The sequence below is a fragment of the Mesorhizobium vachelliae genome (genome assembly GCF_033977325.1).
Classification (GTDB): domain Bacteria; phylum Pseudomonadota; class Alphaproteobacteria; order Rhizobiales; family Rhizobiaceae; genus Mesorhizobium; species Mesorhizobium vachelliae.
Map to the genome: position 1 here is coordinate 166,480 of NZ_JAVIIR010000001.1, position 55,915 is coordinate 222,394.

Genomic DNA, 55,915 nt, shown 5'->3' on the forward strand with positions numbered 1-55,915 from the left:
AACGTGCAATCCGAGATCCGGTTCGACATGTCCCCTGCCGGCGCTCGTGGCCGCCAGCAGCGCGCCCTCCAGGCTGGCGGCGATCCGCTCGCTCACCCGCAGCGCCAGCCCGTTGATGCACAGGACGAGCACGTAATTGCGGATTCCGACGCTGCCATCGGCTCGCCTGAAGCCGAGAAACGACGGCAGGCGATCGATTTCCCCGTTGTCGGAGGCAAGTGGCGGCATCTGGCGTTCCCGAACCGTCGCTGTAAGGCGATCTCTTGGTAAATCTCATATTTGATCAAATGTTCCATTGGCAAGGGCAAAATTGACTTCTCTTGGTGGCCATGCGAGCAATATTTGCTCAAATCCGGGTAGCGGGGACATATGGCGCGAATTCCCGACGTTCAAAAACTGCTTCGTGACGACATCGTCTCAGGAGCCATTCCATTCGGCTCGCGGCTGAGGATCGACGAGTTGGCGAGCCGATATGGCGTGAGCCATATGCCGGTGCGCGAAGCCCTGCGCGCGCTGAGCGGCACCGGTCTGGTGGTGCTGGAGCCCAACCGCGGTGCCCGCGTCAGGACGGTCCATCTGTCCTTCGTGGTGGACCTTTTCGACATCCGCAGCGCCATCGAGACCATGCTTGCGCGGCGCGCCAGCGAGCGCCGCACCGCTGAGCATCTGCGCGACTTGAAAGCGGCCGAGGAATTGCTGGAGACACGGGTAGCGAGCGAGGACTTTCTTGCCGTCCCCCACGCCAACAACATCTTCCACGGCGTCATCAACGAGGCCGCCGGCAATCCCGGCGCGCTGTCGATGGTGGATCGCAACTGGCTTCTGGTGGCGGCGATCTGGCAGCGCTACGGCTATGACGAGGGGCGCTTCCACGGCGTCATTGACGATCACCGCCACATCATCCGCGCCATCGAGCGCCAGGATGCCGGCTCGGCCGCGGTTCTGATGGGGGCGCATATCGAGAAGGCCAAGCATGACCTTCTGGACAGGATCGCCGTCGATCCCAAGCCGGACATCGGCCTGCAGTGACCGTCGCCACCGAGTTCGACGTCGCCGCGAGGACCGGCGACATTCTGGGCGAATCGCCGACCTGGCATCCGCGCACCGGCGAATTGTTCTGGGTCGACCTGCGCCGTCCTTGCCTGCACAGAATGCAGCCTCGAAGCGGGAACGTGACCTCATGGCCGATGCCCGACCTGATCGGCTCCGTCGTGCCGCGGGCGAAAGGCGGCGTGGTCGTTGCGCTCAGGCAAGGCCTGCGCGTTTTCGACCCGGACAGCGGCCAACTCACCCCGCTGACGACGGTCGAATATGGACCACCGCAGCATCGCCTGAACGACATGAAATGCGATCCCGCCGGCGGCATCATCTGCGGCAGCATGTGGGATTACGGACTGCATCCGTCGGGCGCGCTCTATAGGGTCGACGCGACAGGGCGCCCGACCCTGTTGCGCGAGCGGATCGCCGTGCCCAACGCGCTCGCCTTCAGCCCGGACGGGCGCGCGCTCTACTTCACCGATACCAGGAAAGGCGACATCGAGCGCGCGGATTTCGACCCCGCGAGCGGCCGCGTCGGCCCTTGGTCGACATTCGCCACGGCCCAGGCGGCGCCGGGCCGGCCCGACGGCGCCACCGTCGACGCCGAAGGCTTCCTGTGGAATGCGCGCTACCAGGGCGGCGCCCTCGCCCGCTTCGGGCCCGACGGCACGCTCGACAGGCTGGTGCGGCTGCCGGTCAGCCAGCCGACCTCCTGCGCCTTCGGCGGCGAGGGTCTGAGAACCCTTTATGTGACCACCGCGACCCAGACGCTGAACGCTATGGAACGGGCCGAGCAGCCGCTTGCCGGCGCGCTTTTGGCGCTCGATGTCGGCGTGGCTGGCCTGCCGGAGCCGATGTTCGTCGGCTAGAGCAATTCCACGAAGATTAGCCGCGCCGTTATTGCCACCCGAGGTGACGCCCGCCCGTCGCCTGCAGGTCGATGCCGGTGATGAAGCTGCCGGCATCGGAGCACAAAAGCAGCGCCGCTCCAGCCATCTCGCTTGCCTCGCCCGCCCGCTCGATCGGCGCCGAATTCTTCTGGATGTCGGCCCACTTCGCCGCATCCTGGCGTCGCCAGCGGTTGCGCTCGGTGATGACAAGGCCCGGCGACAAATTGTTGATCGTCACGCCGTGCGGCGCGTAGTCCTTGGCGAGGTTGAATGACAGATTGTGCTGCGCGCTCTTCAACGCGGCATAGACGGCAAGATCGGATTCAGGCCGCGTCTGGTTGATGCTGCCGATCGTCAGCACCCGACCCCAGCCATTGTCCTTCATGCCGGGCAGCGCTGCCTGGAGAAGCTCGATCGTCGCCCTGAAATTGATCTGGATCTGGCGCTCGATCTGGTCGGCCGGCAATTCGAGGAAAGGCGTGCGGTACTGGATGGAGGCGCAAACGACCAGCACATCGACGCCGCCGAGCGCCGCGATCGCATCATGGACGCAGCGCGTCGCTTGGCCGGGCTCAGCGAAATCGGCGTCGATCGCAACCCCGCGCCGGCCTCGTTCATGGACTTCGCGCACCGCATCGGCGGCGGCGTTGGGTTGCCCGAACGCGATGTCGGCGGCGCGGGCCGAATGGACGGCGACGTCGGCGCCGGCCTCCGCGAAAACCCTTACGATCTCGCGGCCAATGCTGACGCTGCCGCCGGTGACGAGCGCGCGCCGCCCGGCCATCGAGAAGCGATGCGCCAGGAGCAAGGCGTTTTGCGTATCGATTTCGTCATGCGGCATTCCAATGGCCCTCAATTGATTTGATCATACCGGATCACTGAGCGTCACAGACGCCTCTGAAATGTCAAGGACGTAGCTTCTAAACTTTTCAGTTTTTGATCAAATTATGCCTCTCTTGAGTTTACACACAATCGACTGCCGGTCCCCGCCGTGCGGATGGCGAACCCCGCCTGCGGCTCGCACAGGGGCCCGCGGACGACTTGCTCCATCCGACGCGTTCCCCGATTCCGCTTGCCGATCCGGTCATTCGCCGCTATGGGAGTCGCCATGAACATGCGTTCGAACAAGACCATTTGGTGGTGGGCCTGCTGACAGCGGCCTGTTCGTGCGTGTGCGCGTGAAAGTTAGAGGGTGGCCGCAACGGAATGTCCGGGCGGCCATTTGTTTTTAGAGCCATTCCGGGTCCGTTGCCCAAAACGCTGATGGAGACGGCAATGACGACTAAAGTTCTGGACAACGGGGCGGAGCGCTTCGTCACCGCGGGCGGCGTGACGATCACCCGAGAGCGCCACGACCGGCCCTATGAAGGCGCGATCGACGCCTATGTCGAGGGCCTGAATTCGCGCCGTGGCGCGGTGTTTTCCTCCAACTACGAATATCCGGGCCGCTACACGCGCTGGGATACGGCCATCATCGATCCGCCGCTGGTGATCTCCGCGCGGGGACGCACGATGCGCATCGAGGCGCTGAACAAGCGCGGCGAAGTGTTGTTGCCGGTGATCGGCAAGGTGCTTGGCGAGCTCAGCGAAGTGACGATCGCCGAGACCTCGAAGACGCTCATCCGTCTCGATGTGGCAAAACCCGGCCGTGTCTTCACCGAGGAGGAGCGCAGCCGCGTCCCGTCCGTCTTCACGGTGCTGCGCGCCATCACCGCGCTGTTCAAGACCGCCGAGGACGCCAATCTCGGCCTCTACGGCGCCTTCGGCTACGACCTCGCCTTCCAGTTCGACCCTGTCGACTACAAGCTCGAGCGCAAGGAAAGCCAGCGCGACCTAGTGCTCTTCCTGCCCGACGAGATCCTGGTCGTCGACCATTATTCGACCAAGGCCTGGACCGACCGCTACGACTATTCCGGCGAGGGTTTTTCGACCGAGGGCCTGGCGCGCGACGCCCATGTCGAGCCGTTCAAGACCGCCGACCGCATCCCGCCGCGCGGCGACCATGAGCCCGGCGAATACGCCAATTTGGTGCGGCGCGCCATGGAGAGCTTCAAGCGCGGCGACCTGTTCGAGGTCGTGCCCGGACAGATGTTCTACGAGCGCTGCGAGACCCAGCCTTCCGACATCTCGCGCAAGCTGAAATCGATCAACCCCTCGCCCTATTCCTTCTTCATCAATCTCGGCGAGAACGAATATCTGATCGGCGCCTCGCCGGAGATGTTCGTGCGCGTCAATGGCCGCCGCGTCGAGACCTGCCCGATCTCGGGCACCATCAAGCGCGGCGACGACGCCATTTCCGACTCCGAGCAGATCCTCAAGCTGCTCAACTCCAAGAAGGACGAGTCCGAGCTCACAATGTGCTCGGATGTCGATCGCAACGACAAGTCGCGCGTCTGCGACCCGGGCTCGGTGCGCGTCATCGGCCGCCGCCAGATCGAGATGTATTCGCGCCTGATCCACACCGTCGATCACATCGAGGGACGGCTGCGCGAAGGCATGGATGCTTTCGACGCGTTTTTGTCGCATGCCTGGGCCGTCACCGTCACCGGCGCACCGAAACTCTGGGCCATGCGCTTCATCGAGCAGAACGAGAAGAGCCCGCGCGCCTGGTATGGCGGAGCGATCGGCATGGTCAACTTCAACGGCGACATGAACACCGGGCTCACCTTGCGCACCATCCGCATCAAGGACGGCATCGCCGAGGTGCGCGCCGGCGCCACGCTGCTTTTCGACAGCGTGCCCGAGGAAGAAGAAGCCGAAACCGAATTGAAGGCATCCGCCATGCTCTCCGCCATCCGCGACGCCAAGACCGGCAACGCCACCGGAACCGAGCGCACCACCGCGCGCGTCGGCGACGGCGTCAACATCCTGCTGGTCGACCACGAGGACTCCTTCGTCCACACCTTGGCCAACTACTTCCGCCAGACCGGCGCCAACGTCTCCACCGTGCGCACCCCGGTGCCGGAGGAGGTCTTCGAGCGGCTGAAGCCCGACCTCGTCGTGCTGTCGCCCGGACCGGGCACGCCGACGGATTTCGATTGCGCTGCCACCATCAGACGGGCGCGCAGCCGCGACCTGCCGATCTTCGGCGTCTGCCTCGGCCTGCAGGCATTGGCCGAGGCCTATGGCGGCGAGCTGAGGCAATTGCACATTCCGATGCACGGCAAGCCGTCGCGCATCCGCGTCTCCAAGCCCGGCATCATCTTCTCAGGCCTGCCCAAGGAAGTGACCGTTGGCCGCTACCACTCGATCTTCGCCGACCCGGTGCGCCTGCCCGACGGCTTCGTGGTCACCGCCGAGACCGAGGACGGCATCATCATGGCTTTCGAGCACCGCAAGGAGCCGATCGCGGCGGTGCAGTTCCACCCGGAATCGATCATGACGCTCGGCCACAATGCCGGCATGCGCATCATCGAGAACATCGTTGCGCATCTGCCGCGCAAGGCCAAGGAAAAGGCCGCGTAGGAACCGATGACGGAAGCGCGGGGCATAACGACGGCCGCGGCGAAAGCCGCGACCAGACAGAAGGTCGCAAGGCTGGCCTTCTGGTCGATCATCATCTCTGGCGTCGTGCTCGCCCTAAAGCTTGTCGCCTGGTACATCACCGGTTCGGTCGCGCTCTATTCGGACGCGGCGGAATCGATCGTCAACGTGATTGCTTCGGCTGCCGCTTTCTGGGCGATCCAGGTCAGCTACAAGCCCGCCGATCAGGATCATCCCTTCGGCCATCACAAGGCCGAATACTTCTCGGCCGTGCTCGAAGGGGTGCTGATTGTCGTCGCAGCCCTCCTGATCCTCAACGAGGTCTGGCGGTCCTGGCAGCACCCCGCGCCGCTGGAACAGCCCTGGAAAGGCCTTGCCGTCAACGGCGTGGCGACCATCATCAACGCGATCTGGGGCTGGATCCTGATCAGCTCCGGCCGGAACGCGAAGTCGCCGGCTCTTGTCGCCGACGGCCAGCACATCATGACCGACGTGGTGACGTCCGTCGGTGTGTTCGGCGGCCTTGTCGGCGCCGTGCTCACCGGCTGGCAGATCCTCGATCCCGCTCTCGCCGTCATCGTCGCGCTCAACATCCTGTGGCAAGGCTGGCATGTCATCGGCTCGTCGATGAACGGGCTGATGGACCGCGCCGTCGACACCCAGGAGCATATGCAGATCCGCGACATCATCTCGGCCAATTCGAAAGGCGCGATCGAGGTGCATGACCTGAAGACGCGCATCGCCGGGCGCGCCACTTTCATCGAGTTCCACCTTGTCGTCGACGCCGACATGACGGTCGGCGCCAGTCACGTCATCTGCGATCGCATCGAGGATGCGCTGAAGGCCGAGATCCCCTCGGTGCGCGTCACCATCCATGTCGAGCCGGACGACGAGGCGAAGCTGCCGAAAGGCACGACCGCGGTGCCTTTCGCGTAGCAGAGCGCGAAGGTCTGTCGAGATTCAGGTCAGGCCGAGTCGAGAACGGTGGCTTCCGAGAACCGGAGCGGAACGTACTTAAAGTACGTGAGCACCGGAAGCGCAGGAATCCACCGTTCGCAGCCGGCCTCACCTGAATATCGCCGGACCTTAAGGTGCGCAGGCCGATTGCGGCATGGGCTGCAGCCGATAGACCTTGTCGTCGGACCTGGTCTTGCCATCTGCCATCTTCGAGCAGAGATCGACGACCGCAACCGCATTGTTGGGGTTCGCGACCATCATCGTGCCGTCGGCGCCGCGCTTGAGGAAAATCTCCTTCTGCGAGATGTCGCAGGAGAAATCGCTCATTTTCGCGCTGGCCGAGCAGCGCCACTGGTCGGCCTCGCCCTGGCAGGAATAGGTCTGCGTGACCTTGGTGCCCTTCTGCCTGGTCGTCACCGAAACGGCGATATCCGCGCCGTCAGGCCAGTTCGCGGCATCGCCGCCGGCGGCAAAGGAGGCGAGCTCTATCGGCCCGCGAAAGACGCGGATCGATTGCGTCAGCTGGTTGGGATGCGACTTCAGATGCTGATCGTCGTAGTCGCGCCCGAAGCAGAAGGGCTGGTCGGGCTTCAGCCGCACGCGCAACGGGTCGCCAAGCGCCGGGTCGATCGGATCGATGCGCGCGAACTCCGCCTTGCAGCTATCGGCCGGCATCGGGTCCAGCTTGAAATTATCGTCCTCGCTGCCCAGCGCCTGCTTGGCATACTCTGCCTTGCTCATCGACTCCGACGCATCAGGGTCGAGATAGACGTCCGGCGACAGGCCGGACAGAAGCAGCTTGCCCTTGTCGTCGACCTTCAGCGAGGCCAGCGTCCGGTCGCAGTCCATGCCGCAGCGGATGCCGCTCGCCTTGTCGCTCGGATCTTGCTTGTTGCACCAGCTGCTCGCCCATTCCGGCTTCTTGGCGCCACGCACCGTGGTGGTGAGGAAGCCGTTATAGGAAGTATCATGGTTTGCGGAGGGCTCTTCATTCGGCCGGCTGACCGGGTCGTGGCCGTAGAAAAAGAAGATGCGCGCCACCCTCTGGTGCGGATGCGCCTTGAGATGGGCGGCGTCGTAGACACGGCCGAAGCAGGCATCGGCGCCGGTCGGGCTGAGCTCGGGAAGATTGGGCGGCTGTTCCGCGCGCGCCGGGCCGGCAAAAGCGGCAAGTACAGCGCAAAGGGCCGCGCCCGCCATGGTCCTCGCTACCATGGTCCTCGACGTCATGTGATCCTCCTCCCACCGACCGGCCTGGCATATGCTAGTCTAGAGCAATTCCAGGAAAAGTGCGTAGCGGTTTTCCGTCCGGAATTGCGTAAAAACAAAGAGCTAGGGCGTTTCGCCGGTTCCGTGAAACGGTGAAACGCACTAGGAGTGCCGCCCGGACCATGCAAAATCATGCGAGGCGGCGAGGCAAGGAGGATACGATGCTGCGCCGTGACATTTTTCGTGCCGGCCTCGCAGGCGCCGCGGGCCTGTTCGGCCTGAGCCGCGCAAAGGCGGCAATACCTGAGGGAAGGCTGAAGGTCGCCTATCACCTCAGCGACGCCGACAAGGTCAACTTCGTCCTCGGCAACATCAAGAACCACTACGAAGGCACCGGCGGCAATGTCGATATCGTGCTTGTGGTGCACGGTCCGGCCCTGGCCGCCTTCAAGGCCAAGGGCGCTTCCGGCGCGGTTTCCAGCCGCTTTGCCGGTCTTGTCCAGCAGGGCCTTGTCCCGCAAGCCTGCGGCAACACCCTGCACGGCATGGACATCACGCTGACCGATCTGCTGGCGGGCTTCGAGCTTGCCGAGAAAGGCGGCGTCGTGAAGCTCGCCGAACTGCAGCACCAGGGCTATGTCTATCTCAGGCCCTGAATGCGCGCCGACTTGAAGGTCAGGCCGGCAATGGCCTACGAAGAATGGTTACCCGGAGGCCAGCCGACATGACGACACTTGCCATCCCCGATCTCGCCGGCAAAGCGGTGCTGGTCACTGGCGCTTCGACCGGCATAGGTGCCGCCCTTGCCCGCGCCTACGCGGCGCAGAAATGCCGCGTCGCGCTGCATTACAATGCGAGCCGCGAAGCCGCCGAGAACCTGGCCACATCCGTCCGCGACGATGGCGGCGAGGTGTTTCTGGTCCAAGGCGATTTTTCGACACCCGCCGACGTCGAGCGTGTCGTCGAGGAGAGCGCCAACCATTTCGGCCGGCTCGACGGCCTGGTCAACAATGCCGGCGGCATGCTTGGCCGCGTCGCCTATGCCGATCAGGACGAGGCGCAGTACGACGCGGTTATGGACCTCAACGCGCGCTCGGTGCTGACCGCCTCGCGCAAGGCGATACCGTGGCTGAAGCGCCAAGGCGGCTTCATCATCAACACCACCTCGATCGCCGCACGCAACGGCGCCGGCGGCGGCGCCGGCTTGTATGGTTCATCGAAAGCCTTCGTTTCCAACGTGACGCGCGGCATGGCCAAGGAGCTGATCGGCTTCGGCATCCGCGTCAACGCGGTGGCGCCCGGCACGATCCTGACGCCCTTCCACGAACGCTATTCGAACGCCGAGCAGATCAAGGCCATGGTCGCTACAATACCGCAGGGCCGCGCCGGAACGCCTCAGGATTGCGTCGGAGCCTATCTGTTCCTGTCTTCCGACCTCTTGAGCGGCTACATCGTCGGCCAGGTGATCGAGGTCAATGGCGGCCAGTTGATGCCGTGAGCTGGCGATTGCATACTTGATGCAGCGTGCAACCTGGAGGGAGAGCAAGGAATGTTCGGACTGATCGGCAAGATGCGGGCAGCACGCGGCCAGCGCGACGCGGTCATGGATGTGCTGCGCGAGACGACCGGCGCCCTGCCCGGCTGCCTGAGCTACATCATCGCAATAGACCCAGTCGACGCCGACGCGATCTGGGTCACCGAAGTGTGGACCGACCAGGCGAGCCACAAAGCCTCGTTGCAACTGCCGCAGGTCCAGGCGGCGATTGCCAAGGCGCGCCCCTTCATCGCCGGCTTCGAATTCCAGATCGAGACCCAGCCCGTCGGCGGGTTTGGCCTTCCGACGCCCGATAAGGCTGGCTGACCTCCCGCACGCGCATTTTCCGCAAAAAGCGGGTTCGCATTTGTCTGCGTCCCGTCTAAGAGCGGAACATGGACTCCTCGCCAGAGCAACCATCACAGGACCCTGCGCCCATCGAGCGCATGGCGCGCCTGCGCCCGCCGCAGCAATGGCTGGTGCTTTTGGTGTTCTCGCTCCTCTTCGCCGGCGCGCTGGAACTGGCCGCCCTGCCGGCGGCGCTGCTGATCGGCCCGATGCTTGCCGCGATCCTGGCCGGCACCAACGGCGCCACGGTGCGCGTGCCGCGACCGCTGTTCGGCGCGGCACAGGCGATCGTCGGCTGCCTGGTTGCCGGCTCGATCTCGGCCGACATCTTTCCGGTGTTTTTTGCTGAATGGCCGCTTTTCATCGCTGTGGTGGTCGCCACCGTCGCCGCCTCCAGCCTGCTCGGATGGCTGATCAGCCGCTGGCGCATCCTGCCCGGCACCACCGCGGTCTGGGGCTCCTCGCCGGGCGCCGCCACCGCCATGGTGCTGATGGCCGGCGCCTTCGGCGCCGACCAGCGTCTCGTCGCCTTCATGCAATATCTTCGCGTCATCTTCGTCTCGATGACGGCCGCGATCGTCGCCAAGATGTGGGTCGACACATCCGGCGTCGAAGTGCCGCCGATCGTCTGGTTTCCGCCGATCGATGCCTTCGCCTTTGCGGCCACGATCGGCATTGCGGCCGTGGGCGGCCTGGCCGGAAAGCTGGTCAGGCTGCCCTCGCCGTCTTTTCTCGGCACCTTCATTTTCGGCGCTGTGATCCATCTCGGCCTCGGCGTGCCGATGCAACTGCCGCCCTGGCTGCTGGCGATCAGCTACGCCATGGTCGGCTGGTCGATCGGGCTGAATTTCACCCGGCCGATCCTGCGCCATGCGGCGCGCGCCCTGCCGCAGATCATCGGCTCGATCGTTGCGCTGATCGCCTTTTGCGGCGGCATGGCCTTCGTCATCAGCCGCCTGCTCGGCATCGATCCGCTGACCGCTTACCTGGCGACCAGCCCGGGCGGCATGGACAGTGTCGCCATCATCGCCGCCGCGGCGCAGAACGTCGATATCTCCTTCGTCATGGCCTTGCAGTCGGCGCGCTTCCTGGTCGTGCTGCTCATTGGGCCAAGCGTAGCCAAGCTGGTGGCGCGAAACGTCAGGGCCTGATCCGGGCTATCCAGTGCCAGGGCAATTCCAGGAAAAGCGCTCGGCGGTTGGGCTCGGCGCCTTCGCCGTAGCCTTCCGTCCGGAATTGCTTAAAAGCAGAAAGTTAGAGCAAGGGGAATTGCCGATGAACCGCCGTTTGAACGCCGTCGATCTTTCTGGCCGCGTCGCCGTGGTGACGGGCGGCGCGCAAGGCATCGGCCTTGCGGTCGCGCGACGCCTGTTGTCGTCGGGCGCGAGCGTCGCCATCTGGGACGTCGACCAGGCCGCAATGAGCAAAGCTGCCGCCGAACTCGCGTCGCTCGGCCGCGTCGAGGCGATCCTTTGCGACCAGTCGCAGATCGAGGCCGTCGATCGCGCCGCCGCCGAGACCGAGCGGACGCTTGGCCCCGTCGACCTCCTCGTCAACAATGCCGGCATTGCCGGGCCGGCGGCGACCGTCGTGGACTACGACCCCGCCGCCTGGCGCCAGATCGTCGATATCGACCTCAACGGCGTCTTCTACTGCTGCCGACGCCTGGTGCCCGGCATGGTCGCGCGCAATTACGGCCGCATCGTCAACATCTCCTCGGTGGCCGGCAAGGAAGGCAATCCCAACGCCGCCGCCTATTCGGCCGCCAAGGCCGGCGTGCTGGCGCTGACCAAGTCGCTCGGCAAGGAGCTTGCCGGCCACGACATCGCCGTCAACGCGCTGACGCCCTCGCCCGCCCGCACCCGCATCCTCGAGCAGCTCACCGAGGCCCAGGTTGCCTATATGCTCGGCAAGGTGCCGCGCGGCCGCTTCGTCGAGGTCGAAGAGGCCGCTGCCATGGTCGTCTTCATGCTGTCGGACGAGAACTCCTTCACCACTGGCGCCACCTTCGACCTCTCCGGCGGACGCACGACCTACTGACCGCACGCCGCCCACGCGAACCTATCGCCTGGTCGCAAGCCGCTCCGGCAGGAAATCGACGAAGACGCGGACCTTCGGCGAAAGGTGGCGGTTGGACGGCCACAGCATGCGGAACTGGCCGCGGCCGTCGACATGATCGTCGAGCACGGTGCGCAGCCTTCCGTCATCCAGCGCCTCCCGCACCAGGAAATCGGGCATGCAGGCGATGCCGAGACCAGCAAGCGTCGCGCCCTTCAATGCCTCCATGTTGTTGCAGATCAGCATCGAGCGTATCTGCGGTGCGGCACTGCCGGTGATGAACGGCCAGTTGAGCAGCCTGCCGCTGTTGAGGAAGCGGAAATGTATGCCGAAATGCGCCGCGAGACCCGCCGGCGTACCGGGCGTGCCATGCCGATCGAGATAGGACGACGCGGCGCACAAGATCATGCGAAAAGGCGCGACCGGCCTCGACACCAGCCGTGAATCGGGCAGCTCGCCACTGCGGATCGCAACGTCGATACCCTCTTCGATGACGTCGACGATGCGATCGTTGAAATCGATGTCGAGCTCGATTTCCGGGTATCGCGCCATGAACTCCGACAGCACCGGCAAAAGCAGGTGATAGGTGACGATCGGCGTCGAGATGCGCAGCCGCCCATGCGGCGTTTCGCGTGTCCGCGACAGCATCGCCTCCGCCTCGTCGATATCGTCGAGGATGCGGCGCACCCGCTCGTTGAACAGCTTGCCTTCCTCGGTCAGGCCTATGCGCCGCGTGCTGCGCTGCAGGAGCCGCACGCCGAGCTCCTGCTCGAGCCGGGCGACGCTCTTGCCGACGGCGGAGGCGGAGATGCCGAGCGCCCGTCCGGCGGCGACGAAACTACCGAGCTCCGCGGTGCGGGCAAAAGCCAGAAGGCCGTTGAGACGATCCATGGCGTAGAACCTATTCGAGCGTTTCAGTCCAGGATGACTGGAGATCTAATACTATTTTGCCGGAAATGTCGCCGCCCTATCTTGTCGTTGCGATCGGCGCCGCCAGTGCGCGGCATGCCGGAAAATCCCGCCTCAGATAGGAAAATCCATGACTTTGATGACCAGAACCGGCCCGACCGGCAGATGGCTCGTGCTGCTGTCGGTTTGCCTTGCCGCCATGACGATGCCGTTGAGCTTCACCGGTCCCGCCGTGGCGCTCGCGCGCATTGCCGCCGATCTTGGCGGCAGTCCGCTCGCGCTCAATTGGGTGACCAACGCCTTCATGCTGACCTTCGGCGCCGGCCTGATGGCGGCTGGAGCGTTGGCCGACAACCATGGCCGCAAGCGGATCTTCCTCGCCGGCCTCGCCACCTATCTCGTCGCCGCGCTGGGCTGCATGCTGGCGCCAGGCATCGTCTGGTTCGATTTGTTCAGGGCCCTGCAGGGCGTTGGTGGTGCTGCCGCCTTCGCCGGCGGCGCCGCAGCACTAGCCCAGGAATTCGACGGGCAATCGCGGTTGCGCGCCTTCAGTTTCCTAGGCACCAGCTTCGGCATCGGTCTTGCCTTCGGCCCGGTTGCCTCCGGCCTGCTCATCGACGCATTCGGTTGGCGCGCGATCTTTCTCCTGGTGGCGGCGCTTGGCGTTGCCGCCGCCGCTCTCGGTCTGCGCACCGTCGCCGAATCGAGCGACCCGGATGCAACCGGGCTCGACTGGGCGGGAGCCGGCACCTTCACCATCGCGCTTGCCGCGTTGACTTACGGTGTGCTGCAGGCACCGCAGAGCGGCTGGGCCAATCCCTTCGTTATCGCGCTCCTCGGCGTGGCTGCAATTTGCTTTGCCGCCTTCGTCATTGTCGAGCGGCGCGCGCGCCGGCCGATGCTGGACCTGACGCTGTTTCGCTTCCCGCGTTTCGTCGGCGTGCAATTCCTGGCCGCGGCGCCCGCCTATGCCTTCGTCGTCCTGCTCGTGCTCCTGCCGATCCGCTTCATCGGCATCGAGGGGATGAGCGAGATCAGGGCGGGGCAGTTGATGATCTGCCTCTCCGGGCCGCTGCTGATCCTGCCGCTGCTGGCCGGCCAGGCGGCGCGCTGGATCGCCCCGGCGACGATCTGCGGTGTGGGCCTGCTCATCGCGGCAGCCGGCCTTGTCTGGCTCAGCCATGTGCCCGCAGCGGACGGCGCGCTGGTGGCCCCGCTGATCCTGATCGGCATCGGCATCGCCTTGCCCTGGGGGCTGATGGACGGACTTGCCGTCAGCGTCGTGCCGAAGGAGCGCGCCGGCATGGCGGTCGGCATCTTCAACACCACCCGCGTCGCCAGCGAGAGCGTGGCGCTGGCGATCGTCATGGCGACCCTGTCGGGCTTCATCGCTGTGCGGCTCGGCGCTCAGGGACTGGCCTCGCCCGCCGAAGCGACCGCGGCGGCGCAGCTGCTGGCAACCGGCAATATCGCGGGGACGGCGCAACATCTGCACCTGGCCGACGCCAGTGCCCTGATTCAAGCTTACGAAATGGCCTTCGACCAGCTGCTTGTCGTGCTGGCGACCATCACGGTGCTTACCGCCATTGTCGTCTTCCTTGGCCTGCGTCGCGGATCAGCGCCGGAACAAGAGGTCGCTCCCGTCCCGGCCTGCCAGGAAGGTTGACGCCACGTGACGCCATCGAGTCCGGCGCCGGCATCAAAAAATACTTGACTAACATACTCATATTTGAGAGCGCGTGGGGCGCAATCAAACATGAGAATTGGAGACAGGTTAATGCCGAAGCGGTCAAGGACGTGGCGCCGGGGATTATCTTTGCTGGCGGGCAGCGCCATCCTCGGCCATGCCTGGCCGGCAATTGCCCAGGATGGCGGCGACGCCACCGTTCTTGACCGGATCGAGGTGACCGCCGAGAGCAACGAGATCCTGAAGCAGGATGGCTATGTCGCCAAGAAGGATCGCATCGGCACCAAGACCGACACGCCGATCGCCAGGATCCCGCAGGCGGTTTCGGTCGTCACGCAGAAGCAGATCGAGGACCAGAAGCCGCGCACGCTGAACGATGCGCTGGGCTACACGGCCAGCGCCAATCCCAACAGCTTCGGTTTCGACACGCGCTACGACGCCTTCTTCCTGCGCGGCTTCCAGGCCTTCTACAACGGCATGTTCCGCGACGGGCTGCGCCAGTACAACGGCCCCTCCGCCTGGTTCAAGACAGAGCCTTACGGCATCGAGGGTGTCACCATCCTGAAGGGGCCGGCCTCGTCGCTTTACGGCGTCAGCGGTCCGGGCGGCATCGTCAATGTCGTCACCAAGCGCCCCAAGGACGAGCCGTTCCACGAGATCGAGCTGCTGGCCGGCGAGCACAACCGCTTCCAGGCGGCGCTCGACGCCTCCGGGCCGGTCAATGACGACGGCAGCATCCTCTATCGCTTCACCAGCCTCGGCCGCCTAAGCGAGACCGGCCTGCCCGACTATCCCGACGACAAGCTCTATCTGGCGCCGGCCGTCACCTTCAAGCCGGACGAGGACACCAGGCTCACCATCCTCGGCGAGTATTCCAAATCGGTCACAGGCGGCACCGCGGCCTTCTACAACTCCGCCTATGGCGTGTTGTCGAACGTCTATGAAGGCGATCCGGCCTGGAACGATTTCACCCAGGACCAGGGGCGCATCGGCTACGAGTTCGAGCACCGCTTCAACGACTGGCTGACCGTGCGCCAGAACCTGCGCTACAACGCCGTCGATTCAGATATCGAATATAGCGGCCATTACTCGGTCGGCGCCGACCAGCCGCTGCAGCGCTACTGGGGCCACTACACCGAGGCGATGAAGAACTTCGTTGTCGACAACATGGCGCAGCTCGAATTCGATACCGGCGCGGTCAAGCACACAGCGATTGCCGGCATCGACTACGCCTGGTCGGACTATGACGCTGGCGACGGTCTCTCCTATGTTTCGGTCGGCGACATCGAAGCCGCCCCCGTCCCCCATTCCGGCGGGCAGGAGATGAACCAGCTCGGCGTCTATCTGCACGACCAGATGGAATGGGATGATTTCACCCTCTTCACCAGCGGTCGCTACGACTGGGTCGACACCACCTCCACCGCGGCGGATTTCAGCCAGTCGAAGCAGAAGGACAGCGCCTTCTCCGGCCGCGTCGGCCTGTCCTACCGGACAGAATGGGGCATCATTCCCTACATCAACTATTCGACCTCGTTCTCGCCCAATATCGGCTTCGTCTATGACGCCGTCTCCAGTTCTGTCGGCCGCGTCGCCCGCCCGACCATCGCCACACAGAAGGAGATCGGCGTCAAATACGAGATCCCCGACCACAACGCGACCGTCAGCGCCGCGCTGTTCGACATCGACCAGAAGGACGGCGTGGTCTTCGACGCCTCGACCGGCGTCAACAAGCAGCGCCAGCTCGACCTCAACTCGCGCGGCGTCGAACTGGAAGCCAATGCCTCGCTCGACAATGGCTTCAGCGTCATTGCCTCCTACACCTATCTGCGCGTGAAGATCGAACGCGGCGCCGAAGGCACCGCCGGCAAGGAACTGTCGGCGACGCCGAACCACATCCTTTCGCTCTGGGGCCTTTATCAGTTCGAGAACGGCACGTTGGAAGGTCTCGGGCTCGGAGCCGGCGTGCGCTTCGCCAGCGCGAGCTATGGCGACGACACCAACACCTTCAAGAACGACGCGCGCGCCTTCGTCGACGCCTCGCTGTCCTACGACTTCGGCTACCGCAACCCGAAGCTCGAAGGCGTCAAGCTGCAGATCAACGCCAAGAACCTGTTCGACAACCAGCAGACGATCTGCTCCGCCGGCTATTGCTACCGTGACGAGGGCCGCTCGCTGTTCGGCAGCCTGCGCTACCGTTTCTGATGTCGGTTTCCGTCTCAAACCGGGCCGCCTCGTCGCCGGCCGCCGTCGTCGCGGCGATCGGCGGCCTCTATGTGACGCAGAGCGTGATCGGCGGCATCACCTGGACAGGGCTGCCGGCCGTGATGCGCGATCAGGGCCTGCCGCTCGACCGCATCGGCCTGCTCACCCTGATCGCCTTGCCGTGGGCGCTGAAGTTCCTGTGGTCGCCAGCGGTGGAACGCTACCGGCTTCCGCCGGCGGGCAGGAACCGCACCGGCACGATCGTGCTCATCGGCGGCCTCGTTTCCATCGCCGGACTGCTGGCCGTCGCCCAGCTCGGCCCGGCTGCCTTCTGGCCGGTCGTCGCCTGCCTCACGGTGGTCGCCTTTGCGGCCTCCACCGTCGACATCGCCTGCGACGGTTTTGCGGTGCAGAACCTTGCCGGCAGGAATCTCGGCTGGGGCAATGCCGCCCAGGTCGGCGGCGCCTATCTCGGCTCGGCGATCGGTGCCGGCCTGTTCCTCTATCTGGTCGAAATCCATGGCTGGCGCGCGGCGGTCTCGGCCATGGCCTCGCTGCTGGTGCTGCTCGGCCTGCCCTTCCTGCTCGGCATCGCCGGTCAATCGCGGATCGAAGTGCGTGAACACGTCCCTGCGCTCGCCACGGCGCTGCAACGCCCGCAGATACGCCGCGGCCTCGCGGCGTCCGCGATCTATGTCCTGGCGCAGAAGGCGGCGCTGGCCATGCTCGGCCCATTTCTCATCGATGCCGGGCTCAGCCTTTCCACGATCGGGCTGGTGAACGGCGCCGGCAGCATGATCCTCGGCGTCGCAGCCGCGCTTGCCGGCGGCGCGCTCGTCCGATGGCGGGGCACGCGCAGCGTGCTTGTGCTCGCGCTCGTCCTGCAGGCCGGATCGCTGTTCATCCTCGCCGCCTTCGCTTTTTCGGGCGTTTTCCCGACAGGTCCCCTGGTAACCGTCGCGATGCTGAGTTCCTCTGGCATCATGGCGCTCGGCTTCGTGGCGCTCTATGCGCAGTTCATGCGCTGGTCGGATCCGAGGCAGGCGGGCGTCGATTTCACGCTTTTCCAATGCATGGACGCGTTGGTGAGCATGTCGGGCGGCATCCTGGCCGGCTATGCGGCGCAGCATCTCGGCTATGGCGCGCTGTTCGGTGGCGCCGGCGTGGTCGCGCTGCTGGCGGCGCCGGCGATCGCCATGGTCAGCGACCGCGACTGAAGACGGCGCTATTCCTCGCCGCCCGCGGCCTCACCCTGCGCGCCGCGACGCCAATAGGCGGTGACCAGGTGCCGGTCGCGCGGCAGGCCCCACTCCTTGCGCACGATGCCGCGGATCTCGCGGAAGTCGGCGAACTCGCAGCCGGCCCAGACAAATAGGTCATCGGCCGCGGGGCCGCGCTCACGCAGCGCTTCCGGCAGCAAGCCGGCGCGGCCTGCTTCGCGGCCATGCCGGTAAAGCCAGCGGACGGCGATGTTCTTCCCCTCAGCCAGCGCGATCCGGTCTTGTGGACCGTCGACCTCGATCAAGGCCTCGGCGCGGGCGGACGGCGCAAGCTCTTCCAAAATCCTGCCGATCGCGGGCAGCGCCGTGTCGTCGCCGGCGAGAAGCAGGTTTCGTGCCTCCGGCACACCGCCGCCGCCGGGGCCGATCACGCCGATGATGTCGCCGGCTCGCGCATTCTGCGCGAAGGTCGCGGCCGGCGTCTCGGCGCCGGGATGCAGCACGAAGTCGACATCGAGCCAGCCCTCGGCTACGTCCAACGCGCGGATCGTGTAGACCCGTACGGTCAGCGCATCCTCGCCCGATGGCCAGACGATCAGCCCGTCCGCGCCCATGGTCGGCCAGACCGCCTGGCGTCCGGCCGGCGGCAGCAGAAGACGGACATGCAATCCACCATGGGCGAAACGGCCGAGATCGCGGCCAAAGAAGCGGAGGCTCTGCATATGCGGCGACAGCCGCGTCGAGGACACAACCGAAATCTCGCGGAAGAACACCGGCGTGCCGGCATCCGTGCCGTCGCCTTGCCAACGCAACCCTTCGGTGGTGCTGAGATGCGCGGCGATATGGCCGGCGAAGATCATCTTCATGTAGGAGAGGCAGGTCTCGTCTTCCGCCGCGACACGCACCAGCACGCCGCTGTCCTCGAACGAGGCATTTAACGAGCCGTAATGCATGCGGAATTCCCATCGGCCGGCATCGCCTGTGTCGATCTCATGCTCGCTATGCTCGGCGCGCAGCCTGTCCATCACCGCGCGGATGTCATCGTTCTGGATACGGGTTTGCGCGCTCAAAAGATTCATAGCCGGGCCCTTCGATGCCGAGTGCGGCGGCACCGGCCGAAGTCCGATATCGCCAGGCGCCGGCATGCCACAGCGCAAGCGGTATTGCCACTAAAACATGATTATGAAAGTCATATTTTTAGGCGAGACTGCACGAAAGCCCGCGACGCGTCCGGTTTCAGCTGATGACCAGGCTCGCGATCCGGTCGCCGTCGAGTGTGAAGGCCATGTCGCCCTCGCCATTGAAGCCATTGCCGGTCACGGCGACGCGGGCATGGTAGACGCCGTCGCGCTCCGCGACGTGGACGATACGAAGGTTGGACTGGACGCCGATATTGTCCGACTGGTTCCACCGCGCGACCCCATCGCGGCCATGGAAATCGCGACCCCAGTCGCTGAGGAAAGCCTTCTCGGTGAACGTATCGAGAAAAGCCTCTGTATCACCGGCGTTGGTGGCTTCGACAAAGCGGCGGATCGGATCGGGTGTGGTCATCAATCTAGCCTATGCATCAAATCATCATCCAACCAGCGGCCGAAGAAGTAGATAAGCTGCTTGTGCCACCACGGCCAGTCATGGCTGACGTCGCCGCCCCAATAGTCGACCCAGGCCGGGATGGACTTGCCGCGCAGCACCTGTTCCAGCTCGCGCGTCTCGACAAGCATGCGCTCCTCCCAGGCGCCTTGGCCGCAGCAGAAGATCAGCCTGAGCGCCCTGAGCCGCCCGAGCAGCTTCTGGTCGACGATGCCTGGCAGGTAATCGAGCGGCGAGTTGAAATAGATGTTGCCTTCAAGCGTCCTGCCGAAGAAGTCGCGGGCCGAATAGACGCCGGAGAGCGAGATCACGCCGCTCGCCAACTCCGGGAAGCGGAACACGAAATTCGACGAGTGGTAGCCGCCCATCGAGCAGCCGCAAAACAGCGGCTTCAGAGCGCGGCCACCGTTCGCCTTGGCGGCGACCGCCTGCAGCTCCGGCAGCGCTTCCTCGCGCACATAGCGGAAATAGGCCTCGTGGCGGGCGATGCGATGCGCCGCGTCGGCATGCTTGTTGAAGAAGGATTCCGAATCGATGCCATCGAGCGTGAAGAGCTGGATGCGGCCGGTGTCGATGAAGTCGGCGAGCGCGCCGACGCCGCCTGAATCCTCGAACTGGTAGAAGCGCCCCTGCGAGGTCGGGAACACCACCACCGGACGCCCGGCATGGCCATAGCGCTTGTATTCCATGTCGCGGCCGAGATTGCGGGCATGGCCCTTGTGATAGGAGACGTCCATCGGCTCAGGCCTTTTCCGCGTGGATATAGTCGACCGCCTGGCGCAGCGCCTTCTGGTCCTTCGAACGCATCTGGTAGGCGTAATTGCCCATGGCGCGGCTGAAGACCTCTTCGATGGCCTGGTGATGGACGATCTTGTCGCCGTGCGCGGCTAGCACGTCCGCATGGCTGTGCAAATAGTCGATGTGGCGCTTGCGGCTGGCATAAGCGGTGAAATACTTGCCCTTGTAAGGGCCGCTGGCGGCATCCTTGACCACCATGTCGGCCCAGGCGGTATAGACGTCGGTGTCGAACGTGTAGTTGATGGCGTCCGTCATCCAGGCGCCGGGCGGGCGCATGTTGACCTCGAGCGCGATGATGCGCCTGTCCCTGGTTTCGAACAGCTCGATGTGGAAGAAGCGCTCGCGCACATCGAACGCCTTCAGTATCTTGCGGCCCGCCTCCTCGACCTCCGGGCTGATCTCGGGAAAGCAGGTGTAGCTCATGTGGCGGTCCTTGTTGACCGCCTCCATGATGCTCTGGTCGTAACGGTGGCTGGCCGCCAGCACCACCTCGCCGTCGCGGTTGACCAGCCCGTCGAAGGTCACCACCAGCCCCTCGATGAACTGCTCCATGACGAAGGTGACGCCCTCGGGCTTGTCCCTGAAGAACTGGTCGAGTTCCTTGGCGTTGGAGATCTTGAAGGTGTTCGAGGCGCCGGAGCCCGAATCCGGCTTGACCACCACCGGGTAGCCGACACGGCGGATGAACGTCATGGCGCCGGCGCGGTCGGAGCATTTGCGCTGCGGGATGGTCTCGACGCCGCTCTTGCGGAAGAAGGCGCGCATGCGACTCTTCCGCTTCAGATTCTTCACGAAATCGACCTTGGTGCCAAAGATGTTGAAGTCGGTGCGGATATTGGCCTCGAGTTCCAGCCAATGCTCGTTCAAGGATTCGAACCGGTCGATGCGGCCCCATTTGTGGATGAAATGCCCCATCGCGCGGAAAACCAGGTCGTAATTCTCCATATCGGCGATGCGGTAATATTCCGACAGCGCCGCCTTCAGCTTGCCGCTCAAGGTCTCGTAAGGCGCATCGCCGATGCCCAGCACCGTGGCGCCCGCCTTCTTCAGACGGTCGCAGAACTCGGCGCCATTGGCGGGAAAATGCGGCGAGAAGAACACGAAGTTCATGGATGACCCCTCCCCGGCGGCTGCCGCCGATGGCTGAGTCTGGCGCATTTGCGGCGCGCGGGGAAGTCCATCTCGCGATCCCGCCATGCGTCCCGCTTGCCTCTGCCGGGCCACTCCTGTAAGAGAGCCGCCATGACCACGCGCGTCCGCTCCGTCGCTTCTTCTCGCACCGGCTTTGCCGGCGAGACCGCGCGCGCGCTCGCTTCGACCCTGCTTCTTCTCGGCCTTATCGGCGATCGCCGGGTTCGCTGAAGGAGCGCCCGGCGGTCGATACCCGCCGCCTCAGGCGCATGCTCCTTGGCAAAGTCACAATCAAGCGAATGAAATTCTGGTAGAGGCGACGCTCGCCATCAATCCGCCCAAGGCGAACATGCGAGCCGCCCGGAGAAGAGACGATGAACGCACGAGAAGAAATCCGCGCCGGCGAGGCCGAAGCCGGGAAGCGCGCGGCCGGTCACATGCCGGATGCGGCGCGCAAATACCAATCCTACCCCACCGTCGGCCTGACCGACCGCACCTGGCCGAACAAGATCATCGACAAGGCGCCGATCTGGTGCTCGGTCGACCTGCGCGACGGCAACCAGGCGCTGATCGACCCGATGGGTCATGAAAGAAAGGCGCGCATGTTCGCGCTGCTCCTCGACATGGGCTTCAAGGAAATCGAGATCGGCTTCCCCTCGGCCTCGCAGACGGATTTCGACTTTGCCCGCTGGTGCATCGAGGAAGGCGGCGTGCCCGCCGACGTGTCGCTCCAGGTGCTGGTGCAGTGCCGGCCCGAGCTGATCACGCGGACTTTCGAGGCGCTGAAGGGCGCACACCGGCCGATCGTGCATTTCTACAACTCGACCAGCGAATTGCAGCGCCGCGTCGTCTTCGAAAAGGACGTCGCCGGCATCAAGCGCATCGCCACCGACGCCGCCAAGATGATCACCGACATGGCGGCCAAGGCCGGCGGCGGCTATCGCTTCGAATATTCGCCCGAAAGCTTCACCGGAACCGAGCTCGACGTCGCGCTGGAGATCTGCAATGCCGTCACCGAGATCGTGAAGCCGACGTCCGACAACAAGCTGATCATCAACCTGCCCTCGACCGTCGAGATGTCGACGCCCAACGTCTATGCCGACCGCATCGAGTGGATGTGCCGCAATCTCGACAACCGCGAGAACCTGATCATCTCGCTGCACCCGCACAACGACCGCGGCACCGGCATCGCCACCACCGAGCTGGGCCTGATGGCCGGGGCCGACCGCGTCGAAGGCACGCTGTTCGGCAATGGCGAGCGCACCGGCAATGTCGACATCGTCACGCTGGCGCTCAACATGTTCACCCAAGGCGTCGATCCGGAGCTCGATTGCTCCGACATCAACCGGATGAAGGATGTCTACGAGTATTCGAACCAGCTGAAGATTCCGGAACGCCATCCTTATGTCGGCGAACTGGTCTACACGGCTTTCTCCGGCTCGCATCAGGACGCCATCAACAAGGGCATCAAGGCGCTGAAGAAGGCCAACACGCCGCTCTGGGAAGTGCCTTATCTGCCGATCGATCCGGCCGATGTCGGCCGCACCTATGAGGCGATCATCCGCATCAACTCGCAGTCGGGCAAGGGCGGCATCGCCTATGTGCTGCAGGCCGATTACGGCCTCAACCTGCCGCGCAATCTGCAGATCGAGTTCAGCCAGGCGATCCAGGCGATCACCGATGCGGAAGGCAAGGAAGTGCCTGCCAAGCGCATCCACGAACGCTTCCTCGAAACCTATATCGACCAGCCCGGCGCGCGGCTGAAGTTCCTCGACCATCGCACCTTCCCCGACACCGAGGTGAAGGGCCGGCGCATGGTCGAAGCGGATATCATCGACAACGGCAAGGAAATGACCATCACCGGCTCAGGCACCGGCCCGATCGACGGCTTTGTCGATGCGCTCTCGCGCCATGTCGGCATCGACATGTCGGTGCTCGACTATTCCGAGCATTCCTTGCAGCGCGGCTCCAACGCCTCGGCGATTTCCTATGTCGAGATGGAATATCCGGGCGGCAAGCTGTTCGGCGCCGGCATCAACACCAACATCGTCGCCGCCTCGCTTGAGGCCGTTGTTTCGGCCGCCAACCGTATCGTCGGCCGCCGCAGCAGTTGATGTGAAACGGTCCGGCTCGGCGACAGGCTGACCTGTCCGAAGCGTGACGCATTCCAATGGCGCCACGCTTCAGGCACAGACGTGAGAGCTGCCATTCGTTAACCGGCGGAGGAATTTCCAGTGGCTTACGCGATCGCATAATAGAAGCATCCTTGTGCGACGGCGCGGGCGCTATATGATCGCGTCCTAACCTGTGCCGACTTCGGAAGGATCGACACTTGGAGCATGCCCCGCCTGCCGCCCCCGCAGTGCGCGAGACATTGGAGCGACTGCTTGCCAGCGAAACGTTCGGACGCTCCGAGCGTGCCCGCAGGCTGTTACGCTATCTGGTGGAACGCGAGCAGGCCGGTGAGGCGGACAGGCTGAAGGGCGTTTCCATCGCCATGGACGTCTTCGGCAAGGACGGCGATTTCGACGCCTCCACCGATGCCGTGGTCAGGGTCCAGGCCGGTCGGTTGCGCGAGCTCCTGGAGCAGTATTTCGCCAATGAAGGTGTCGCCGAGCCGGTGCGCATCGCGATCCCGCGCGGCGGCTATGTCCCTTCCTACGAGCTGAATGCGATTCGGCTGCCTGGCAACGCCAAGCCCGCCGGCAACGCTATGCAACGGTCCGACGCATCGGCCGAAGCCGCTCCGGCTGTGTCCGAGCATCTCGACAGCTCCGTGCCGGACGAGCCTGTGGCGCTGACGGCGCCGGCGGCACCCGCACAGTCGCTCACGCGGCAGCTGCGATTTTTCTGGGCCGCCATGGTTCTGGTCATCATTATGCTCGGCGTGCTCATCGTGCGTCAAAGCAACGCTTTCCTTGGCGGCAGCGAATCGGCCGCAACGGTCGAAACGGCGGGCGCGGCGAGCACCGCTGCCCAGCCGACATTCGACTCCCTGCCGCTGATCTACATTGCGGTGAAAGCCAATGGGCCGGAGGCCGCTCGCGTTGCATCGTCGTTGCGTGCCGGCCTTGCCGGTTTCGACACCATCGATTTCATCGGGCGAGATGCGGATTCGACGCGCGATCAGGCCGCCGATCCGATCAGTTTCGTCTTCGAAATTGTTCCCGGGCCCACTGCCGGCGACGTCACGGTGGAATTGCAGAGCGTCGCGACCGGGCGGGTTCTCCTGTCGCGAAACCTGACATTGGCCGAAAGCGCCTCCGGTGCTGTTGAAAGCAACATCGCCAGCCTCCTCACCTCGACCGTTCCCGCTTCGGGCGCGATCTACAGCTACATTGACCAGAGCGACATCCGGACCAGCCAGATCGGATGCCTGCTGCTTGACGACCGCTATTATCTCGACATGAGCGCCCAGACGCACGAGGCCGCGTATCGCTGCCTGGAGAAGCTGGTCAGCGAAGGCACCAAATCGTCGCTTGTCTACGCGGAACTGGCCTCGCTTCATACGGAAGCCGTCAACAACCACTATGCCTATCCCGCCGACGCGTCGCTCGAAAAGGCCATGTCTCTGGCGCATCGCGCCGTCCAGATGGGGCCGATGAGCCCGCACGCGCATCGCGCCTTTGGCTACCTCAACTCGCGCCTCGGCAACTCGGACGAAGCGACCCGCTTGATGCGCAAGGCCTACGAGCTCAACCCGTATGATCTCGGCATGGCCGCCGCCTATGGCTACGGGCTGATCTTCGCCGGTAAGTATGACGAGGGAACGCCGATCCTGGGTCACGCGGTCGAAGCCTTCAGCGGCCATCCCACCTGGTGGGATTATGGCCTGTTCATCGGAGCCTTCATGCAGGGCGATATGAAGCAAGCCGCGATCGCCAGCGAGTCGCTGCGCACGACGGCATCCAAGTCGCACTATCTGGCCGCGCGCCTGATCGGCGCCAAGATTTCAGGGCGCAACAAGCTGGCGGGCGAGCTTGCCAACGAGCTCACCGCCGAATTCCCGGACTTCGTCGCCGACCCGCGCGCGACATTCGTCGAACGCAAATACCCTGCCGATCTCGTCGACCGGCTGGTCCAGTCCTTGCGAGCCGCCGGGATCGGCAACCCAAGCTAATCCAGCCTTATACTCGTGTTTGGGCCACACGATTACCGGAGCGCAAAAGTGTGACGCTGTGATCCGGCGAGTCTAGCGCATGCTTGCGTGTCAGGCACCTTACGGGCGCTCCGGTCGCGAAAATTTTACTGGCCATGGGTCTGGATCGGGAGCAATCCAGCCACAATTTCGAATTGCTGCCTGTCTTCTTCACCGTTTCATTTTCATGCTTCCATTCCCCTATGCCGTCGAGGGCGGCGCTGGCCCGAAGACGATCGTCTTTCTGCACGGCTTCGGGGCCTGCCGTGAGATTTGGCGTGACGTCATGGCATCGCTGGCGCCCGAAGCGAGAATGTTGGCCTACGATCTGCCTGGCCATGGGCAGTCCCTGGAATGCGAAGGCATTGGCGGCGCCAAGCCGGCCGCGCAGGCCATCCTCGCCGATCTTGCGGCGCGCCAGTTGGGCAAGGTCCACCTCGCCGGTCACTCCATGGGCGGCGCGATCGCGACATTGATGGCGCTTGCCGAGCCCGACAAGGTGGCCTCGCTCACTCTGTTGGCGCCCGGCGGCTTCGGCCCGGAAATCAACGCGGCCTTGCTGCGCCGCTACGCCGCCGCAGCCGGCAGAACAGAGGTCCGCACCAGCCTTGCGGCCATGTCGGGCCTGCGGAGCGTGCCGCCCGACCACGTGGTGGATGCATTGTGCCGGATGCGCAGACAGCCGGGCCAGTTGCAAACTCTGATCGACATGGCGGCCGCGATGACAAAGGATGACCGGCAAGGCGTGATCCCCCGCGCGCAGCTGGAGACGCTCGACATGCCGGTGATGGTTGTCTGGGGAGCGGAGGATCCGCTCCTGCCTGTCGCGCAGACCGAGGCTCTGCCGCCGCATTTCCACCTGCATCACGTTCTTGACGCTGGCCATATGCTGGTCGAGGAGGCCCCGGCCCTGGTTGCCGAGATCGTGCGGCGCAACACGCGACGGCGCGCCAGGCGGTTGCGTCCACCGCTGGGCGCCGCGGCGAGCTGATTGCTGAGTACCCCTTCGGGATTGGCTTTCCCGGACCAGCCTCGAACGCATCCGTACCTGCTTGATGCGGGCCGGGCGGCCGCGCCGCTCGCCGTCGGCAGTGCATTTTGCCGGCGATTGTGTTAACTCGCTGTTAACCAACAACGAGGCAGCCGCCCATGAAGGACGCAGGCGACAAGATCACTCCGATAGAGCCGTCGCAAAAGCTCTCGGATGCCATACGCGACGTCAAGAATGCGTTCGCCGACCGCGATGACGTGGTCGTCGACATGCGCGAGGCGCATCGCATGCGGCTCGATCTGCTGGCGACCGAGCTTGCGCCGGTCTTTGCCGATGTCCCGGCCGACATGGACAGCTTCGACTTCGCCGTCTCGTCGGGCCTGCAGCCGCGGCTGTGGATCGACGCGGTGAGCCATGTCGCCATGGGACGCGACCGCCGCACCTACCGCTTCCTCAAGGATACGCGCGTCGGCCGTGTCGTGCTTGCCGAGACGACCGAGATGAAAGCGGTCGCCGACGCCGTGACGCGCTACGTGGCCGAACGGGTCGTCGAACGGCAGCACATGATGGAGGGCGGCATGGAGAGCGCCGTTCCCGGCCTGCATCGTCCCGTGGTGCGGGAAGCGGAGCCGCCGATTCAATCCGAAAGCCGCCTCAATGGCTGGACGACCTTTTTCGCCGGCCTCGGCCTGATAACCGCCGGTGCGCTTGTCGGCCTGGCGGTTTCGCTGGCGATGTTCTGGGATCGCATCATGCACATGAAGATCAGCTTCTGACGAGCTCGCGGTCCTTCACGGCCGGCACGTCAAGATCCGTCGTTTGCAGATCCGAAGGCGGCAGCGCCGGTCCGGTTAGGCCGCGCCGCGTCAAGCGCACGCGCCAGGCGCCCCTTTCGCCGTCGATCTCGAACAGATTGTACTGAGCGGCCGGATGCTTGCCGCCCGGCGCCTGGCCGGCGGCGGCAACCCCGACCACCGGCACTTTGGCGCCACGTGCGCCGATGCTGAACAAGGACGGCAGATGCGAATGGCCGTGCAGGACGAGCTCCGCGCCATGCCGGCGAATGACTTTGTGAAAACGAGCGATGCCGAACAGCCGCTTATGTTGCTGGACGGCGCCGCGCACCGGCGGATGGTGGATCATGATGGCGCGGAACAGCCCTTGTTTGGCCGCGTCGTCGAGAACCTTGCCGAGCCGCTCGGCCTGCCCTTCCATGAAGAAGCCATTGGCCATGAAGGGTGCTGTGGCGCGCGCCGTGGTGACGCCGATCAGCGCGACATTGCCGCGCACACGCAGATACGGAAAGGAATTGCGGTCGACTGGAGTGTTGACGCCGTCGCCCGTCATCCAGGGAGCCCACGCCCGGCAGACCTTGTCGAAGGCGCCAGGCACATAGGCGTCGTGATTGCCTGGCACCACGGAAACGTCATGCGGCGATCCAAGCGTCTCCAGCCAGTGCTTCGCCATCTCGATCTCGCCGTCGAGCGCCAGGTTGACCAGGTCGCCGGTGACGGCGAGATGGTCCGGCGCGTTCGCCTTGATGTCGGCGACGATGGCGTCGATGACGGCGTCATGCATATGGCGGCGCCGGTTGCGCTGCCAGTTGACATAGCCCAGCACGCGCTTGGACGCGAGATCGCGATAGGTTACATCGGGAAGCGGTCCCAGATGAGCGTCGGAAATATGCGCGAGCCTGAACATGGTCTCTTCTTAAGCGACGCTGGCGAGGCTTTCCACTCACCCTTTGCTGTTCGCCCAAGCGGGTTCCGCAAAAGTGTCCCACGGTTTTGCGGCCAGGACCTGCGACAAACAAGGAAGGCCAGGCAGACGTTCGTGGGGCAACCCTCGAACATCTGCTTGGGGATCATCCGATGAACCGCCGAGCCGATCCGGAAGAGGTGTTCCGCCAGACCGGCTGGCCGGGACTGCGGGCAAGGCTGTTCCATTTTTACTTCCTGCTGCGCCGCCCCATGACGCTTGGCGTGCGCGGGCTGGTTTATGACCGCGCCTCCAATTCCGTCTTCCTGATCCGCCACACCTATGTTCCCGGTTGGCAATTGCCGGGCGGCGGCGTCGAGATCGGTGAGACGCTCGAGGAAGCGCTGGCTCGCGAGCTGGCCGAGGAAGGCAACATCGCCCTGACGGCTCCGCCGGTGCTGAAGTCGATGCATTTCAACCGCCGCTCCAGCAAGCGCGACCATGTCGGCCTTTATCTGATCGAAGCTTTCAGCCAGACGGCGCCGAAACGGCCGGACCATGAGATCGCCGAAGCCGGTTTCTTCCCGATCGACCGCTTGCCGGAGGGCACGACGCCGGCGACGTTGCGGCGGATAGCAGAGATTTTTGGCGGCGAGCGTATCTCGGCTTACTGGTAATCACGCCGCCTTCCGGAACCTGTTTCGGTCATGCGGCGCGGCATAATCGAGCTCCGGTCCCGCCGGAACGATCCCCGTCGGGTTGATCGATTTGTGGCTGCCGTAATAATGCGCCTTGATGTGGTGCAGGTTGACCGTGCCCGAAACGCCGGGCACCTGATAGAGATCGCGCAGATAGTTGGACAGGTTCGGATAGTCGGCAGTGCGGCGCAGGTTGCATTTGAAGTGGCCGACATAGACCGGATCGAAACGCACCAGCGTCGTGAACAACCGCCAGTCCGCCTCGGTTATGTGCTCACCGGCCAGATAGCGCCGCTTCGAAAGCCGCTCCTCGATCGTATCGAGCGCCGCGAACAATTCGCCGAACGCTTCCTCATAGGCTTTCTGCGTGGTGGCGAAGCCGGCGCGATAGACGCCGTTGTTGATCGCCGGATAGACCAGCGCATTGATCCTGTCGATCTCCGCGCGCCGCGCCGCCGGATAAAAGTCGAGACCCGCATCGCCCCATTCGTCGAAGGCGGAATTGAGCATGCGGATGATCTCGGAGGACTCGTTGTTGACGATCGTCTTTTCTTGCTTGTCCCACAGCACCGGCACCGTCACGCGGCCTGAATAGTCGGGATCGGCCTTGGCATAGATCTGGTGCAGGAAATCGAGGCCGTAGAGCGTGTCCCCAGTGGCGCCGTCCTCGGCTTTGAAGGTCCAGCCGTTCTCGCCCATGAAATGGTGCACCACGGAGACGGAGATGATGCGCTCCAGCTTCTTCAGGGCACGGAAGATCAGCGTGCGGTGTGCCCAGGGGCAGGCGAGCGATACATAGAGATGATAGCGGCCGGCTTCCGCCTTGAAGCCGCGCATGCGCCCTTCCGCCGGCCTGCCGTCACGCGTGATCCAGTCGCGCCATTGCGACTCCGTCCGCACGAAGCGCCCAGCGCTGTCGGTGTTCAGCGCGCGATCCTGCCATTTGCCTTCAATCAGCAATCCCATGCGAAAAAATCTCCCTGTGGCTGAACACATATCTAGACCGATAACCGGACTGGCGAAGCCTTCGGGCACTGAACAGTTCGTCAAACGACGAGCCGTGGAGCAAAGAAAGGCAAAGGCACCGATTGCAGCGACACAAAATTGGTGCTAGCGGAGGCGCCCATGTTCGACTTTGCCTCGATCCGGTTCGACCGACGACGAAAGGGCGCCCGCGCTTAAGAAGCGCTGATTGGCGAACGCTGCCGCTTTGCAGCAAACCTTCCTCGCATACCGGAACGCAAAGACCATGAGCCTTGCCGACGTGAAATACCTGCCGGAAACCCCGGCGCATGATGCCGAAATCGAAGCCATCAACGACGAGACCTTCGGCCCCGGTCGTTTCGTTCTTGCCGCCTACAAGATCCGCGAGGCCGGCGGGCACGACCGCTCGATGTCCTTTGTCGCCGTCAAGGACGACACGGTGATCGCTTCGGTGCGCATGACGCGCGTGGCCGCGGGCGCCGGACGCGCCATGATGCTCGGCCCGCTTGCGGTGCGTCCCGCGTTCAAGAATCTCGGCATCGGCCGCAAGCTGGTTGCGATCGCGCTGGAGGCGGCCAGGAAGGCCGGTGCGCCTGCCGTCATTCTGGTCGGCGACGAGCCATATTATGGACCGCTTGGCTTCAAGCGCTTTCCGCGCGGGCAGATCACCATGCCGCGCCCGGTCGACCTCGACCGGCTGCTGCATCACGAGATCAAGCCGGGCGCCGTCGCACGATTTGCCGGCGATGTCTGTCACGCCAGCACGGCAAGGGTGGCGGAATTTGCCCCGGCTGTGTCGCGTCCGGCCGCCAGTGCGCAGCCGTCGATCGACCCGCCTATTGCGGTTGCGCCTCCTTTGCGCGCTTCGTAGCATAATTAAAAACCCTGGGAGGCTTGCATGAACCCGAACGGCCAGACCGCGATCGTCACCGGCGGGGGATCCGGCCTTGGCGAGGCGACGGCGCGCGCCTTGGCGGCCAAGGGCGCCCGTGTCGCCATCCTCGACGTAGGCATCGAGCGCGCGGCGAAAGTCGCGGCCGACATCGGCGGCATTGCCGTCCAATGCGATGTCAGCAGCGGCGACAGCGCGACGGCCGCGATAGCCGAAGTAACTGAGAAGCTCGGGCCGCCGCGCATCCTGGTCAATTGCGCCGGCATCGCCATCGGCGTGAAGACGATCGGCAAGGACGGACCGCATCCACTCGACCAGTACCGCAAGGTGATCGAGATCAACCTGATCGGCACCTTCAACATGATCCGCCTCGTCGCCGACCGTGCGGCGAAGCTCGATCCGCTCGCCGGCGGCGAGCGCGGCGTCATCGTCAACACTGCCTCCGTCGCCGCCTATGACGGCCAGATCGGCCAGGCCGCCTACGCGGCGTCCAAGGGCGGCGTCGTCGGCATGACGCTGCCTGTGGCGCGCGACCTGGCGCGGTCCGGTATCCGCGTCTGCACCATCGCGCCCGGCATCTTCAAGACGCCGATGATGGCCGGCATGCCGCAGGAGGTGCAGGATTCGCTCGGCGCCTCCGTCCCCTTCCCGCCCCGGCTCGGCGAGCCGTCGGAATATGCATCGCTCGCCCTCCACATCGTCGAGAACCAGATGCTGAACGGCGAAACCATCCGCCTCGACGGCGCCATCCGCATGGCGCCGAAATAAGCGGAGATGACTGGCTCGCCGACAGGCGCCGGTGCCTCTACCGAAAAGACAGGCCCGCTCGCCGGTCTGAAAGTGATCGAGTTCGCGGGGATCGGTCCGGTGCCGCTTGCCGCCCTGATGCTGTCCGAGATGGGCGCCGAGGTGCTGCGCATCGAGCGCGCCGACGCCGGCCAGCCGCTTCTGAACCTGCCGGAAGAATACGATCTCGACCGCCACGGCCGTTCCATCCTCAAGCTCGACCTGAAGCGTCCTGTGGGCGCGGAACTGCTGCTGCGCCTTTCGGTAAGGGCCGACCTGCTCGTCGAAGGCTTCCGCCCCGGCGTGATGGAGCGGCTCGGCCTCGGGCCCGACGTCGTTCTCCGGCGCAATCCGGCGCTGATCTATGGCCGCCTGACCGGGTTCGGCCAGGAGGGGCCGCTATCCGGGCGAGCCGGGCACGATATCACCTATCTCGCCTATGCGGGCCTCCTGCATGCGATTGGCAGGCAGGACGCGCCGCCAGTGCCGCCGCTCAACCTCGTCGCCGATCAAGGCGGCGGCGCCATGATGCTGATCGCAGGCGTGCTCGCCGCCCTTTTCCAGCGTTCCCTGACCGGAAAGGGCCAGGTGATCGATGCCTCGATGATCGAGGGAGCCTCGACGCTCGCAGCTCCCATCCACGCCTATATGGCGGCGGGTCTCTGGAGCGACAGGCGCGGCCAGAACCTGCTCGATTCCGGCGCGCCGTTCTACGATACCTATGAGACGGCGGACGCAAGGCACATTGCCGTCGGCTGTCTCGAGCCGCGCTTCTTCGCCGAATTCGCCAGGCTGCTGCCGCTCAACGGTCATTTTGTCCGCAGCCAATACGATAAGTCGTCCTGGCCCGCGATGCGCGCCGCCATTGCCATCCGGATCAAGGCGAGGACGCGCGACGAATGGGCCGCGCTTTTCGCCTCGACCGATGCCTGCGTGGCGCCCGTGCTGTCCCTGTTCGAAGCCAGGAACCATCCGCACAATCGCGCCAGACAGAGCTTCGTGAAATCGGGCGGACTCGACCGCCCGGCGCCCGCGCCGCGTTTCTCGCAAAACCCGCAGACGCTTGCCGCGGCGCCTGCCGACGCCGATCGCGAGCCCGCAAACATATTGACCCGCTTCGGTTTGAGCGAAGAGGAAATCGGAGCGCTTGCAAAGGCGGGTGTAATCGGCCGATAACCGGAGAGTAGAAATCAACTTATCTCGGGTGAGCTTGTGACCGAACCGAAAAAAGACGTCATCCGCGAAACCGACGCCGAAGCGGTCAGGCTGGCGAAAACCCTGATCCGCTCGGCGCGTTTCGGCGCGCTCGCGGCGATCGAGCCTGGCACCGGCGCGCCGCTGGCGAGCAGGGTTGGCGTCGCCACCGACATCGACGGCGCGCCGCTGATCCTGATCTCGATGCTGTCCGCGCACACCGGTGCGTTGCTCGCCGATCCGCGCTGTTCGCTGCTGCTTGGCGAACCCGGCAAGGGCGATCCGCTGGCGCATCCGCGCATCAGCCTTGCATGCCGCGCCTTGCGGCTGGAACGGGGATCCGCCGATCAGATCCGCGCCGAGCGCCGCTACCTCAACCGCAATCCGAAAGCGAAGCTCTATGCCGGGCTCGGCGACTTCTCGTTCTTCCGGCTCGAGCCCGAGCGCGCGAGCCTGAACGGCGGCTTCGGCAAGGCCTTTCTTCTCGACCGCGACGATTTCATCACCAGCGCCGCCCGCATCGAGGAGTTCGCCGACAGCGAGCAGGCGGCACTCGATCACATGAACGCCGATCATCGCGACGCGCTTGCCCTTTATGCCCGCCATTTCGGCCGTACCGAAGGCGACGGCTGGATCGCCACCGGCTTCGACCCCGACGGCATGGATCTCGCCGCCCCGGATGCGACCTGCAGGATTTTCTTTCCCCAGCCTTTGCAAAGCGCGCGCGAATTGCGTTCAGCGCTTGTCGAGATGGCAAGGGCGGGACGCGCCGCAGAGCAAGAGCGATAGTTGATCGCGCGCCGGCGAAAGCAACGCTTGAGATTTAAACAAAATCATCTACCCTCGTTGTGACGCTGATTCAGCAGCGCCCATCGACATCTGAACATTGTGGAATCAGGCGCCATTGCCCCCTGGCGCCAGGATGATCCAGGACCCTTGGGGGATCTATGATCTCAAATAGACTAATCGCCAATGCGGAATCGGCGGCCGCCTTTCTCACCCTTATGGGCAACGAGAAGCGCTTGCTGATCGTGGCCCATCTGATCGACAACGAAATGTCGGTCGGCGCCATCGCCGAGAAGGTGCAGCTCAGCCAATCCGCGCTGTCGCAGCATCTCGCCAAGCTGAGGGCACTCGATCTCGTCGAGACGCGGCGCGACCGCCAGATGATCTACTATTCCTGCAAATCCGAAGCGGTGCGCGAATTGCTGCGCATGCTGGAAGGCATTTTCGGCGAAGGCGATCTCTCCCAGATGGCCCACCGCTTGCGCCGCGCCGGGGCTTGACCCACGGTTCCAGTCGCTCATACCTCGCCGATCAGTCTTCGGCGAGGCATGCATGAACCTCATCCCTATCGACGATCCCCAGGACCTGCGTGTCGCCGCCTATCTCGACATCCGCGAGCGCGATCTCGTCGGACGGCACGGTCGCTTCGTCGCCGAAGGCAAGGTGGTGCTGGATCTCCTGTTGTCGACCGGACGCTTCACTGCCGAGTCTGCCCTCATCCTCGAGAACAGGCTGACTGGCGTGCAGGGGATCTTGCGCAAGGCGCCGCCGGATTTTCCGGTCTATGTTGCCGCCGGTGAGGTCATGGACCGGATCGCCGGCTTCCACATGCACCGCGGCATCCTGGCGATCGGCGTGCGAGGCGCGGCGGCGCCCGCCGAAATTCTGGTGGAAACCTTGCCTCGCCGCGCGTTGGCCGTCGTCCTGGTCGGCATATCCAATCACGACAATATGGGGGCGATCTTCCGCAATGCCGCAGCCTTCGGCGCGGACGCGGTGCTGCTCGACCGGACGTGCTGCGATCCGCTCTACCGCAAGGCAATCCGCGTTTCGGTCGGCGCCGCGCTGAAGGTCCCCTTCGCGTCCTTCGGCGATACCGCAGCCTTCATCGCGACGCTCGATCGGCTTGGCTTCAGCCAGTTCGCGCTATCGCCGCGTGGCGCAACCGACATCCGCGCCGCCGACCATTCGGCCAGGCTGGCGCTCTATCTCGGCACCGAAGGCGAAGGCCTGCCGCGGGATTTGCTGGCCAGGCTGAACACGGTGCGGATCGGCATGGCGAAAGGTTTTGACAGCCTGAACGTCGCCGCGGCGTCGGCAATAGCGCTGCATCATTTTTCAAACCGGTAGCAGTCCGCAGGGGGCGCCCTGCAATCGTCTTCCTCAGTTGGACGAGCCGGCTTTCTGCAAAGCCCTCACCCGGTCGGCAAGGCTGACGCCCCGCCCATTCTGCTGCCCCTCGCCCGCCAGCGCCTTGGCGATAGGGGAATCCGGCCCGTCGAGCTTCATCGTCAGATTGACGACCTCGGCCGCCAGTTCGTTCATTTGTTCGCGAAGACCGGCGCCGGAGCGTGCGTCGCCGGCCGCTTCGGGCATCGTCGCCCCCGATGCGGCAAGATCGGTTTTCAGCCGCTTGTTCTCACGCGCCAGCGCCGTCAGCCTTGCCTCCAGCCGTTCCCGGTCGCCCTCGAGCTTGGCGATTGCCTTATCGACATCGTCACCTTTCGCATCCGCGCCGGCAGCCAGCCGCGCGACGCCGTTTGCCGCGACGCTCTCCTTCGAGCGTTCGCGCATTTGAGCGAGGTCCTTCTCGCGCCGGTCGAGCTTTTCCTCGCGGTCCGCAAGCGTGGCAAGCAGCCGCTCCACCTTCTTCTCCAGCTCGGCCGTCTTCTTCTTCTCGGCCTTCAACGCTTCGCGCGCGGCCTTGCTGTCCGACGCGATTTCCTGGTTGCGCCGGTCCGCCTCCTTGCGCTGGCCTTTGAGCAAGGCGATGTCGCTGGCGAGCTTTTCCAGCTCGGATTCGCGCGCAACCAGCTCGATCTGGCGGTTCGAGGACGAGAAGCTGGCGTCGTCATACATCTGCTCGAGCTTTCGCAGCTCCAGCGCGCGCTTCTCCAAAGCCCGCTCCGACTGTGCGAGCTTTTCCGACAGGCGATGCAGATCCTCCTCGCGCTGCCTGAGCTCCGCATTTTTGGCCTGCAGATCGGAGAGCGCCTGGTTCTTGTCCTTCGTTTCGACCGCGAGCCCCTTCAAGGCTTCGCGCCCGCGACCGATCTCGACCAGCTGTTCGGCCACCTTCTCGTGCAGGTTCTTGACGGTTATCTCCAGCCGTCGCGTCGCCATGGCATATTCCGCACGGACCCGGTCCTTGTCCGCCTGGATCTCGGCGGGCGTCAGCGGCAACGAAGCCTCCAGGCGCCTGCGCGTCAGGACAACGGCCCGTCGCCAGACCGCCGGCGCGACCAGCGACACGAGAAAAACGGCGCAAAGGAAACCGAGTACGAAGAACAGGACCGACTGGACCAAGGCGTGCTATCCACGTTTACAAAGCGGCAATCGCAGCATTGTGCCACGTTGGCATGGCGGAAATTCAACGCCGCGGCAAGAGCTTGCCGCGGCGCGATCATCATTGTCCGAGCGATTGTAGCGGGAGCAAGCCGATCAGAACGGGTTCCAGGTCGGCATTTCGGTGAGCTTCAGATAGCCGAGATTGACCCCGAGGCGGGCACCGACACCGGTGCGGATCGGCACGATCAGCACGCGGTTGCTCTGCAAAACGTTGAAGCCCACGCCCGCAATGACATAGGCGGAGCCGGCAACGCCGCCGAAGCGATTGTAGAGGCTGCTGATGTCGTCGAGGTTGTAGACCAGCATCATCACCCGCGATCCCTCGCCGCCGAAATCCCAGCCGAGCGACGGACCTTGCCAGAACACCTTATGGTCGCCGGCGTTCTTGGTGTAGAGCGTCCCCTCGCCATAGGTCAGGCCGCCGATCAGGGCACCGGATCCTTCCTCGCCGAGCAGGTAGCCATTGGGCAGGCCGTAGGAGGCAAAGATCTTCTCGACGACGGTGGCCAGACCGCCCGACGTCTCGCCGAAGAATTTATGACCGGAATCGACGATTTCCTGAGCGGTGTACTGCTGGGCCCGCGACGCCGAGGTCGAAAGGACCAAAGCCGCCAGGAGTGTGATGGTCATGGTGAGGACACGGACGAACGTCCGGTCGTAGTATCGGGAAAACATGCTTCCAATCTCCGTCAGGGAGCACTTTCGCCGACGCCTCGCACCCCTGCGGCTCTTGCCGGCCGTTCAGGGTGGCTATCACAGGCAAACTATGCCGTAATCCTTTTTCAACCATTAAGCTCCCACACGAAGATGGCGGTTCGAAGGCTGCGCTTGCGCCTCCGCAGCGGGTTTCCCCCGCGAACACACCATTTTCGCCGTCGAAAATTTGGGATTTGTTGATGCGCGCTCGGGCCCTGTGTATTCAGAAAGCCTTGGAAAAGAGCGTGATTCGCGTGGGCAGGCGCGAAAACTGTCGCTCGGCCATGAACAAGTGACTTAAGCAGGGATTTCGCCGATGGCCGAGCTTTTCACCCTTTCCGCGCCTGATCTCGCTGCGCTGCTTTGCAGCCGCGTCTGCCATGACATCATTTCGCCGGTGGGCGCAATCAACAACGGCCTCGAACTGCTCGACGAGGGCGGCGCCGACGAAGACGCCATGAAGCTCATTCGCCAGAGCGCCAGGAACGCCTCGGCGCGGCTGCAGTTTGCCCGCATCGCCTTCGGTGCCGCGGGCTCGGCCGGCATGATGATCGACACCGGCGATGCCGAGGCCGTGGCCATCGCCTTCCTGAAGAACGAAAAGCCGGAACTGGTTTGGAACGGCCCCCGGGCGCTCCTGCCCAAGAACAAGGTCAAGCTGCTGCTCAACCTCATCCTCGTCGCCAACGCGGCCATACCGCGCGGCGGCAAGCTGGTGATCACGCTGGAAAACCTCGAAACCGAGCCGCGTTTTTCGCTGTCGGCCAGCGGCCCGATGCTGCGCGTGCCGCCGAAATTCCTCGAACTGCATTCCGGCCACAAGCCGGAGGAGCCGATCGACGCCCATTCGGTCCAGCCTTACTACACGCTGCTTCTGGCGCGTGAGGCCAATATGACGATCTCGATCCACGCGACCCCCGACGAGATCGTGCTGACGGCTGCATAAGAAACGCCGAAGTATCTTTTATCGCTGATATTTGTGCTGGCAGTGCAGGCCGAGCAATGCCGGCTGCAATCCATGTAACGGCGCCGCGGGCCAAAACCGCGTGGTACGCCCGTTTGGAAAAACTTTACCTAACGGCTTTTCGGCTTCTTTACCAGATTGGCCTATGGTGCTTTTCGGTTACCCGGAGGTTGCCGGTTCGGCAGATGGCAAAGAGGACCCGGACATGAAGCGCTGCCTGTTCGTCGATGATTCGAGCGTCATCAGGAAGGTCGCAAAACGTATTCTTGGCGGCTCGGACATGATTGTCGCCGAGGCGTCGACCGGGGTCGAGGCTGCCGAAATCTGCGCCGACGACATGCCGGACGTGATTGTCATCGATGGCGGGCTGACCGACATCCAGGCTGTCGATCTCATTCGCCGCATCCGCGCCATCGAAAGTCCCGTCAAGCCGCAGATCCTGGTCTCGCTGGTCGAGGTCGATGTGGCTGCGATCATGCGCGCCAAGCGCGCCGGCGCTCAAGGCTATCTGCTGAAGCCCTTCAACCGCGCGCAACTGCTCGAAAGCTTCCGTTTCCTCAAAATCGCCGCCTGATTCGCTGGAAGCGTTTCAAACAAAAAACCCGGCCGAGGCCGGGTTTTCGTTTGAAATCAAAGGGATCGTCTACGCGCTGACGCGGATATCTTCCGGCTCGCGCAGCACATAGCCGCGGCCCCACACCGTCTCGATGTAGTTCTGGCCGCCGGACGCCGCGTCGAGCTTCTTGCGCAGCTTGCAGATGAAGACGTCGATGATCTTCAGTTCCGGCTCGTCCATGCCGCCATAGAGATGGTTGAGGAACATTTCCTTGGTGAGCGTGGTGCCCTTGCGCAGCGAGAGCAGCTCCAGCATCTGGTATTCCTTGCCGGTCAGGTGCACGCGCTGGCCGCCGACCTCGACCGTCTTGGCGTCCAGATTGACCACCAGGTCGCCGGTGGTGATGACCGACTGGGCATGGCCCTTGGAGCGGCGCACGATCGCATGGATGCGCGCCACCAGCTCATCCTTGTGGAAGGGCTTGGTCATATAGTCGTCGGCGCCGAAGCCGAGGCCGCGCACCTTGTCCTCGATGCCGGCCATGCCGGAAAGGATCAGGATCGGCGTCTTGACCTTGGAGAGGCGCAGCGTGCGCAGCACCTCATAGCCCGACATGTCGGGGAGATTGAGGTCCAGAAGGATGATGTCATAATCGTAGAGCTTGCCGAGATCGACACCTTCTTCGCCGAGATCGGTCGTATAGACGTTGAAGCTCTCCGATTTCAGCATCAATTCGATGCTCTGTGCGGTTGCACTGTCGTCTTCAATCAGCAGAACACGCATTTCATTCCCCTTTTCTGCTGCCGGACCATCTCACGACCCGTCCGGGACCCGGAGCAGTGATTGCCTGAACAGAAGGTGCCACCGACTGGTTAACAAATCCTAATTTCGTGTCATCCACGATACCAGATTTTTTAACCCCTTTCTACACCCACTTGAATCTAATAACGAATCACAGACCAAAACCGCTAATGCACCACATTAATAAGTCAGCCTAAGTGACTCCAGAGACTCGCAGGCCGGGGCTTCCGCCGAGAGCCGGAATTTTTACCCGGCCTTAAGTCCTCGCCCGTATGATTAACAATGCCCGTAAACGAATGGTTACCGCCGGCAAAAATCTTTAGGGCTTTGTTTCCCATAGCCCAGGGAAAGCCGGGGGAAACGGGCGGCGCTTGGATCGTTCCGGGCGGACTGGGCGGTATTGCAAGTGTGCGTTTACGGAGTATCGAGTCATGAAGTCACGTGAAAACCTCGTTCGACTGAAGCAGTTTCAGGTGAATGAGAAGCGGCGGCAGCTCTTGCAGCTGGACATGATGATCGCCGAGTTCGAACGCATGGCCGTCGAGCTGGAAGCGCAGATTATCGCCGAAGAGAAAAAAGCCGGCATCACTGACATCAACCATTTTGCGTATCCGACCTTCGCCAAGGCGGCGCGCCTGCGCCGCGACAACCTCAGGAACTCACAAAGCGACCTCGCCCAGCAGCGAAGCACCGCCGAATCATTACTCGGCGAAGCTGAAGCGGAGCTTTCCAAGGCAGAGATGCTGGAATCGCGCGACACCAAGATCCGCGAGGCCGAAACAGGCGGCCGCAGCGCCATGATCGGCTGATCGCCGGGCGTATCAGCAAGCATGCCGGCGACCTGCCGGCACCTTCATATCGGGCAATCGGCAGAAATCGGCCTCGCGGTGGTCAGGGCACAGCGGCCATCTCGTCATGGTCGGCCGATGCCCGGGCCCGGGCATCCTTGATCTCCGGTGCATGCTCTTCCGCCCAGGAGCGAATCTGGCTGAGCAGCCCGGCAAGGTTCTGACCAAGCTCCGTCAGCTCATACTCCACGCGCGGCGGGATGACCGCAAACACCTCGCGCCGCACAAGGCCGTCGCGCTCCAGCATACGCAGCGTCTGGGTCAGCATCTTGGGCGTGATGCCCTCGAGCTTGCGCGCCAGCTCGCCATTGCGCAGCCGGCCGCGCCGCAGCGCGCAGACGGTGAGATAGACCCATTTGCTGGCCAGCGTCTCGAGCACGGTATGCGACGGGCAACTGCGCCGGAACGCGTCGTAGCCGAATGGCGATCTGCTCTCACTATCCATAAGGTGTCTATATATCGAAAAGGTACATACTCGACAATCACATATTACTATCCAAATGATAGCGGCATATCCACTCGAACAGGAGGCGTTCATGCGTGCCGTTATCCAGACTTCCGTCGGCGGACCCGAGGTCCTTTTCGTCGCCGAGCAGCCCGACCCCGCGCCCAAGCCCGGTCAAGTGCTCATCCGCGTCAAGGCGGCGGGCATCAACCCGGTCGACGGCGCCGTGCGCGGCGGTTCCTATCCTCTGCTCGGCGAGCCGCCTTTCATCCTCGGCTGGGATATTTCGGGGACCGTCGCGGCGCTGGGGGACGGCGTGAGTGCCTTCAAGGTCGGCGACGAGGTGTTCGGCATGCCGCTCTTTCCCAAACAGGCTGGAGCCTATGCCGAGCTTGCCGCGGCGCCGGCGGACGAGATCGCCGCGAAACCTGCTGCCATCGATCATGCGCACGCCGCGGCCCTGCCGCTGGCCGGCCTGACGGCCTGGCAAGGCCTTGTCCGCCATGGCGGCCTGCAAGCCGGGCAACGCGTGCTGGTTCATGCCGGCGCCGGTGGCGTCGGCCATCTGGCGGTTCAGATCGCCAAGGCACGCGGCGCCTGGGTGGCCTCGACCGCCAGCGCGGACAAAACCGACTTTGTCCGCTCGATCGGCGCCGACGAGGTCATCGACTATACGAAGGGCGAATTCACCGGAAAGGTCGGCGATCTCGATCTGGTGCTGGAGACGGTCGGCGGCGACCATGCCGCGGGTTCGCTCGAGGTGCTGCGCGACGGCGGCGTCCTGGTGTCGCTGCTCGCCGTCCCCGACGCGGTCAAGGCAAAGGCCAAGGAACGCAACATCCGTGTCGAGCGGATGTCGGTCACGCCCGATCGGGAAGGCCTTATCGAGCTAGCCAGGCTCGTCGATGCCGGCAAGCTCGTGCCGCATGTGGCGAAGGCCTTTCCCCTCGACCAAGCGGGGGCCGCCCATGCTTTCCTAGCCACGCGGCCGATCGGCAAGGTCGTGCTGACGGTCTGAGGCATGTCTCCCGAAAGTGGGAACCGGTTTCGGGATAAAGACATGCGCAAAATCAGAAAGCGCATGGAGCGAATCTGAAAGATCGCGACGCGCTTTAGGCTTTTGCAGAAATGAAAAGGGCGCGGTGTTTCGCGCCCTTTTCATTTTATGGCTGTCCGGCCTAGTGCCGGTATTGCTGGATCCGCGTGGTGCGCAGCCCGGCAAGGCCGTATTCGTCGATCGATGCCTGCCAGGAGAGAAATTCTTCAGTGGTGAGCTTGTAGCGCTGGCAGGCCTCTTCAAGGCTGAGCAGGCCGCCGCGCACCGCCGCGACCACTTCTGCCTTGCGCCGGATAACCCAGCGCCGCGTATTCGTCGGCGGCAGATCGGCGATCGTAAGAGGGCTGCCGTCGGGCCCAATAACATACTTGACTCTAGGTCTAACCAGATCGGTCATCGTACTCTCTACTAAAAACTCAAAGACCCAATCCCCGCCACAGTACCGCCACAGCTTTAAAAATTGCCTAAGCGAACCCTAATCACTAGGTAAGGATCATGAACGACCGGTTAGGATTTCGTTTAGAATTTGAAACACCGGCCTCCAGGCCTTGAAATTGCCGGTAAACTCGTCTCGGGCCGCAAGCTGGCGCATACGTGGCGCTTGACCTATATTCCAGCCATTGGCATTGAGCGCCGCACAGTGAAAGCACCATGAACAGCCTAGACCTTCCCCGCCGTCCCGAAGAAACCCGCGTCGTGGTCGCGATGTCGGGGGGTGTCGATTCGTCCGTGGTCGCCGGCATCCTGAAGCGCGAAGGCTATGACGTGGTCGGCGTGACGCTGCAGCTTTACGATCACGGCGCGGCAACGCATCGCGCGGGCTCCTGCTGCGCCGGACAGGACATCGACGATGCACGCCGCGTCTCGGAGACGCTCGGCATCCCGCATTACGTGCTCGATTATGAGGAGCGCTTCCGCAAGGCCGTCATTGATCCCTTCGCCGAGAGCTATGTCGCCGGCGAAACGCCCATCCCTTGCGTGTCCTGCAACCAGACGGTGAAGTTTGCCGATCTTCTGGCGACCGCCCAGGATCTCGGCGCCGACGCCTTGGCCACCGGCCATTACATCCGTTCCCGCGCCAACGGCGCGCATCGCGCGCTCTACCGGCCGGTCGATGCCGACCGCGACCAGAGCTATTTCCTGTTCGCCACCACGCAGGCGCAGATCGACTATCTTCGTTTCCCGCTCGGCGGCCTGTCCAAGCCGCAGGTCCGCGCCATCGCCGAGGAAATGGGACTGACCGTCGCCGCCAAGCAGGACAGCCAGGACATCTGCTTCGTGCCGCAGGGCAAGTATTCCGACATCATCGCCAAGCTGAAGCCGGCTGCGGCCAATCCCGGCGACATCGTCCATATCGACGGCCGCGTGCTCGGCCGCCACGAAGGCATCCTGCGCTACACGATCGGCCAGCGCCGCGGCATCGGTATCGCCTCCGGCGAGCCGCTCTATGTCGTCCATCTCGACGCCGATCGCGCGCGTGTCATCGTCGGCCCGCGCGAAGCGCTGGAGACGCACAAGATCTACCTGCGCAACATGAACTGGCTGGGCGACGGCCCGCTGTCGGACGTTCCGGCTGGCGGGATCGAGCTCTTCGCCAAGGTCCGCTCCACCAGGCCGCCGCGTCCGGCCGTGCTGCGTCACCGCGACGGCCTGACCTCTGTCGAGCTGGCCGACGGCGAGTCGGGCATCGCGCCGGGCCAGGCCTGCGTGCTCTATTCCGACGACGGCAACGACGCGCGCGTCTTCGGCGGCGGCTTCATCGAGCGCTCCGAGCGCGGCGCGGAAGCCGAAGCCATGTTGTCCAGGCTTGCCGCCAAGCCGGCGCAGATTCCCGCCGAGTAAGTTCTCAGTCTGATTGGCTATACGGACGAGCCGGTGTGGATCACCGTGCCGGCGGTCAGGATGCGCAGCACCCTGATCGCTTCCTCGCCATCGGTGCGCGGCTCGGCGCGCGTCTGGATGCATTGCATGAAATGGGCAAGCTCGCGCGTCAGCGGCATGCCCTCGCCGACGGCCACATAGGAAGGCTCGTTGGCGGTGAAGGCCCACTGGCCGCTGTCTTGCCACACCGCGTGGCGGTAGACGGCAAGCTTGCGCTCCCAGGGCTCGACGTCGTCGAACACCGCCATCGCCTTGGTGCCGACCACCGTCAGCCGCCGCTCGCGGTAGGGATTGAGGCGCGAGGCGAAGAGATGGCTGCGCAGGCCGTTCGGAAAGCGCATATGCAGATGCGCGAAGTCGCTGAGATTGTCGAGGAGTGCTGCCCCCTCGCCCCTCACCTCGATCGGCTCCGTGCCGGTGATGGCAAGGATCATCGACAAATCGTGCGGCGCAAGATCCCAGAGCGCGTCGTTCTCGGTGTGGAACTTGCCGAGACCGAGCCGGTGCGAGTGGATGTAGCGCACCTCGCCGAGCTCGCCATTGTCGATCAGCGCCTTCAGCGTCTCGAAAGCGGGATGGAAGCGCAGCACATGGCCGACCATGAAGATGCGGCCGTTGTCCTTTGCCGCCTTCACAGCGCGCTCGGCGTCGGCGACCGTCAACGCGATCGGTTTTTCCACCAGCACATCCTTGCCGCTTTCGACGGCGCGCACCGCGGTGTCGGCATGGAATTGCGGCGGCAGCGCCATGACGATGGCATCGATGTCGGCGCGCTCGAACAGTTTGTCCGGCTCGATCGCCAGGCAATCCTGCTCGCTGGCGAAACCTTCGGCGCGGGCGCGGTTGACGTCGGAAACGGCATGCAGCGCGCCAAGCGCCTTGAGGGTGCGGATATGGTTGCTGCCCCAGTATCCGCAACCGAGGACGGCGATGCGCGGCTTCATTCGCTCAAACTCTAGAATTTCATGGCCGAGACATAGCGACGTGCCCCGCCGAACTCAACCCCGGGACATGAGCTGAGTGCCTGTCCGGCAAAGCTTTTCTGGGATGATATTAGGCCGGCCCGATTATGCCGGCATGTCGGCCTTATCCAAGCTTGACAGGCACTCCCTCGCAACCTTATATCCGCGCGACCTTGGCGAACGCCTCGAGACGCCCGTCCATTCAGGACGGTTTTCCGGGCCATTTGCCACCCTGGCGGGGTAGCTCAGTTGGTTAGAGCACGGGAATCATAATCCTGGGGTCGGGGGTTCAAGTCCCTCTCCCGCTACCAGCCCCTTGAGGGCAACCAAAAGCTTAAAAAAATTAATGGGCTTAAGCGTCGTGTCCTGATACGTGCCGATGCATCCCTCCGGAGCCCAGATTCGAGCTTAATTGAATTCGCCTTGGCGGCGGCCTATAGGTCGAGGCCATGGAAACCATAGCCAGCGCCCAGAAAAACATCACTCCGCTGTCCGGCAGCAAGCCTCATGCCGGACGGGCGGCGCCGTTCCTGCCGATGAGCCGCGCCGAGATGACGGCGCTCGGTTGGGACGAATGCGATATCGTGCTCGTCACGGGCGACGCCTATGTCGATCACCCGAGCTTCGGCATGGCGATCATCGGCCGTCTGCTCGAATCCCAAGGCTTCCGGGTCGGCATCATCTCGCAGCCCGACTGGCAGTCGGCGGAGCCGTTCAAGGCGCTGGGCAGGCCGAGACTGTTCTTCGGCGTCACCGGCGGCAATATGGATTCCATGGTCAACCGCTATACCTCGGACCACAAGATCCGCCGTGACGACGCCTACACGGCGGGCGGTGAGGGCGGCAAGCGGCCGGACCGCTGCACGATCGTCTACACACAGCGCTGCCGCGAGGCTTACAAGGACGTGCCGGTTGTGCTGGGCGGCATCGAAGCCTCGCTGCGCCGCATCGCCCATTACGACTATTGGTCCGATAAGGTGCGCCGCTCGATCCTGGCCGATGCCAAGGCCGACCTTTTGATCTACGGCAATGCCGAGCGCGCCGTCGTCGAGGTGGCGAGCCGGCTTGCCGCCGGCGAGACGCCGCGCCAGCTCGATTCCGTCAGGGGCGTCGCCATGTTCCGCCGCGTGCCCGAGCACTTCATGGAACTACATGCCGACGATCTCGATTCCGCCGACGAGGGCGCCAGCCGCAAGCCCGGCGACATCGTGATCCGGCTGCCGTCCTTCGAGCAGGTCGAGGACGATCGCGATGCCTATGCCCGCGCCTCGCGTGTGCTGCATCGCGAGGCCAATCCCGGCAATGCCCGCCCGCTCGTCCAGCGCCATGGCGACCGCGACCTGTGGCTCAATCCGCCGCCTATCCCGCTGACCTCCGAAGAGATGGACGCGGTCTACGACCTGCCCTACGCGCGCGCCCCGCACCCGTCCTATGGCGATGCCAAGATCCCCGCCTGGGACATGATCAAGTTCTCGGTGACGGTGATGCGCGGCTGCTTCGGCGGCTGCACGTTCTGCTCGATCACCGAGCACGAAGGCCGCATCATCCAGAACCGCTCCGAGGGCTCGATCCTGCGCGAGATCGAGAAGATTCGCGACAAGACCCCGGGCTTCACCGGCGTGATCTCCGATATCGGCGGGCCGACCGCCAACATGTACCGGATGGCCTGCAAGGACCCCAAGATCGAGGCGGCCTGCCGGCTGCCGTCCTGCGTCTTTCCCGACATCTGCCCCAACCTCAACACCTCGCATGACGACCTGATCCGGCTCTACCGCAAGATCCGCGAGGTCAAGGGCGTCAAGAAGGTGATGGTCGCCTCCGGCGTGCGCTACGACCTGGCCGTCAAGAGCCCCGAATATGTCAAGGAACTGGTGACCCACCACGTCGGCGGCTACCTCAAGATCGCGCCCGAGCACACCGAGCGCGGGCCGCTCGACAAGATGATGAAGCCCGGCATCGGCGCCTATGACCGCTTCAAGGAGATGTTCGACGCCGCGGCCAAGGAGGCCGGCAAGAAATACTATCTCATTCCGTATTTCATCGCCGCCCATCCCGGCACGACCGACGAGGACATGATGAACCTCGCGCTCTGGCTGAAGAAGAACCGCTACCGCGCCGACCAGGTGCAGACCTTCCTGCCTTCGCCCATGGCCACCGCGACGGCGATGTACCATACCGGCGTCAACACGCTGAAGGGTGTGAGGCGCGGCGCGACCGACAAGGTCGAGACCGTTCGCGGCGGGCGGCAGCGCCGGCTGCACAAAGCATTCCTGCGCTACCATGACCCTGACAACTGGCCATTGCTGCGCGATGCCTTGAAGGAGATGGGCCGCGCCGACCTCATCGGCCCTCGCCCCGACCAGCTCGTGCCCGCCCACCAGCCGCCCGGAACCGGCAAGGCCGCCGGCACGAAGCGCCCCGTGCGCCCGATCGGCAGGGGACAGAGGTTCACCACGAAGGGCGTGCCGCTGCCGAAGAAGTGAGGGCGCTCGGGGCCGGCGGTCTCTATACCGCTCCGTCAGCATCGCTGACCTGCCGGGTGGCGATCCGAGCCACAAGAAGATTCGATTTCGCCTGCAGCTTGGCGCCCCATATCGGTCATTTGAGGCGACACTGGAAGCCGCCTAATGCGGACGTAGGTTCGATCGACGAGGCGCCATTCCAGGTTGGCGATAGAACCGACAAGAGGCGGGGCCTGGCTGCCGAACTGGGCATCGTCTCGATGCCGAACCTCTCGAATTTGTCGGTATCCGCCCCGGAGGTGTTGCCGATGTCGGTCGCCGTCGCGCCCATCTCTGCGCACGGAACCGACAGCTCACATTCGTCGGTTTCGAGCAGAGCTCTAAGGTTGTGATCCCATGGACCGATCACGCAGCCGACCAGCGGCGGCACGTGCTTCACCATCAAGTGAAATCCCATAGTCGTCACATTGGGACCGTCTGCTCCGCAGGTCACCGGAAGAACCGGTCCGGGCTCTATCAGGCGGAAGGTGATTTCGACGTCGATTTCCTGCATGGAGTCTCCAGCCCGGAAAGAGCCGCCACCGGTCCGACCGGCGGCGGCAAAGGCGCTTACCAGCCCTGTTCGGTGGGCAGTACGAACAGCTCGGCAACATCCATGCGTGCGGGCGCGTTCAGCGCAAACAGGATGGTGTCGGCAATATCCGAGCCTTCCAGGAACGTCATCGACGACGCCAGGTCGTTCATCTGCTTGCGGTAGGTAAAGCTCCGACTTCACCGCGCCAGGCTGGATGCAGGTGACGCGGATATTGTGCTTCGGTCCGATCTCCATCCTAAGCCCATCGGAGAAAGCTGCGACCGCCGCCTTGGTCGCGCAATAGACGGTGAGGCCGGTGAAGACCTTGCGTCCGGCGATCGAGGACATATTGAAGATATGCCCCGAATGCTGCGCGATCATCTGCGGCAGAACAGCGGCTGTAGCGTTGAGAACGCCCGAGACGTTCACGTCGACCATGCGCTGCCATTCGTCCACTTTCAGGCGGTCGACATCCGAAAGCGGCATCAATCCAGCATTGTTGACCAGCACGTCAATCCGGCCGAATCGGGCTATCAAGGCGTCCACCGCAGCCTTGCAGGACGCGCGATCAGTGACATCGGTTTCAAGCGCCACCGCTTTGCCGCCGGCAGCGGCAATTTCGGCGACCAGTGTTTCCAACCGGTCCTTGCGCCGGGCGGCCAGTCCGACGATGACGCCTTCTGCTGCGAGTTTGCGCGCGGTTGCAGCCCCAATGCCGCTGGAAGCGCCGGTAACGAGGGCGACCTTGCCTTTAATATCCATGATGTTCTCCGTTTGCTTGGCCGCCATATGACGGCTGTGGTTACGGAGGCGGATTTAGGGGTAGCGGGTTTTCGGTTCGCTCGCGGCTTTGCCAAAACTATCGCGATCTTGCGCAAAAGTGCAGCGGCATCGCTGATGGTTCGTTGCAGCGTGGCTCCAGGCGGTGATACGGAATGTGTCTTCTTTCAGTGCTGAAAGGTCAGCAATTCAAGTGCGCCGTTCATCTCCACATTCTGCCAGCCGTACCTTGGAACAGCACATTCGTGGCCGGAAGATTGTGCAGAGCATGGGCGATGCCTGGAAGGATGTCGAAGCGCAGATATTCCGTCGTGCGCAACGCGAGGATGAGGTCTTGGTCCCGGCCGTGGCCGAACCACTGCTCGTCTGGGTGACGTCGGGGGAGGCGACAGTCGAGGAGCGCGAGCTCGATGGCGACTGGCATGGTGGTGTCGTCAAGGACGGCTCATTCTACCTGACACAGACGGACGCGCCTTATCTCATACGCTGGCAAGCAGCGCCGGAGCAGCCGTTTGAGGTGATGCATCTTTATCTCGGCCAAGATCTCGTGACCCGCGCCGCCCTGTCTCTGGGCCTCAATTCTTCCCGGCTGCGCATGCACGATGTGTCTGGTGGGCAGGATGTACTGATAAGCGGAATCCTCACCGGCCTGGTCGATGAGTTGCGGGCCTCGCACGAGGCTAGTCCAATGTTCGTGAAAGGACTGATCGAAAGCCTGACCATCCACCTTTTGCGCGACTACGCTGATGTCGTGTCCGCCATCGGCCGTAAACCTGCGCAACTCCCGGCATGGAAGCTGCGCAAAACGCTCGAACACGTGGATGCTCACCTGGCCGAGCCGTTCGACCTGGACCGGTTGGCCGATCTGTGCGGGATGAGTCGATTCCACTTTAGTCGAGCGTTTCACAACACCATGGGGCACAGCCCATCACGCTGGTATATCCTTCGCCGGGTCGAGCGTGCGAAGGACATGCTGCGCGACGTGGACAAACAGATCATCGAAGTCGCCGCGGGTGTCGGCTATGACAGCCCCAGCCACTTCGCCAAGGTTTTCAAGGCGGAAACCGGCCTCAGCCCCAAACAATATAGGGGAGGTGGCCCGGCAGTTCTGCGCAAGCCTCCAACCGCATGATCTTGTCGGCGAACGAGGAAACGGCGCGGGACTGATGGCTGATCAAAAACGATCGCACATCCCGCTGGTCACGAATTGAACCGTGAAGCTCAAAGACGTCGCGCCGGACGATCGGCGAAATCAGCTTTTGAAAGGCTCGGGTCAAAAAAGGTGACAGTCCGCTCCCGGCCCCAAAACTGCCAGTCGGCAACGCGCCGCATATCATTCGTTCCGGCGGTCTTAACTGCTACATGAAACCAGACATGCTAATCACCGGCGTTGGAAACAAGAGTTGCTCAGGTCAGGACCGTCGATCCGTGTGACGCGATCGGCGGCCGCTTCACTTCGGCTTCCAGCATAGCGACAAAGGCAGTCACTTTTGGTGGACGAAACCGGGCGGCGGGATAGACCACGTGGATGCCGCCCGATGGCAGCGACCAGTCGGTTAGAATCTGGACGAGCGCACCTGTCTGCAGCGGGTCAGCGACCAGAAAGTCCGGCAGTACCGATAGGCCACCTCCGGCTAGAGTCGCGGCAAGTACGGCCGGCGTTGCGTTGATTGTCATTGCCGGCCGCATGCGGACTGTGCGGCGGTCGAAGTCGGCGCGCGAGAAATGCCAAACCAGCGGCTCGCGCAACGCGCCGTTGGCGATGAAAGGGTGCTGGTCAAGATTGTCGGGGACGTCGGCGGAAATCATGCGAGCTAAGTCTGGCGCGGCGACAAGCAACTGCCGGAATGCGCCGATCCGGCGCGCCTGCACGCTGGAATCGGCAAGCCAACCGACCCGGATCGAGACATCGATGTGGTGGGCGATCAGGTCAATCTTGGCGTCTGACAAGACGAGGTCGACCGTGCAGGCAGGATAGGTCCGACAGAATTTTGCCAGCAGCGGTGCAACGGTCGATGTACCGAAGTCGTTCGGCGCGGCGATCCTCAACGTCCCGATCGGGTTCGTCGTTACCTCGGCAACTTCGCCGAAGGCATCCTCGGCTTCGCGTAGGATAATGACCGACCGCGCGTGCAGCAACCGCCCAGCTTCAGTGGGCTCGACACGGCGGGTCGTCCGAAGGAGAAGGGTCGTGCGCAGGTCCGCCTCCAGCCGGGCCACCTGCTGGCTTACGACGGTCTTGGTGATGCCGAGCCGAGCGGCGGCACGCGTGAACGAGCCCGCGTCGACCACGGCGACGAAATAGGCGAGCCGATTGAGATTGATCGCCTCCATGCCGTGACTCCAGATTGTAAGCGAATAGCACACAGTGATTATAGTTAGTCGATATATTCTGTGCAATCTCGATCACGTATCTTGCCGTCAGACATACGGGAAGACGGATATGCGGATCACTTACCTTTTCGACCCCCTTTGCGGCTGGTGCTATGGGGCCAGTCCTGTGGTGGAGAAACTGTCGCAGCTCGACGGCGTGACGCTCAACCTGGCGCCGACCGGCCTGTTCGCCGGCGACGCTTCGCGTCCGATGGACAGCCATTTCGCCGCCTACGCCTGGCAGAACGACCAGCGCATCGCGCGGCTTACCAGCCAGCCCTTTTCCGAGGCCTATCGCGAACAGGTGCTCGGCTCGACGGGTGGCCTGTTCGACTCCGCGCCTGCCACGCTTGGCCTGGTCGCGGCCGGTCTGACGGAACCGGCGCACGAACTCGAAGCATTGAAGGCGCTACAGCGCGCCCGTTATCAAGATGGCCGCAACAATTCCGACCTCAAGGTGGTTGCCGAAATCCTCGCAGAACTTGGCTTCACCGAAGCCGCTCGGCGCCTCCAGAGCCCGGATGAGGAGCTTCTCGATACCTATCGGAACCGAGTTTCGGCGGCGCGCGCTGACATGGCACGCTTCGGCGCCGAGGGCGTTCCCGCCCTGATCGTCGACCGCGATGGTGACCAACGGCTGATGCGCGCCAGCGCCCTGTTCGGCGCCTTCGACGCGCTGGCCTCCCAGTTGCACGCGGCCTGACAAATCGCGGCTATCGCGACACGCGCTGAATTCGACAGAACAACGAACCGTTCGACATCAAGGAGTCTGATATGACCACCAATACATCCAAGCTTACCTGGAAGCATTTCCCTGCCGGCCAAACCGGCTTCTTCCGCGCCCCTGTGTTGCTAGCCGGTCCGACCGAAGCGCTGCTGATCGATGGCGGCTTCACCTATCCGGATGGCCGCGCTCTTGCCGAAGCGATCAAGGCGACGGGCAAGCCGTTGACAACCATCTACGTCAGCCAGTCCGACCCCGACTACTATTTCGGCCTGAAGCCGATGCGTGAAGCCTTCCCGGACGCAAAGGTTATCGCCGCATCCGATACGATTGCCGCCATCAACGGCAATGTCGAGAAAAAGCTCGCCGTCTGGGGACCGCAGTTGAAGGAGAACGGTCCGCAGACGCTCGCCGATGTCGTGCTGCCCGAAGCCTTCGACGGCCCGACGTTGACGGTTGACGGCGAGTTGGTCGAGATCGTAGCCGCGGAAGGGCTGGCTAACCGGCGCTATCTGCGCGTTGCCATGCTCGACGCGGTATTCGGTGGTGTGCTGATCTTCTCGGGCGTCCATGTCTGGACGGCCGATACGCAGACCAAGGAGTCCCGCGCCAGCTGGGTCGCCAACCTCGACAAGATCGCCGCCCTAAAGCCATCGGTCGTCGTACCTGGCCACCTCGATCCGCAGGCGGCAACCGATCTGAGCGCCATCGCTCACACCAAGGCTTATCTCCTTGCTTTCGAAGAGGAACTGAACAAGGCTGCGGATGCTGCTGCGCTGAAGGCTGCGATGGAAGCACGCTTCCCCGGCCTCGGTTTGGGCGTCGCGCTCGATATCGGCTCCAAGGTCGCCATGGGCGAGATGAAGTGGGGCTGACATGACCAGCAATCTCGACCTGATCCGTTCGACCTACGAAGGCTCATCCGAGCAGAACGGCCGAAATCTCATGGCCGTTCTTCATCCGGATGTAGAGTGGACCGAGGCGGAGGGATTTCCCTACGCCGGCACCTATGTCGGCGTCGATGCCCTGTTGGCAGGCGTCTTCGCCCGGCTTGGCAGCGAGTGGACCGACTACCGCGCCGAAGTTCACACCTACCTCGCCGATGGTGACCGCGTTGCCGCCTTCGGCGTCTACTCCGGCACCTACAAGGCGACCGGCAAGTCGATGCGGGCGCCCTTTGCCCATCTCTACGAGGTCCGGGATGGCAAGATCCGGCGTATGACCCAGTATGTCGACACCGTCATGGTGGCGAAGGCCCTTTCCTGACGAAAGAGAAAGCCGAGAAGGAAATCATGATGAAGATGAAGAAGATCGCCGTGGCCTTGCTGGCGTCCGTGCTGGCGGCGTCGAGTGCAGCCGCTGACGGCTCAAAGCTAGACAAGAAGGCAGTCCTGCAGCAATACGAACTCACCCAAGCCAACAAGGCGCTGGTCCTCAAGGCCTATCAGGAGTTGTTCGGTGATCACGATCTGACGGCGCTCGATCGCTACTGGGCGGTGAATTACATCCAGCACAATCCGACGATGACCGACGGACGCGACTCGGTACGCCAGCTGCTCGAGAAGATGGGCATTACTCATTGGCCGAAGCAGAAGGTCGAATTCAAGCGGGTCATCGCCGAGGGCGACCTTGTCATGACGCAAGTCGTGCAGCCGAAAACGGATGCCATGCCGGAAACCGCAATCGTTGACATGTTCCGTGTCGAGAATGGCAAGATTGCCGAGCATTGGGATGTCATCCAGGCGGTTCCGGCCGACGCCGTCAACAAGCGGTCGATGTACTGAAGCTGAAACTTCATCGCCAGCGTTCGGCGGTGATGCCGCCCACGTCACGTTGTTCAGCCAGTCGGCGGGGGGCGGAAAGCGTTGCCAATGCTCATGTCGCCGAACACCGAGGGGGTTTAACGCCATTTTGCGAAGCTCGCCGATGCAGGCGATGGCCAGTGCCTACGCCACGCGGCTGAGCCGCCAAATTCGCCAACGGTCATTCCAAGATTGAAAACACGGTTCGATATCTTGGTGTCGACGTGGAGGGTGCGCTGCTCTTAGCTGAACGGGCTGAAATCTGACTTTGGGCGGTCAACAGAAGTGGCGCAAATGGCCGCCTTAGACTCGGAATGTGCGGCCTGTTCGCTGGTTTAGGGTAGGCTGCGGAACGGCATCTATCCGCGCCGCTGCACCCAAGAGCAGTCCGGTTACGGCCCCGTTCCAGCCGTCAAGGGTTCGGCCGGTAAGAGCGCCCGCTAAACTTGGTCGTCAAAGCCGCGTTCGCCGATCTGCTCTCCGCATTGAGCGAGCTCCGATTGCCGCGACGCTCATAACTCGACTTACCGTACCCGCCCTATACCCTCGACTGGCCGGGGGGCTCTCGTGCCGGCGCCGAGCCGGAGCACTGTCCGGCGGACAAGGACGCCAGGGGCGGTCACAGCCCCAGTGCCGCAGCGACCCGCTCCTGGAAATACTGCACTCCCCGCTCATGCCGCCCCGAGAGCGGGCCGGAGCTATAGGCCCCTGTGGCATAGTTGCGATGCGTATCGGCGCAGATGGTGTAGTCCTCGCGTACCACGGCCAGGGTGCCTTGCACAGATTTCGCCCTGCTCTCGGATGCTTCTGCAGAGGTGTCGGCAAAGAAGAAATGGTAGTGCTGGTCTGTGTGATGCGGTGAGGTCGGATTGATCCGGCTAACGTTCATGCCGCCATCGAAAAGCGACAGCGTCCAGTTCGGCCACATCCAAAGCCATTTGCCGCGGTAGAACAGACCGTCTTTCGGCGGTGCGGTCATCCGGACATAACCGGGATGGGCGGTGGTCTGGAAAGCTTCGAAGTCGATGGCGGCATAGAATGAGGGATGCGTGCCAGGGATGTGGTAGCCTTCGACGAAATTGTCGGTGTAGATCTTCCAGTTCGCCGCAAAGCTGACAGTGGCCTGATCGGTGGCGGCATAGGTCTCCAACGGCTCGTCCGCCAGTTCGGCGGGCAGAGAGCCAAGTTGATCCAGAAGACTTTCCTTCGGGTCGAGTGCCGCGAAGAGCAGCCCGCGCCATTCGGACAACTGCACCGTCTCCAGCGGCCAGTCTTCGGCGATGATCGCGGGATCCTTGCCATACCATGGGGCCTGCACCAGCCGTCCGGTGTCGGCAAAGGACCATTTGTGATAGGGACAAACGATCAGCCCACATTTGCCCGCGCCATCGGCCAGAAGTTTCGCCCCCCGGTGGCGGCAGACGTTCTTAAATCCGCGCAAGGTCCCGTCCCGGCCCCGGATGGCGAAGATCGGCGTGCCGGCGATGTCGATGGCAAGGTATTGACCGGACGTCGCGACCGAGGCGACAGGCCCCATGAACTGCCAGGTGTGCGCGAAGATGCTGCGCCGTTCCTGCTGCCAGATATCATCGCGGACATAAAGCGACGGGTCCAAGTTCAGGTATTGCACGGGCGGAGTGTCGAGTGGCGGGTGGTCGGGTCGCAAGGTATCTGGCGTCATAGGCTAAGCTCCAGTTGCGGCAATCCTGTCGTAAGCGGGGCGACATCGCAAGGCAATTGGCTCCGCTGCGCGCAGCCTGTAAGCCGGCGTGCAATTAGCCACCTGACGGCCTTGAACATCAGCTGCCGATCAACCAACCACACTACCATCATCCCATCTCAGCCACCCCTGGCGCCGCCACCACCTCCCGCTGCATCACGGCGGCAAAGAAGCCGTCGGTGTCGTTGCGAGCCGGCGTAAGCGACAGGTAATCCGGATGGGCCGAACCCGTCAGCCGCGGCGCGGCCTCGTTGAGCGGCACAGCACGAAAAGCCGGATGGGCCGCCAGGAAGGCGGCCACCTGCTCCTCATTCTCCTCGGGCAGCATCGAACATGTCGCGTAGACCAGCCGGCCGCCGGGCTTCACCAGACGCGCCGCGCTCGCCAGGATCCGGGCTTGCAACGACACGACATTGTCCAGACCCTGTTCCTCGGGTGCCCGCCAGCGTGCGTCGGGATTGCGGCGCCAGGTGCCGGTGCCGCTGCATGGCGCGTCGACCAGCACACGATCGAAACCACCCTTGTGGCGCTTGACCCACTGATCCGTTTCGCTGGCCAGAAGCCTGGTCTGTATGTTGTGCAGCCCTGCCTGCCGGAAGCGCTCGGCGGCGCGCTTCAAGCGGCCGTCCATGACGTCGCAGGCGACAACGTGGCCCTTGTTGTTCATTTGCGCTGCGATGGCCAGTGTCTTGCCGCCGGCTCCGGCGCAGAAATCGACCACGCGGTCACCCGGCCGGGCATCGACCAGCATGGCGACAAGCTGCGAGCCCTCATCCTGGATCTCGACCTCACCGGTTGTGAGCATCGGCAGGCTGGCCAAGGATACGCGTTCATTCAGGCGAATGCCGTAAGGAGCCATGGCCGACGGCTGCGCCCGCAGGCCAAGGTCCTTCAACGCGCCAAGCATGGCCTCGCGCGTCGACTTGATCGGATTGACGCGCAGGTCAAGCGGCGCCGGCGTCAGAAGCGCGGCCATCTCCTGCCTGAACGCTTCCTTGAAACGGCGCCGTAACGGATCGGCCGCCCAGGATGGACATTCGAGGCGCACCTCTTCCGGCATGCCGGGATGGTCGATCGTGGATCCCTGCAATTTGACCAGCAGCCCGTGCTCGTGGGCCGTCAGCATGGCGGGCGCGAATTTCGCGCCGTTGAATAGGCGCTTGATCTGATCGGGCGTCCTGCCTTCCTTGAGCGTCAGCCATACAAGCAGCCGGTTGCGGGGCCTATCCTCGCGCCCGTGCTTGGCCAGCCACCAGCCGAGTCGTGCCTGGTGCCGCAGGAGCGCATAAAGCAACTCCCGAACCTGACCACGGTCGCTATCGCCGATATGGCGTCGGGCCCGAAACCAGGCCGAGACGACAGCATCCGCGGGGCGCGGAACGCTGTCGACTTCATCCATAAGTTCGATTGTGGCTTGCAGGCGGGCGGCAGGGGTCACGGAACGACGGTCAAGCTGGAAAAACGCCTATATAGGCGACAGA

53 protein-coding genes, 1 tRNA gene and 3 pseudogenes (1 of these 57 cut by a window edge) are annotated in these 55,915 nt (G+C 63.7%); 36 read left to right on the forward strand and 21 right to left on the reverse strand.

Annotation, left to right across the window (positions count from 1 at the left end):
- Window positions 1-228 carry the start of a UxaA family hydrolase gene (locus RFM41_RS00855; RefSeq protein ID WP_320245644.1) on the reverse strand. 969 nt of this gene lie to the left of the window's left edge, so the window shows 228 of its 1,197 coding nt (coding positions 1-228); its start codon is at window positions 226-228; its stop codon lies off the left edge, out of view.
- 141 nt (window positions 229-369) lie between these two features.
- Between RFM41_RS00855 and RFM41_RS00860 the strand changes: the two genes are divergently transcribed.
- Entirely contained in the window at window positions 370-1,029 is a 660-nt protein-coding gene (locus RFM41_RS00860; protein WP_320245645.1) for a GntR family transcriptional regulator, read from the forward strand.
- Entirely contained in the window at window positions 1,026-1,907 is an 882-nt protein-coding gene (locus tag RFM41_RS00865) for an SMP-30/gluconolactonase/LRE family protein (RefSeq protein ID WP_320245646.1), read from the forward strand. The genes RFM41_RS00860 and RFM41_RS00865 overlap by 4 nt, the downstream gene beginning before the upstream one ends.
- A 28-nt stretch (window positions 1,908-1,935) precedes the next feature.
- On the opposite strand, the gene RFM41_RS00870 is transcribed toward RFM41_RS00865, so the two are convergent.
- A complete protein-coding gene (locus tag RFM41_RS00870) occupies window positions 1,936-2,769 on the reverse strand; it encodes an SDR family NAD(P)-dependent oxidoreductase (protein WP_320245647.1) in 834 nt (277 codons plus the stop codon).
- Between the two features lie 434 nt (window positions 2,770-3,203).
- Here RFM41_RS00870 and RFM41_RS00875 point away from each other — a divergent pair, with 434 nt between their 5' ends.
- Window positions 3,204-5,393 carry an anthranilate synthase gene (locus tag RFM41_RS00875; protein ID WP_320245648.1) on the forward strand — a complete coding sequence of 730 codons (2,190 nt, stop codon included), beginning with the start codon at window positions 3,204-3,206 and terminating at the stop codon, window positions 5,391-5,393.
- Between the two features lie 6 nt (window positions 5,394-5,399).
- The gene (locus RFM41_RS00880; protein ID WP_320245649.1) at window positions 5,400-6,347 is read left to right on the forward strand and encodes a cation diffusion facilitator family transporter; all 948 of its coding nucleotides are present in this window, start codon (window positions 5,400-5,402) and stop codon (window positions 6,345-6,347) included.
- Window positions 6,348-6,497: 150 nt separating this feature from the next.
- Here the strand turns inward: RFM41_RS00880 and RFM41_RS00885 are convergent, their stop codons facing one another.
- Window positions 6,498-7,598, reverse strand: a complete 1,101-nt coding sequence (locus RFM41_RS00885) for a hypothetical protein (RefSeq protein WP_320245650.1) — start codon at window positions 7,596-7,598, stop codon at window positions 6,498-6,500.
- Window positions 7,599-7,798: 200 nt separating this feature from the next.
- Between RFM41_RS00885 and RFM41_RS00890 the strand changes: the two genes are divergently transcribed.
- From RFM41_RS00890 to RFM41_RS00910, 5 genes are all read left to right on the forward strand, one after another.
- On the forward strand, window positions 7,799-8,233 hold the full coding sequence (locus RFM41_RS00890) for a DsrE family protein (protein ID WP_320245651.1): 435 nt from the start codon (window positions 7,799-7,801) through the stop codon (window positions 8,231-8,233).
- A 68-nt stretch (window positions 8,234-8,301) separates the two neighbouring features.
- On the forward strand, window positions 8,302-9,075 hold the full coding sequence (locus RFM41_RS00895) for an SDR family NAD(P)-dependent oxidoreductase (protein WP_320245652.1): 774 nt from the start codon (window positions 8,302-8,304) through the stop codon (window positions 9,073-9,075).
- A 51-nt stretch (window positions 9,076-9,126) separates the two neighbouring features.
- Window positions 9,127-9,438, forward strand: coding sequence for a putative quinol monooxygenase (locus RFM41_RS00900; RefSeq protein WP_320245653.1), 312 nt, complete (start codon window positions 9,127-9,129; stop codon window positions 9,436-9,438).
- Between the two features lie 68 nt (window positions 9,439-9,506).
- Window positions 9,507-10,610 carry an AbrB family transcriptional regulator gene (locus RFM41_RS00905; protein WP_320245654.1) on the forward strand — a complete coding sequence of 368 codons (1,104 nt, stop codon included), beginning with the start codon at window positions 9,507-9,509 and terminating at the stop codon, window positions 10,608-10,610.
- A 136-nt stretch (window positions 10,611-10,746) separates the two neighbouring features.
- On the forward strand, window positions 10,747-11,499 hold the full coding sequence (locus tag RFM41_RS00910; RefSeq protein WP_320246191.1) for an SDR family NAD(P)-dependent oxidoreductase: 753 nt from the start codon (window positions 10,747-10,749) through the stop codon (window positions 11,497-11,499).
- A gap of 21 nt (window positions 11,500-11,520) precedes the next feature.
- Here RFM41_RS00910 and RFM41_RS00915 read toward each other — a convergent pair whose 3' ends face one another.
- A complete protein-coding gene (locus tag RFM41_RS00915; RefSeq protein ID WP_320245655.1) occupies window positions 11,521-12,408 on the reverse strand; it encodes a LysR family transcriptional regulator in 888 nt (295 codons plus the stop codon).
- A 148-nt stretch (window positions 12,409-12,556) separates the two neighbouring features.
- Here RFM41_RS00915 and RFM41_RS00920 point away from each other — a divergent pair, with 148 nt between their 5' ends.
- From RFM41_RS00920 to RFM41_RS00930, 3 genes are all read left to right on the forward strand, one after another.
- Complete coding sequence (locus RFM41_RS00920; RefSeq protein ID WP_320245656.1) at window positions 12,557-14,092, forward strand: MFS transporter; 1,536 nt, start codon at window positions 12,557-12,559, stop codon at window positions 14,090-14,092.
- Window positions 14,093-14,242: 150 nt separating this feature from the next.
- Entirely contained in the window at window positions 14,243-16,315 is a 2,073-nt protein-coding gene (locus RFM41_RS00925) for a TonB-dependent siderophore receptor (protein ID WP_320319242.1), read from the forward strand.
- The gene (locus tag RFM41_RS00930; RefSeq protein ID WP_320245658.1) at window positions 16,315-17,532 is read left to right on the forward strand and encodes an MFS transporter; all 1,218 of its coding nucleotides are present in this window, start codon (window positions 16,315-16,317) and stop codon (window positions 17,530-17,532) included. The genes RFM41_RS00925 and RFM41_RS00930 overlap by 1 nt, the downstream gene beginning before the upstream one ends.
- Before the next feature lie 8 nt (window positions 17,533-17,540).
- Here RFM41_RS00930 and RFM41_RS00935 read toward each other — a convergent pair whose 3' ends face one another.
- From RFM41_RS00935 to RFM41_RS00950, 4 genes are all read right to left on the reverse strand, one after another.
- A complete protein-coding gene (locus RFM41_RS00935; protein WP_320245659.1) occupies window positions 17,541-18,614 on the reverse strand; it encodes a siderophore-interacting protein in 1,074 nt (357 codons plus the stop codon).
- A 157-nt stretch (window positions 18,615-18,771) separates the two neighbouring features.
- The gene (locus RFM41_RS00940; RefSeq protein ID WP_320245660.1) at window positions 18,772-19,086 is read right to left on the reverse strand and encodes a nuclear transport factor 2 family protein; all 315 of its coding nucleotides are present in this window, start codon (window positions 19,084-19,086) and stop codon (window positions 18,772-18,774) included.
- Entirely contained in the window at window positions 19,086-19,862 is a 777-nt protein-coding gene (locus RFM41_RS00945) for an esterase family protein (RefSeq protein WP_320245661.1), read from the reverse strand. Before RFM41_RS00945 ends, RFM41_RS00940 begins: the two co-directional genes overlap by 1 nt.
- A 4-nt stretch (window positions 19,863-19,866) precedes the next feature.
- Window positions 19,867-21,033, reverse strand: coding sequence for an ATP-grasp domain-containing protein (locus RFM41_RS00950; RefSeq protein ID WP_320245662.1), 1,167 nt, complete (start codon window positions 21,031-21,033; stop codon window positions 19,867-19,869).
- Between the two features lie 458 nt (window positions 21,034-21,491).
- On the opposite strand from RFM41_RS00950, the gene leuA reads away from it, so the two are divergent.
- The 4 genes from leuA (at window position 21,492) to RFM41_RS00970 (ending at window position 26,959) form a co-directional block, all read left to right on the forward strand.
- Window positions 21,492-23,168 carry a 2-isopropylmalate synthase gene (gene leuA, locus RFM41_RS00955; RefSeq protein ID WP_430691495.1) on the forward strand — a complete coding sequence of 559 codons (1,677 nt, stop codon included), beginning with the start codon at window positions 21,492-21,494 and terminating at the stop codon, window positions 23,166-23,168.
- 218 nt (window positions 23,169-23,386) lie between these two features.
- Window positions 23,387-25,174, forward strand: a complete 1,788-nt coding sequence (locus RFM41_RS00960) for a tetratricopeptide repeat protein (protein WP_320245664.1) — start codon at window positions 23,387-23,389, stop codon at window positions 25,172-25,174.
- 205 nt (window positions 25,175-25,379) lie between these two features.
- Complete coding sequence (locus RFM41_RS00965) at window positions 25,380-26,183, forward strand: alpha/beta fold hydrolase (protein ID WP_320245665.1); 804 nt, start codon at window positions 25,380-25,382, stop codon at window positions 26,181-26,183.
- A gap of 158 nt (window positions 26,184-26,341) precedes the next feature.
- The gene (locus tag RFM41_RS00970; RefSeq protein ID WP_320245666.1) at window positions 26,342-26,959 is read left to right on the forward strand and encodes a hypothetical protein; all 618 of its coding nucleotides are present in this window, start codon (window positions 26,342-26,344) and stop codon (window positions 26,957-26,959) included.
- On the opposite strand, the gene RFM41_RS00975 is transcribed toward RFM41_RS00970, so the two are convergent.
- Window positions 26,949-27,884 carry a metallophosphoesterase family protein gene (locus RFM41_RS00975; RefSeq protein ID WP_320245667.1) on the reverse strand — a complete coding sequence of 312 codons (936 nt, stop codon included), beginning with the start codon at window positions 27,882-27,884 and terminating at the stop codon, window positions 26,949-26,951. The genes RFM41_RS00970 and RFM41_RS00975 overlap by 11 nt on opposite strands.
- A 170-nt stretch (window positions 27,885-28,054) precedes the next feature.
- Between RFM41_RS00975 and RFM41_RS00980 the strand changes: the two genes are divergently transcribed.
- On the forward strand, window positions 28,055-28,558 hold the full coding sequence (locus RFM41_RS00980) for an NUDIX domain-containing protein (RefSeq protein WP_320245668.1): 504 nt from the start codon (window positions 28,055-28,057) through the stop codon (window positions 28,556-28,558).
- Here the strand turns inward: RFM41_RS00980 and RFM41_RS00985 are convergent, their stop codons facing one another.
- Window positions 28,559-29,545, reverse strand: a complete 987-nt coding sequence (locus RFM41_RS00985; RefSeq protein WP_320245669.1) for a glutathione S-transferase family protein — start codon at window positions 29,543-29,545, stop codon at window positions 28,559-28,561.
- A 283-nt stretch (window positions 29,546-29,828) separates the two neighbouring features.
- Between RFM41_RS00985 and RFM41_RS00990 the strand changes: the two genes are divergently transcribed.
- The 6 genes from RFM41_RS00990 to RFM41_RS01015 all read left to right on the forward strand — a co-directional run bounded on the left by RFM41_RS00990 (window position 29,829) and on the right by RFM41_RS01015 (window position 34,571).
- The gene (locus RFM41_RS00990) at window positions 29,829-30,434 is read left to right on the forward strand and encodes a GNAT family N-acetyltransferase (RefSeq protein ID WP_320245670.1); all 606 of its coding nucleotides are present in this window, start codon (window positions 29,829-29,831) and stop codon (window positions 30,432-30,434) included.
- A 27-nt stretch (window positions 30,435-30,461) separates the two neighbouring features.
- The gene (locus RFM41_RS00995; RefSeq protein ID WP_320245671.1) at window positions 30,462-31,223 is read left to right on the forward strand and encodes a 3-hydroxyacyl-CoA dehydrogenase; all 762 of its coding nucleotides are present in this window, start codon (window positions 30,462-30,464) and stop codon (window positions 31,221-31,223) included.
- A 6-nt stretch (window positions 31,224-31,229) separates the two neighbouring features.
- A complete protein-coding gene (locus RFM41_RS01000) occupies window positions 31,230-32,417 on the forward strand; it encodes a CaiB/BaiF CoA transferase family protein (RefSeq protein ID WP_320245672.1) in 1,188 nt (395 codons plus the stop codon).
- A 36-nt stretch (window positions 32,418-32,453) separates the two neighbouring features.
- Window positions 32,454-33,224 (forward strand): HugZ family pyridoxamine 5'-phosphate oxidase, encoded by a 771-nt coding sequence (locus RFM41_RS01005; protein WP_320245673.1) that lies wholly within the window; start codon window positions 32,454-32,456, stop codon window positions 33,222-33,224.
- A gap of 158 nt (window positions 33,225-33,382) precedes the next feature.
- Window positions 33,383-33,721 carry an ArsR/SmtB family transcription factor gene (locus RFM41_RS01010; protein WP_320245674.1) on the forward strand — a complete coding sequence of 113 codons (339 nt, stop codon included), beginning with the start codon at window positions 33,383-33,385 and terminating at the stop codon, window positions 33,719-33,721.
- 52 nt (window positions 33,722-33,773) lie between these two features.
- A complete protein-coding gene (locus RFM41_RS01015; RefSeq protein ID WP_320245675.1) occupies window positions 33,774-34,571 on the forward strand; it encodes a TrmH family RNA methyltransferase in 798 nt (265 codons plus the stop codon).
- A gap of 33 nt (window positions 34,572-34,604) precedes the next feature.
- Here RFM41_RS01015 and RFM41_RS01020 read toward each other — a convergent pair whose 3' ends face one another.
- Window positions 34,605-35,747, reverse strand: a complete 1,143-nt coding sequence (locus tag RFM41_RS01020; RefSeq protein WP_320245676.1) for a coiled-coil domain-containing protein — start codon at window positions 35,745-35,747, stop codon at window positions 34,605-34,607.
- Window positions 35,748-35,882: 135 nt separating this feature from the next.
- On the reverse strand, window positions 35,883-36,419 hold the full coding sequence (locus tag RFM41_RS01025; protein WP_320246192.1) for a DUF1134 domain-containing protein: 537 nt from the start codon (window positions 36,417-36,419) through the stop codon (window positions 35,883-35,885).
- 382 nt (window positions 36,420-36,801) lie between these two features.
- Between RFM41_RS01025 and chpT the strand changes: the two genes are divergently transcribed.
- Together chpT and RFM41_RS01035 are read left to right on the forward strand one after the other, a co-directional pair.
- On the forward strand, window positions 36,802-37,431 hold the full coding sequence (chpT, locus tag RFM41_RS01030; protein ID WP_320245677.1) for a histidine phosphotransferase ChpT: 630 nt from the start codon (window positions 36,802-36,804) through the stop codon (window positions 37,429-37,431).
- Window positions 37,432-37,654: 223 nt separating this feature from the next.
- Window positions 37,655-38,023: a response regulator gene (locus tag RFM41_RS01035; protein ID WP_320245678.1), complete on the forward strand. Its 369-nt coding sequence runs from the start codon at window positions 37,655-37,657 to the stop codon at window positions 38,021-38,023.
- A 69-nt stretch (window positions 38,024-38,092) separates the two neighbouring features.
- Here RFM41_RS01035 and ctrA read toward each other — a convergent pair whose 3' ends face one another.
- Window positions 38,093-38,788 (reverse strand): response regulator transcription factor CtrA, encoded by a 696-nt coding sequence (gene ctrA / locus RFM41_RS01040; RefSeq protein WP_006203583.1) that lies wholly within the window; start codon window positions 38,786-38,788, stop codon window positions 38,093-38,095.
- Window positions 38,789-39,237: 449 nt separating this feature from the next.
- On the opposite strand from ctrA, the gene RFM41_RS01045 reads away from it, so the two are divergent.
- Window positions 39,238-39,615, forward strand: a complete 378-nt coding sequence (locus RFM41_RS01045; protein WP_040989842.1) for a flagellar export protein FliJ — start codon at window positions 39,238-39,240, stop codon at window positions 39,613-39,615.
- Window positions 39,616-39,697: 82 nt separating this feature from the next.
- On the opposite strand, the gene RFM41_RS01050 is transcribed toward RFM41_RS01045, so the two are convergent.
- Complete coding sequence (locus RFM41_RS01050; RefSeq protein ID WP_320245679.1) at window positions 39,698-40,099, reverse strand: winged helix-turn-helix transcriptional regulator; 402 nt, start codon at window positions 40,097-40,099, stop codon at window positions 39,698-39,700.
- 91 nt (window positions 40,100-40,190) lie between these two features.
- On the opposite strand from RFM41_RS01050, the gene RFM41_RS01055 reads away from it, so the two are divergent.
- Entirely contained in the window at window positions 40,191-41,117 is a 927-nt protein-coding gene (locus tag RFM41_RS01055) for an NADP-dependent oxidoreductase (protein WP_320245680.1), read from the forward strand.
- A 160-nt stretch (window positions 41,118-41,277) separates the two neighbouring features.
- Here RFM41_RS01055 and sciP read toward each other — a convergent pair whose 3' ends face one another.
- Window positions 41,278-41,553, reverse strand: coding sequence for a CtrA inhibitor SciP (gene sciP, locus RFM41_RS01060; protein WP_006203587.1), 276 nt, complete (start codon window positions 41,551-41,553; stop codon window positions 41,278-41,280).
- Window positions 41,554-41,807: 254 nt separating this feature from the next.
- Here sciP and mnmA point away from each other — a divergent pair, with 254 nt between their 5' ends.
- Window positions 41,808-42,998, forward strand: coding sequence for a tRNA 2-thiouridine(34) synthase MnmA (gene mnmA, locus RFM41_RS01065; protein ID WP_320245681.1), 1,191 nt, complete (start codon window positions 41,808-41,810; stop codon window positions 42,996-42,998).
- A 17-nt stretch (window positions 42,999-43,015) separates the two neighbouring features.
- On the opposite strand, the gene RFM41_RS01070 is transcribed toward mnmA, so the two are convergent.
- On the reverse strand, window positions 43,016-43,981 hold the full coding sequence (locus RFM41_RS01070) for a Gfo/Idh/MocA family protein (protein ID WP_320245682.1): 966 nt from the start codon (window positions 43,979-43,981) through the stop codon (window positions 43,016-43,018).
- Between the two features lie 252 nt (window positions 43,982-44,233).
- Here RFM41_RS01070 and RFM41_RS01075 point away from each other — a divergent pair.
- Both RFM41_RS01075 and RFM41_RS01080 read left to right on the forward strand, forming a co-directional pair.
- Window positions 44,234-44,310, forward strand: a tRNA-Met gene (locus RFM41_RS01075).
- Window positions 44,311-44,448: 138 nt separating this feature from the next.
- Complete coding sequence (locus RFM41_RS01080; RefSeq protein WP_320245683.1) at window positions 44,449-46,482, forward strand: YgiQ family radical SAM protein; 2,034 nt, start codon at window positions 44,449-44,451, stop codon at window positions 46,480-46,482.
- A gap of 115 nt (window positions 46,483-46,597) precedes the next feature.
- Here the strand turns inward: RFM41_RS01080 and RFM41_RS01085 are convergent, their stop codons facing one another.
- Both RFM41_RS01085 and RFM41_RS01090 read right to left on the reverse strand, forming a co-directional pair.
- Entirely contained in the window at window positions 46,598-47,014 is a 417-nt protein-coding gene (locus RFM41_RS01085; RefSeq protein ID WP_320245684.1) for a flavin reductase family protein, read from the reverse strand.
- 56 nt (window positions 47,015-47,070) lie between these two features.
- Window positions 47,071-47,797: pseudogene (locus RFM41_RS01090) on the reverse strand (SDR family oxidoreductase).
- Window positions 47,798-48,083: 286 nt separating this feature from the next.
- On the opposite strand from RFM41_RS01090, the gene RFM41_RS01095 reads away from it, so the two are divergent.
- Window positions 48,084-48,947, forward strand: a complete 864-nt coding sequence (locus tag RFM41_RS01095; RefSeq protein ID WP_320245685.1) for a helix-turn-helix domain-containing protein — start codon at window positions 48,084-48,086, stop codon at window positions 48,945-48,947.
- Between the two features lie 275 nt (window positions 48,948-49,222).
- On the opposite strand, the gene RFM41_RS01100 is transcribed toward RFM41_RS01095, so the two are convergent.
- Window positions 49,223-50,149 carry a LysR family transcriptional regulator gene (locus tag RFM41_RS01100; RefSeq protein WP_320245686.1) on the reverse strand — a complete coding sequence of 309 codons (927 nt, stop codon included), beginning with the start codon at window positions 50,147-50,149 and terminating at the stop codon, window positions 49,223-49,225.
- Window positions 50,150-50,258: 109 nt separating this feature from the next.
- Here RFM41_RS01100 and RFM41_RS01105 point away from each other — a divergent pair, with 109 nt between their 5' ends.
- The 5 genes and pseudogenes from RFM41_RS01105 to RFM41_RS01125 all read left to right on the forward strand — a co-directional run.
- On the forward strand, window positions 50,259-50,891 hold the full coding sequence (locus RFM41_RS01105) for a DsbA family protein (RefSeq protein ID WP_320245687.1): 633 nt from the start codon (window positions 50,259-50,261) through the stop codon (window positions 50,889-50,891).
- A gap of 86 nt (window positions 50,892-50,977) precedes the next feature.
- A pseudogene (locus RFM41_RS01110) lies at window positions 50,978-51,787 on the forward strand (MBL fold metallo-hydrolase); the annotation flags it as partial.
- A 1-nt stretch (window position 51,788) separates the two neighbouring features.
- The gene (locus RFM41_RS01115; RefSeq protein WP_320245689.1) at window positions 51,789-52,178 is read left to right on the forward strand and encodes a nuclear transport factor 2 family protein; all 390 of its coding nucleotides are present in this window, start codon (window positions 51,789-51,791) and stop codon (window positions 52,176-52,178) included.
- A 35-nt stretch (window positions 52,179-52,213) separates the two neighbouring features.
- A complete protein-coding gene (locus tag RFM41_RS01120; protein WP_320245690.1) occupies window positions 52,214-52,696 on the forward strand; it encodes a nuclear transport factor 2 family protein in 483 nt (160 codons plus the stop codon).
- Window positions 52,697-52,893: 197 nt separating this feature from the next.
- A pseudogene (locus RFM41_RS01125) lies at window positions 52,894-52,980 on the forward strand (integrase); the annotation flags it as partial.
- A 353-nt stretch (window positions 52,981-53,333) separates the two neighbouring features.
- On the opposite strand, the gene RFM41_RS01130 reads toward RFM41_RS01125, so the two are convergent.
- Together RFM41_RS01130 and RFM41_RS01135 are read right to left on the reverse strand one after the other, a co-directional pair.
- Complete coding sequence (locus RFM41_RS01130; RefSeq protein WP_320245691.1) at window positions 53,334-54,395, reverse strand: aromatic ring-hydroxylating oxygenase subunit alpha; 1,062 nt, start codon at window positions 54,393-54,395, stop codon at window positions 53,334-53,336.
- Window positions 54,396-54,543: 148 nt separating this feature from the next.
- Window positions 54,544-55,728 carry an RsmB/NOP family class I SAM-dependent RNA methyltransferase gene (locus RFM41_RS01135; RefSeq protein WP_320245692.1) on the reverse strand — a complete coding sequence of 395 codons (1,185 nt, stop codon included), beginning with the start codon at window positions 55,726-55,728 and terminating at the stop codon, window positions 54,544-54,546.
- Between the last annotated feature and the right edge of the window lie 187 nt (window positions 55,729-55,915).

Coding starts and splice junctions, on each gene's coding strand:
- RFM41_RS00860 (WP_320245645.1), top strand. CDS start 370: ATGGCGCGAATTCCCGACGTTCAAAAACTGCTTCGTGACGACATCGTC.
- RFM41_RS00870 (WP_320245647.1), bottom strand. CDS start 2,769: ATGCCGCATGACGAAATCGATACGCAAAACGCCTTGCTCCTGGCGCAT.
- RFM41_RS00875 (WP_320245648.1), top strand. CDS start 3,204: ATGACGACTAAAGTTCTGGACAACGGGGCGGAGCGCTTCGTCACCGCG.
- RFM41_RS00880 (WP_320245649.1), top strand. CDS start 5,400: ATGACGGAAGCGCGGGGCATAACGACGGCCGCGGCGAAAGCCGCGACC.
- RFM41_RS00885 (WP_320245650.1), bottom strand. CDS start 7,598: ATGACGTCGAGGACCATGGTAGCGAGGACCATGGCGGGCGCGGCCCTT.
- RFM41_RS00890 (WP_320245651.1), top strand. CDS start 7,799: ATGCTGCGCCGTGACATTTTTCGTGCCGGCCTCGCAGGCGCCGCGGGC.
- RFM41_RS00895 (WP_320245652.1), top strand. CDS start 8,302: ATGACGACACTTGCCATCCCCGATCTCGCCGGCAAAGCGGTGCTGGTC.
- RFM41_RS00900 (WP_320245653.1), top strand. CDS start 9,127: ATGTTCGGACTGATCGGCAAGATGCGGGCAGCACGCGGCCAGCGCGAC.
- RFM41_RS00905 (WP_320245654.1), top strand. CDS start 9,507: ATGGACTCCTCGCCAGAGCAACCATCACAGGACCCTGCGCCCATCGAG.
- RFM41_RS00915 (WP_320245655.1), bottom strand. CDS start 12,408: ATGGATCGTCTCAACGGCCTTCTGGCTTTTGCCCGCACCGCGGAGCTC.
- RFM41_RS00920 (WP_320245656.1), top strand. CDS start 12,557: ATGACTTTGATGACCAGAACCGGCCCGACCGGCAGATGGCTCGTGCTG.
- RFM41_RS00930 (WP_320245658.1), top strand. CDS start 16,315: ATGTCGGTTTCCGTCTCAAACCGGGCCGCCTCGTCGCCGGCCGCCGTC.
- RFM41_RS00935 (WP_320245659.1), bottom strand. CDS start 18,614: ATGAATCTTTTGAGCGCGCAAACCCGTATCCAGAACGATGACATCCGC.
- RFM41_RS00940 (WP_320245660.1), bottom strand. CDS start 19,086: ATGACCACACCCGATCCGATCCGCCGCTTTGTCGAAGCCACCAACGCC.
- RFM41_RS00945 (WP_320245661.1), bottom strand. CDS start 19,862: ATGGACGTCTCCTATCACAAGGGCCATGCCCGCAATCTCGGCCGCGAC.
- RFM41_RS00950 (WP_320245662.1), bottom strand. CDS start 21,033: ATGAACTTCGTGTTCTTCTCGCCGCATTTTCCCGCCAATGGCGCCGAG.
- leuA (WP_430691495.1), top strand. CDS start 21,492: ATGCCGGATGCGGCGCGCAAATACCAATCCTACCCCACCGTCGGCCTG.
- RFM41_RS00965 (WP_320245665.1), top strand. CDS start 25,380: ATGCTTCCATTCCCCTATGCCGTCGAGGGCGGCGCTGGCCCGAAGACG.
- RFM41_RS00970 (WP_320245666.1), top strand. CDS start 26,342: ATGAAGGACGCAGGCGACAAGATCACTCCGATAGAGCCGTCGCAAAAG.
- RFM41_RS00975 (WP_320245667.1), bottom strand. CDS start 27,884: ATGTTCAGGCTCGCGCATATTTCCGACGCTCATCTGGGACCGCTTCCC.
- RFM41_RS00980 (WP_320245668.1), top strand. CDS start 28,055: ATGAACCGCCGAGCCGATCCGGAAGAGGTGTTCCGCCAGACCGGCTGG.
- RFM41_RS00985 (WP_320245669.1), bottom strand. CDS start 29,545: ATGGGATTGCTGATTGAAGGCAAATGGCAGGATCGCGCGCTGAACACC.
- RFM41_RS00990 (WP_320245670.1), top strand. CDS start 29,829: ATGAGCCTTGCCGACGTGAAATACCTGCCGGAAACCCCGGCGCATGAT.
- RFM41_RS00995 (WP_320245671.1), top strand. CDS start 30,462: ATGAACCCGAACGGCCAGACCGCGATCGTCACCGGCGGGGGATCCGGC.
- RFM41_RS01000 (WP_320245672.1), top strand. CDS start 31,230: ATGACTGGCTCGCCGACAGGCGCCGGTGCCTCTACCGAAAAGACAGGC.
- RFM41_RS01010 (WP_320245674.1), top strand. CDS start 33,383: ATGATCTCAAATAGACTAATCGCCAATGCGGAATCGGCGGCCGCCTTT.
- RFM41_RS01015 (WP_320245675.1), top strand. CDS start 33,774: ATGAACCTCATCCCTATCGACGATCCCCAGGACCTGCGTGTCGCCGCC.
- RFM41_RS01025 (WP_320246192.1), bottom strand. CDS start 36,419: ATGACCATCACACTCCTGGCGGCTTTGGTCCTTTCGACCTCGGCGTCG.
- chpT (WP_320245677.1), top strand. CDS start 36,802: ATGGCCGAGCTTTTCACCCTTTCCGCGCCTGATCTCGCTGCGCTGCTT.
- RFM41_RS01035 (WP_320245678.1), top strand. CDS start 37,655: ATGAAGCGCTGCCTGTTCGTCGATGATTCGAGCGTCATCAGGAAGGTC.
- ctrA (WP_006203583.1), bottom strand. CDS start 38,788: ATGCGTGTTCTGCTGATTGAAGACGACAGTGCAACCGCACAGAGCATC.
- RFM41_RS01045 (WP_040989842.1), top strand. CDS start 39,238: ATGAAGTCACGTGAAAACCTCGTTCGACTGAAGCAGTTTCAGGTGAAT.
- RFM41_RS01050 (WP_320245679.1), bottom strand. CDS start 40,099: ATGGATAGTGAGAGCAGATCGCCATTCGGCTACGACGCGTTCCGGCGC.
- RFM41_RS01055 (WP_320245680.1), top strand. CDS start 40,191: ATGCGTGCCGTTATCCAGACTTCCGTCGGCGGACCCGAGGTCCTTTTC.
- sciP (WP_006203587.1), bottom strand. CDS start 41,553: ATGACCGATCTGGTTAGACCTAGAGTCAAGTATGTTATTGGGCCCGAC.
- mnmA (WP_320245681.1), top strand. CDS start 41,808: ATGAACAGCCTAGACCTTCCCCGCCGTCCCGAAGAAACCCGCGTCGTG.
- RFM41_RS01070 (WP_320245682.1), bottom strand. CDS start 43,981: ATGAAGCCGCGCATCGCCGTCCTCGGTTGCGGATACTGGGGCAGCAAC.
- RFM41_RS01080 (WP_320245683.1), top strand. CDS start 44,449: ATGGAAACCATAGCCAGCGCCCAGAAAAACATCACTCCGCTGTCCGGC.
- RFM41_RS01085 (WP_320245684.1), bottom strand. CDS start 47,014: ATGCAGGAAATCGACGTCGAAATCACCTTCCGCCTGATAGAGCCCGGA.
- RFM41_RS01095 (WP_320245685.1), top strand. CDS start 48,084: ATGGGCGATGCCTGGAAGGATGTCGAAGCGCAGATATTCCGTCGTGCG.
- RFM41_RS01100 (WP_320245686.1), bottom strand. CDS start 50,149: ATGGAGGCGATCAATCTCAATCGGCTCGCCTATTTCGTCGCCGTGGTC.
- RFM41_RS01105 (WP_320245687.1), top strand. CDS start 50,259: ATGCGGATCACTTACCTTTTCGACCCCCTTTGCGGCTGGTGCTATGGG.
- RFM41_RS01115 (WP_320245689.1), top strand. CDS start 51,789: ATGACCAGCAATCTCGACCTGATCCGTTCGACCTACGAAGGCTCATCC.
- RFM41_RS01120 (WP_320245690.1), top strand. CDS start 52,214: ATGAAGAAGATCGCCGTGGCCTTGCTGGCGTCCGTGCTGGCGGCGTCG.
- RFM41_RS01130 (WP_320245691.1), bottom strand. CDS start 54,395: ATGACGCCAGATACCTTGCGACCCGACCACCCGCCACTCGACACTCCG.